The following is a 55,514-nucleotide window of genomic DNA, read 5'->3' on the forward strand; positions in this document are numbered from 1 at the left end:
CAAACTGACAGTTTTCACCAGTTTTTGACCGAATTCAGGCGTCCATGCGTGTGGGTTTGTGGGTTTTGCCGCTCACTTTCGTGGTTTTGCACGCAAAGTGGGGTCCGCAACGGTCGGGTCTTCGGGCCAGGGATGTTTGGGATACTGGGCGCGCATGTCCTTGCGCACGTCGGCGTAGGAGCCAGACCAGAACCCCGGCAGGTCGCGGGTGATCTGGATCGGACGCTTAGCGGGCGACAACAACGTCACCTTCAGCGGCGTGTTGGCGACCGTCGGATGGCGGGTCACTCCGAACATCTCCTGCAGGCGGACAGAGATTTCGGGAATATCCTGGCCGTAATCAATCGGCAGCTTGCGTCCAAGCGGCGTGGTGAAATGCGGAGGCGCAAGCTGGTCAAGCCGCTGCGTCTGCTCCCAGTTGAGCGCGGCGCGCAGGGCGGGCAGCGGATCAAACCGTTTCCAGTCGTCCGCGCTGCGCACCCCCTCCAGCATAGGCAGGAGCCAATCCTCCAGACTGTCCAGAAGGGCGCTGTCGCTGAAATCCGGCAGGTCTTCGCCTGCCTCGACAACCAGACGGACCCGCGCAACAAAGCGCGCCGCTGCGCCGCTCAGGCGCAGCCCCAGATCGCGCACCCCCTCCAGCATTGCGGTGGCCACTGCATCCGCTGGAACGTCTTTCCAGATCTGGTCGTCCAGAACCACCGCACCCAGACATTGCTGCCTGCGCGCGACGACCCGTCGATCACGTTTTGACCAGTGGCAGGTGTTTTCGGTTCGGATCTGGTCGGCAAATGCCTCTCGCAGCTCTGACAGGGTGATCTGTGCGGCCAGCCTCAGCCGGGCCTCACGCGGATTGCCATCGCTGTCCAGCGCCACAAGGAACGGTGCAGCGGCCAGCGGGTCGTCATCCGGCAGAACCGCGCCCTTGCCGCCGGAAAGGACATAGCGTGGCGCTTCTCCCTTGCGCCGCTGGCCGATGCGGTCGGGATAAGCCGCCGCTGCCATCACCGCAGGGCGGGCGCCCGGCACTGATGCGGATCCTGACACACCCGCCTGCCGGGTCAGCCGTTTGGCTTCGCTCTTGATGCGGTCTGTCGCAGGCAGGTTCAGTTGATAGCGGCGCTTGCGGAGAAAGGCTTTGGGATCTCGCAGCGCCTCCAGCCGCAGGGCCAGATCGACAGGTGCACCGCGCAAGGGATCGCGTTCTGCCATCAGGGCCGCAAGCGGTGCAGCCTCGGCACCGTGACGTTGCAGCATATGGGCCAACCGTGGATGCAGTGGCAGTTTTGCCAGCGCGCGCCCATGGTCGGTGATCCGGTTGCGCTGATCCAATGCACCCAGCATCTGCAGGAGCGCCTGCGCCTCCTTCAACGCACCATCGGGAGGAGGGGTCAGAAATGGCAGATCCCCCGGCTCAGCCCCCCACAAGGCCAGCTCCAGTGCGAGCCCGGAAAGGTCGGCGGCCTGAATTTCTGCCGGGGGAAAGGCGGCCAGCGCGCCTTCCTCGCCCTTGGTCCAAAGGCGATAACAGGTGCCCTCTGCCACACGGCCCGCACGGCCCTGCCGCTGGGTGGCTTCGGCGCGGGTCACACGTTCGGTCACCAGCCGCGACATGCCAGAGCCGGGATCAAACCGGCTGCGCCGGGCCAGCCCCATGTCCACCACCACGCGCACATCCTGGATCGTCAGCGAGGTTTCGGCGATCGACGTCGCCAGCACCACCTTGCGCAGTTTGGCATCGGGCTGAATGGCGGCGCGCTGTTCGGCAAAGGGAAGCGCGCCAAACAAGGGGCGCACCACGCAGTCACCGGGCAGGCGAGAGGCAAGCGCGGCAGCGGCTTTGCGGATCTCTCCCTCGCCGGGAAGGAACACCAGAATGCCGCCCCCCTTGGCTTCGGACCCGCCTGTGCTGCCAGAGCCGGGTGGTCGGGTTTCGGCCTCTGCCCGCACCACCAGATCCACCAGCGCATCCAACCTGCGCGGTCCCCGGCCTGTGCGTGTGTCAGCAGGAAGCGGCGCGTCAAGCCAGCGGGTCTCTACCGGATAGCTGCGCCCCTCGGAGGTCACCAGCGGCGCCTGCATCAGCTCTGCCACGGGCGCGGCATCCAGCGTTGCGGACATCGCCAGCAGCATCAGGTCGTCGCGCAGCGCACCTGCGACCTCCAGACAAAGCGCGAGACCGAAATCGGCATTGAGCGAGCGTTCGTGGAATTCGTCAAAGATGACCGCGCCAACATCGGGCAAATCGGGATCAGACTGCAGCATCCGCGTCAGGATGCCCTCTGTTACCACCTCAATGCGGGTGGCGGCGCTGGTCTTTGCCTCGCCCCGGATCCGGTAGCCGACCGTCTGGCCAACCCGTTCGCCCAATGTATCGGCCATGCGCTCTGCTGCTGCGCGTGCCGCGAGCCTGCGAGGCTCCAGCATGATGATGCGCCCCTCGCACAGCCCGGCCTCCAGCATCGCCAGCGGCACCCGAGTGGTCTTGCCCGCACCGGGTGGGGCCTGCAAAACGGCACGGCTCTGGCTGCGCAGGGCAGCGATCAACTCGGGCAGGGCATCATCAATGGGCAGTCTGGTCATGCCGCCTTATCGCCAATGGCAGGCCAAGCGTCCAGCGCAGAGCGACGCGCCCATTGACGACCTGCGACGGATGTTCTCTGGACAACGCCCGCCCGGCTGCGCCATCAATGCCCGACACCGGACGGGAGCGAGAGGGGCCAATATGTCAGCAACAGGCAATTCCACACGGGCAGGGCGTGGCGCAGTCCCGGATATCGACGATCTGGCCGCCCGCATCCTGAACGGAGAACGCCGCGCGCTGGCCCGCGCCATCACGCTGGTCGAAAGTGGCCGCGCCGATCACCGCGAGGCGACCACCCGGCTTCTTGACCTGCTTGCACGCGAAAACCGCCAGTCGCTGCGCATCGGCCTGTCCGGCACGCCGGGGGTGGGGAAATCCACCTTTATCGAAAGCTTCGGCATGATGCTGATCGGCGCGGGTCTCAAGGTGGCGGTGCTGGCCGTGGACCCCAGTTCCACCCGCTCCGGCGGGTCGATCCTTGGCGACAAGACAAGGATGGAACACCTCAGCCGAGAGAAGAACGCCTTTATCCGCCCCTCGCCAAGCCAGACCCATCTGGGCGGTGTGGGCCGTCGCTCGCGCGAAGCGGTGGCGCTGTGCGAGGCCGCTGGCTTTGACGTGGTGCTGATCGAAACCGTGGGTGTGGGCCAGTCCGAAACCGTGGTAGCCGAGATGTCGGACCTGTTCCTGTTGCTATTGGCGCCAGCGGGTGGGGATGAACTGCAGGGCGTGAAACGTGGCATCATGGAAATGGCCGACATCATTCTCGTCAACAAGGCAGATGGCGATCTGAAACCCGCCGCGACCCGCACCTGCGCCGACTACGCAGGTGCATTGCGCCTGTTGCGCAAGCGGCCGCAGGATCCGGAGGGGTTTCCGAAGGCGTTGATGGTCTCGGCCGTTGCCCGCGAAGGTCTGGCAGAAGCCTGGGCAGAGATGCAGGCCCTTGCGGACTGGCGGCGCGAAAACGGTCACTGGCAGCGGCGCCGGGGCGAGCAGGCCCGCTACTGGTTTGCCGAAGACGTGCGCCAGGCCCTGCTCGCGCGCCTTGAAACCCCCTGGGCGCAGGAACGGATGGCAACGCTGTCCGAGGACGTGGCCGAGGGGCGTGCAACCCCGGCTGCCGCCGCCCGTGACATGCTGCTGGGCCTTGGCGTCGGCTGAGCCCACGGCAGGTTGCCGCAACGTCGGCCCCGCCTGGCAGGCACGACCAAACAGGCCCAACCAATCAGACCCCGGCATTCAGGCCCCGGCAAAAAGAGCCGCCACAGCGCATCTCTGCGCTGGATTTCGCCGCTGTGGCACGCTAGAAGGGCGCGAACCTTGGCTGCATGGGCGGGTGGATTGACCTTGGTGTTTGTCCCCGCGCGCGTTTCCACAAGGGCTGCCACATAAATCTGTTTCATATGGCTTGACCCTGCGCGCGATTCCTCCTACACGCATCCAACCAGTTTTCGGGCGCAGCCAATGGCCGCGCCCCTTGTAATTTGGTGCCCGAACAGATGCTGCATCAGCGGGCGCCCCAGATACGAAGGATAAAACCATGTCGCGCCGTTGCGAACTGACCGGAAAAGGCCCGATGACTGGCAACAATGTCAGCCACGCCAACAACAAAACCAAGCGTCGCTTTCTGCCGAACCTGAACGACGTGACCCTGCAGTCCGAGACCCTGGGCCGTGGCGTCAAGCTGCGCATCTCTGCTGCTGCACTGCGCTCTGTTGACCACCGCGGTGGCCTGGACGCCTTCCTGGCGAAAGCCAAGGACGAAGAGCTGTCCTCCGCTGCTCTGAAGGTCAAGAAAGAGATCGCAAAGGCACAGGCGGCAAACGCCTAAGCCTTACGATCCGACCGGATTAGAAACGCCGTGCATGTGCTGACATGCGCGGCGTTTTTCGTTTGGCGGCTGTCTGTGGCTGCTCTGGTGGCCTTGGTTCGACGTGCGGCGCTTTTTCGTCTTGCAGGGGGCCGGGCTGGGGCGCATATCTCGGCTGTGATGATGTTTCTTCGTGCATATCTGACCATCTTGCTGATGGCGGCGCTGTCCCTCACCGGGATCAGTGCGCAGGCGGGTATGCGCGATGCCTCCGGGCAGATGGTGCTCTGTACCGGCACCGGCCCGGCCATGGTCTATGTCGACAGCGACGGCCAGCCGACCAGCCCACCTGCCGACTGTCCTGAATGCCTCACCTTTGTTGCCGATCTCGCGCTGGGGGGGCTGCCCGCTGGCTGGCAGATGGCCCCACGGGCGCTGCAACTGGACATCGCAACGGTCACGCTCAGCCCGCAGCCCCTGCGTCTGGCGGCCTGGGCGCGCGCGCCGCCCATCCTTGGTTAAGTCGCCGCATCCTGCCGGGATGCCTCTGATTTACTGATATTTTCCAAGGATAGACCAATGATCTTCAAATCCTCCATCACGGCGGCTGTTGCTGCCATCGCCATGTCCACCGCCGCTTTTGCCGCAGATATCACGGTGAGCGACGCCTATGCCCGCGTGTCCTCCAAGGGCGCAAAGAGCGGCGCAGCCTTCATGGTGATCGAAAACACCAGCAGCGCTGATGATCGCCTGATTGATGTGCGCAGTGATGCGGCCAAGCTGACCCAGCTGCACACCCACAAGGCAGGCGACAACGGTGTGATGCAGATGCTGCACGTCGAAGAGGGCTTTGCCATTCCGGCGGGCGAAGGCCATGCGCTGAAGCGTGGTGGCGATCACGTGATGCTCATGGGACTGACGGCGCCGTTGGCGCATGGCGATGAGGTCGCGCTGACGCTGGTGTTCGAAAACGCCGGTGAGATCAGCGTGACAGTCCCTGTCGATCTGGAACGCAAACCGGATCATGGGGCCATGAAACACTCGAACTAAGGCCGCGCGCCCTTACGTGCCTTCCGCTTGCGCCGGTTTGACCCCGCATAGGTCAGACAGGCGCACAGGGGCGGGAGGCCGTTTTCTTTCTGTCCCTTAGGCTTTGTTCACAGAACCCAGCCGCCACCGGTTTCACTCCAAATCCTGCTAGTCACGCGGCGGATTTTGCTTCTGCCTTCTCTGATCTGCCCCTAGGATCACTCAGATCGCAGCGCGGTGTTGCGATCGCTCAATAGATAAGAGGCCTCGCTCCAATGGCTCAGCGCATCCTGTTCGTCTGTCTTGGCAATATCTGCCGCTCTCCCGCAGCTGAAGGTGTGTTCCGCACGCTTTGCCCCGAGGTTGAGACCGACAGCGCAGGCACCGCCGGCTACCATGTCGGCTCGCCACCCTATGGTCCGATGCAGGCCGCAGCCGGAGCGCGGGGCATCAATCTGTCAGATCTGCGCGCACGCCAGTTCAAACCTGCCGATTTCGGCCGCTTTGATCTGATTGTCGCGATGGATGGCGACAACCTTCAGGATATCGAGGCACAGCGACCGGCAGGGGCAGAGACGCCTGTCAGGCTGTTTACTGATTTCGCGGCGGGCTCTGGTGCGGATCACGTGCCTGACCCCTATTATACCCGGGATTTCGACGGCTGCCTTGATCTCATCGAGGCGGCAGCGCAGGGGCTTGCCAACAGCCTGCGTTGATCCTGGGCTGAATGGGCAGAGCAGGGCAGGACGGGAAGGAACGGACCTGTCGGCTCAGTCCTCCAGCACCTTCAGATCGCCAGCCAGCCACGGCAGTTGCTGCACGGCGGGGTCGATCACATGTCCCTGCACCAGGCGCCGCATGGTCTGCGCCACATCCCGTGGCACGCGGTCGGCCCAGTCCGAACTGGAAAACAGCGAGATCCGCCGCGAAAACGCGCCAAAGGGCAAGGGGAAGGCCTCCAGATCCTCGTGAAAGCGCACCGCGCGCATATAGCCGAGCGGGGTGGTGATGGCCCAACCAATCCGTCGCGCCACCAACGCCATCAGCGCCTGATGAGAGCCGATCTCGAACCGTTCCTCGAACAGCAGCTTCTGGCGGGCCAGATGTGCCTCAATCTGCTGCGAAATCAGCTGGCTGCTGTCGTAGCGCAGAAAGGGCAGGGACTGCAGGATATCCATCTCTGCCTCAGGCTTCAGCAGCAGGCCCTTGGGCGCCACCAGCATAAAGGGATCCTGCACCAGCGGATATTCCGTCACGCCTTCGCGCAGCGCACCGGTGGTGGCAGTCACCGCAATGTGCAAATCGCGCGCATCCAGTGCTTCCAGAATGTCGTGGCTGGAGGCGGTGATCATCTTGAACCGACAGTTCACCAGGCTCTCCGCCAGCGTGGTCACAAGGCGCGGTGTCAGGTCATTGTCGAAATCGTCAATCAGCCCGATCGACAGCGTTGACAGGTGGTTTAGATCAACAACGCTCAACTCGCTTTGTGCCAGCCGCAGCTCTGCCAGAACCGCTTCGGTGCGGGCCAGAAAATTGCGCCCCACCGGCGTCAGCACCATAGGTCTGCGCCCGTGGTTCACCAGTTCCGCCCCCAGCGCGCTTTCGAGATTGCGCAATTGCTGGCTGACCGCAGGCTGGCTGAGCCCGGTCAACGACGCGGTCTGGGCAACAGATCCGGTTTTGGCCAGAGCTTCAAACACTTCAAGCCCGCGCAGCGTGACGCCTTTCATCAGCATTTATGCGCTCCTGCATCGGAACCACGACAGGTCGGGGCCTGTCGGCGGCAAACATCTTCGCGACAGCACACAGAAGATCGCCTCCCGCGTGATCTGGCTGTTATCAAAGCCAATATCGCCACCGGTGCAAGACCAGATCGGGAAAATGCGCGGATCTGTCTGATCTGACCGCCGCGCGCACCGCATATGGGCAAAGAAACGGCCCCACGACGCGCAGCTGCCAAAACAAAAGGCGCAGGCCCTGTGGTTGCGCCTTTCGGATGCAAGAGACCATTCGGTCTGTTGCGGCGATCGCTGGATCGTTCGCTGTTCAGCCGCAGATGCGGGTCGCGTTTTCGCCAAAGGCCTTGTAGCGCGCCCACAGCCGCTCGTCCGAGCGGCGATCCGACTGGCGCACCACTTGCGCCTGATGCGGGTCTTTGAACCATTTCGACACGGTCTTGCGCTCTGCCCGGTTCAGGCTCGCGTTTGCGACGCTCTGAATGCAGCGGCACAGCGAAGGATTCGCAGCCGAGCGATCCGACTGACGGCAGGCCTTTTCAATGGCACCAGCCCCGACAGGGGCGGGCAGAACACCAGTCACCAGCGTGGCGCATAGCGTGGCAGTCACGAAAAACTTCATCTTCATTGTCCCTAGAACCCTGCAAATGCTCAGATCAAGGCGGGTCTTCTGGCCCGCTGCTGGCAGGACTATGGCGCAAGCGCAGGTCAGTTTCAATCAAGGTAAACGAAGGGTTGAGCCTCAGCGGAAACCTGCCACTTTTCCGGTATATTGGCGCTCTGGCAGGCCCAGCTGGGCAGAACCCCCAGGCCCGCTCCACGCCACTGCGACGCCAGACGGGGCCCGGGGGGAGGGCTTTGACGACACCCTGCTGGGGGCAATCAGGACTGGTTCGGCCCACGCAGCGACCGGATCATCTGGCGCACGGATTTCCAATCCTCCGCCTCTGCGGTTTTGCCGCTTTCCTGACAAATCCTCATCTTCTGAGCCACTTCCGCCTCGGCCCGATCCCCATGCGCCGAATAGAGCGCACGGGCATATTCTGCGGTTTTGATGGCATCCATGTCGGTGGTCCTCCTGAATTGCGCGTCCCTCGTCACAACGGCACTGAAATCATGGAACACCGCCACTATAGCGCATTTTGGCCAGCCTTGCAGCGATGGCGCGCGCGGCGGGCGTTCGGGTCAGGCTGCGGCGCGGGGCAGGCTGCGCAATTCGCCCCTTGGGGGCGGGGCAAATGGCCGCCAGACCGCGGCTGGCGATATGCCGCTCCGGGCCGTGTGCATAAGGTGGTTGAAGGATGTACGTGCCATCTTGACCAAACCCTAAAACCAAATCATATCCCCCTGCATGACAGAGCTCGACAAAATCCGCAATTTCTCCATCGTCGCGCATATCGACCATGGCAAATCCACCCTCGCTGACCGGCTCATCCAAGAGACCGGAACGGTCGAGGACCGCGATATGAAGGAGCAGCTGCTCGACAGCATGGATATCGAGCGCGAGCGCGGCATCACCATCAAGGCCAACACCGTCCGCATCGACTATAAGGCCGAGAACGGTGAAACCTATGTGCTCAACCTGATCGACACCCCCGGTCACGTCGACTTTGCCTATGAGGTCTCCCGCTCCATGCGCGCGGTCGAAGGCTCGCTCTTGGTGGTGGACAGCACACAAGGGGTAGAGGCGCAGACCCTCGCCAACGTCTATCAGGCGATTGACGCGGATCACGAGATCGTCCCGGTTCTGAACAAGATCGACCTGCCCGCATCCGATTGTGACCGTGTGGCAGAACAGATCGAGGATGTGATCGGCATCGACGCAACCGATGCCATTCAGGTTTCGGCCAAGACAGGGCAGGGCATCCGCGAAACGCTTGAGGCGATCGTGCACAAACTGCCCGCCCCCAGTGGCGACCGCGATGCACCGCTCAAGGCGATGCTGGTGGACAGCTGGTATGACGCCTATCTCGGCGTGATCGTTCTGGTCCGCATCATGGATGGGACCCTGAAAAAAGGCATGCGCGTCAAGTTCATGTCGAACGGCACCCTGCACCACGTCGACCGCATCGGCGTGTTCCGCCCCGCGATGCAGGCGGTGGATGTGCTGGGGCCGGGTGAAATCGGCTTTCTCACCGCCTCGATCAAACAGGTCCGCGACACCCGCGTCGGTGACACCATCACCAATGACCGCAACGGCACCGAGGTGGCGCTGCCCGGCTATAAGCCTGCCCAGCCCGTGGTGTTCTGTGGCCTCTTCCCGGTCGACAGCGCCGAATTCGAAGACCTGCGGGACGCCATCGACAAACTGGCGCTCAACGACGCCTCTTTCAGCTACGAGATGGAAACCTCTGCCGCGCTTGGCTTTGGCTTCCGCTGTGGCTTCCTCGGGCTTTTGCACCTTGAGGTGATCCGCGACCGGATCGAACGCGAATACAACATCGAACTCATCACCACCGCGCCCTCCGTGGTCTACCATGTCTACATGAAGGGCAAGGAAGGCATCGAGGGCGAGATGATCGAGCTGCACAACCCCGCCGACATGCCCGACATGTCCAAGGTCGACCACATCGAAGAGCCGCGCATCAAGGCCACCATCCTGGTGCCCGATGAATACCTCGGCGATGTGCTGAAGCTCTGCCAGGACCGTCGCGGCATTCAGGAGGATCTGACCTACGCCGGCTCCCGCGCGATGGTGGTTTATGACCTGCCGCTCAATGAGGTGGTTTTTGACTTCTACGACCGTCTGAAATCGGTGACCAAGGGCTATGCTTCCTTCGACTATCAGATGACCGGCTACCGCGAGGACAATCTGGTCAAGATGTCGGTGCTGGTGAACGACGAGCCGGTGGATGCGCTGTCGATGATGGTGCACCGTGACCGCGCCGAAATGCGCGGCCGCGCCATGTGCGAAAAGCTCAAGGACCTGATCCCGCGCCACATGTTCAAGATCCCGATCCAGGCCGCCATCGGCGGCAAGGTGATCGCCCGCGAAACCCTGTCTGCCCTGCGCAAGGACGTGACCGCCAAATGCTACGGCGGCGACGCCACCCGTAAGCGCAAACTCTTGGACAAGCAGAAGGCCGGTAAGAAGAAGATGCGCCAGTTCGGCAAGGTCGACATCCCGCAAGAGGCGTTCATTTCCGCCCTCAAAATGGATAGCTGAGCACCGTCCAGGAAACGCTCCGGGGGAGCGTTTCAGGCGCGAAGGGGCGGAGCCCGGCTGGCCATTTCCGAGGGCGCGCGGGCAAAGCGGTTGGCAAAGCCAATTGCGTGCCCGCCCGGTACTGTTCTGCGGTGGAAACGCGACCTACTCAGACAGTTGCAAGACGGGGCTTTGGCCCCGTTTTCTGTTTCCGGAGATCGCCACTGTCTGGCCCGGTCGCCAGACCGGGCAGCGCCCGACCCTCCCGTCAAACCGCAGGTTTGCCTTTGGCAAACGGGGGAGGGCGCTTCGCACCACCCCCCCCAAGCGCCAGACACTTCCCCCCTGCGATGTCACACGACCCCGGCGAGCCAACAAAAAACCGCCCAGCCCCTCGGGCTGGACGGTTCTGTTGTCCTGAACCTCACTGAAATCAGAGGCTGTTCTGCACGTCCTGTGCGGCGCCGCTGATGGCTTGGCCGGCTTTCTGGATGTCGCGGCCGGCGCCTTTGGTGGTTTCACAGGCGCTGAGCGCCAGAACGGCCCCCAGGAGGGCGAGGCCGGTGAGGGCGGATCGGGTCATCACATGTCTCCCTTGCTCGATCTTGCCTAGGTGATAGCAAGCCCGCGGGCGCTGATCCAGTCTCTCTGCGCCTTCTGCCGGTCACATCCGCGAAAGGGCCACATTCCCCCAAAGGCAAGGGCGCGCCCCGCCAGTATCGTCCCCCGATTTGCGCCCCTCTCACGTCAGCGCCGCGCGCGCCCCTGCAGACCTCCCCCAATTCGGTGAGTTTCGCGTGGCGTTCAACATCTATAGGTTGCATCAATGTCCAGCAACCAAGCCCTTAGCCGCGGCACCACAGCAGCAGCGGCACCGCCGGGCTGCGACAACAATGGGGAGGATCCGTGTTGAAACCGTGGGATGCCAAATCCGCCATGCAGAACGCAGACAAGACACCGGTTGGAGAGCCAGCCACCTCCAAGGCTGCCGCCAAGATCACGGGGGCGGTCACGGGGACGGTCTCCGCGCAGGTTGCATCAATGGTTGCCATGGCCGAGCAGGACTGCCTGACCCAGCAATGGGCAGAGCTGCGCCGCGACATCGATCAGGCGCTTGCGCGTGTGGATGCGGGCTCTGTCGGCTACTGCAACATCTGTGGCGATCGCATCACCGAGGGGCATCTGGCGGCCCATCCCGGCACCAGCTTCTGTGCCGCCTGCGCAGGTTAGCGACATCGCAGCGCTTTCCATTCCGCGCGCGCTCGCCTAAAGCGGGGCAACCCATCTGACGGAGCCCCCAAATGCCCACCTGCGCCCTATGCGCGGCCGATGCGCCGCTTGTCACCCACACCGTTTCGGGCGCGCCCGCAGATCAGGACGGCGATGTCGCGCTGTGTGCGCCGTGCCTCGCGGCGGCTCAGGGCGCGCCGGACCCTGCACATCTGCGCTGCCTTGCGTCCTCCATGTGGTCAGAGCGGCCCGCGGTGCAGGTGCTCTCTGCACGGCTTCTGGCGCAGCTGTCGGATCATGACTGGGCGCGGGATCTGGCGGACCAGCTGTGGCTGGAGGACGACATGCGCGCGTGGGTCGAGGCCACGGACGACAGCGCCGCAGGCGCCCATCGCGACAGCAACGGCACAGAGCTGGTGGCAGGCGATACCGTGGTGCTGATCAAGGATCTCCCGGTCAAGGGCGCAGGCTTTACCGCCAAACGCGGCACCGCGGTGCGGGGCATTTCGCTGGTGGCCGACAACCCAGAGCACATCGAAGGCCGCGTTGAAGGCCAGCGGATCGTGATCCTCACCAAATTCGTCAAGAAGAAATAGGCGGCCCAGCCGCCACACCGGGGCAAAAAGCCCCTGCGCCCGTTGCCGGCTCCTGCCGGATGTGGCACAACCAACAGCAACAGACTGACCAGATGAGTTTAGCTTATGACTGACTTCGCCGAACGTCGCCGCATGATGGTCGACACGCAGATCCGCCCGTCGGATGTTACGAAATTCCCGATCATCGAAGCCATGCTCGCTGTCCCGCGCGAGGCTTTTGTCGCGGATGCCCAGCGTGAAGCCGCTTATGCCGACAACAACATTGATATCGCGCCGGGTCGCGTCCTGCTTGAGCCGCGCACGCTGGCCAAGATGCTGGATGCAATCGACGTGCAGCCCGACGAGCTGGTGCTCGATGTGGCCTGCGGCATGGGCTATTCCACCGCTGTCGTGGCCCGTGTTGCGCAGATGGTGATCGGCGTCGAAGCCGACGAATCCCTCGCAAGCGAGGCGCAGGACCAGCTGTCTGCGGTCTCTGCCGACAACGCCATCGTGCACACCGGCGCGCTGGCAGAGGGCGCCGCGGAACACGGCCCCTACGATGTGATCATGGTGCAGGGTGGGGTGGAAACCATGCCCGAAGCGCTGCTGAACCAGCTGAAGGACGGGGGCCGCATTATCGCGATCTTCATGTCCGGCGCATTGGGTGAGGTCAAGATTGGCTACAAATCCGCCGATCAGATCTCCTGGCGTCTGGCCTTCAACGCAGGCGCCCCGGTGCTGCCCGGCTTTGAAGCGGCCAAGGAATTCGCGCTCTGAGCGTGATGGGATAAGACCAACCCCGGCCACCAGGCCGGGGTCTTTTTAAGACCGGACACGCCTGCGTATTTTGGGCGGGCATGCTCTTGATGGGGCTGTCACTTGGGATGGACCAACTATAAGAGGCTCGAAATGGGCAAGAAATTGACAGCAAAGCTGTTCAAGGCGTTTGTTTTTGCTGGGGGGGCCGCGATGTTGCTTGGCGCGCCCAAGGGGGCTGCTGCCGACAACCTGTCGGATGCCATGATCGGCGCCTACAAGACCAGCGGCCTGTTGGAACAAAACCGCGCCCTGTTGCGGGCAACGGACGAAAACGTCGCGGCGGCGGTTGCGCGTCTGCGCCCGGTGGTCGACTGGGTCGCGCGGGCAGAGCGCAATTACCTGCGCAACGGCTTTACGGGCGGGGCGTCCTCCAACCATGACACAACCGTGTCCACCGGCATTGATGTGTCGTGGCTGCTGTTTGACAATGGGGTTTCCCGCCTCAGCCAGATGGCTGCACAGGAAACGGTTCTGGCCACCCGTCAGGCGCTGATTGACATCGAACAGCAGGTTCTCTTTGCGGCCGTGCAGGCCTATGTGAACGTGTTGCTGCAACAGGACAATGTTGCCCTGCGGTCCAACAACCTGCGGCTTTTGCAGGAAGAACTGCGCGCCGCCAACGACCGGTTTGAGGTGGGCGAGGTGACACGCACCGATGTCGCCCTCGCCGAAAGCCGGGTTGCCGCCGCCCAGGCGAGCCTCACCGAAAGCCGGGGCGCGTTGCTGGATGCGCAGGCGGTCTATGTGCAGGCCGTCGGCAGCAAGCCGGGCCGCATCGCCGGTCAGCCGCCGTTGCCCCAGCGCGTCGCCTCGCTGCAAGCGGCCGAGTCCATCGCCATGCGCAACCACCCAACCATCCTTGCCCAGCAACACGCGGTCAAAGCGGCTGATTTCGCAGCCCAAAGCGCAGGCCGTGGTCTGGGCCCGACGGTCACGTTCCGCGCCAACATTGCGCATGCGGAAAACGCCACCGGCCCCGGCACGCGTGATTCTTCCAGCGCCAGCCTGACCCTGGCACAGCGGCTCTATGCCGGTGGTTCCGTTGCATCGGCCCGCCGCGCCAGCATCGCCCGCCTGCAGGCAGAACGCGGTGCGCTGATCACCAACCAACGGGCCGTGACACAGGATGTCGCTGCGGCGTATGTGGCATTGGACACCGCCCGCGCCAGCCTGCGCTCGTCCAACGAACGTGTGCGCGCCGCGCGCGTGGCGTTTGACGGCATCCGCGAGGAGGCAACTCTGGGCGCGCGGACCACGCTGGATGTGCTGCAGGCTGAACAGGAACTGCTCGCAGCTCAGACCGCGCGCGTTCAGGCCCGCGCCAATCAGGCCTTGGCGGCCTATGCGCTGCTGCAGGCACAGGGCCTGCTGACGGCAGAACACCTGGGCCTTGCGGTCGAAATCTACGATCCGACCCTTTACTACAATCTGGTAAAGGACGCGCCAGCCCACGTAAGCCAGCGCAGCAAGGATCTGGACCGCGTCATGCGCGCTCTGGGCAAGCAATAAGCACTGCCGCCCGAAAATCAGCCAGTCTGCACGACTGGCGAAACGGCCCGCCTCTGGCGGGTCGTTTTCTGTCTGCGGCCCGAAATGCAGGCCACCCTGACCTTTAATATTGTGTTTATCCACACGGTTGTCTGCGCGCGGGCGGGCGGCTACACTCAGAGGTAAGAGGCGAGAGTGATAGGCAAAAATGTCGGAACCGGTTACGCAGACAGAAATTGAAGACGTGCTGTCGTCGATCCGCCGTTTGGTGAGCGAAGACAACCGCGCGGATCGCAATCCGGACCACGGGGCAGGGCGGCGCAATGGCACTGCCGCCCGCGTTGCCGAGGCAACGGCTGATCCCCGCCCCAAGGCACCTGTCACCCGACTGGTCCTGACCCCGGCTCTGCGGGTTCCGGAAAATCGCCTGCAGGCAGAGGATGCGCCAGCACCCCCGACAACGCCGGTCGCCACCAGCCCCTTGCAGGACACTGGTCAGGCCCCTGTGCAGGAAATCCCGGTTGGCGACGCCCCCGTGGCCGAGACGGTGCCGATTGCGCCCGCAGCTGCACCCGCCTTGCATGACAATGATCCCGACAACGAGGATCTCGCCTTTTTCCAAGGTCTGCAGGCCGCAACGCCGCGCGGTGATGAACCCGGTCAGGACGACGAAGCGGCGGCAGATCACGGCATCGATCACAGCGTGGACACGATTGTCTTTCAGGCGACCCCTGATGCAGATCCCGCAGAAGCCCCGGCTGATGAGGCGGTAGAAGAGGCGGCTGAAACGGCGCAGGCGGCAGATATCGTCACAGATGACAGCCTGAGCGAAGCCACCACCCCCAAGCCATCCCCGTCAGAGGACGCGCCTTGGGCGGATCCGAACTCTACCCTGTTTGAGGCCGCAGGCGTTGCGCCCAGCCGCGACAGCACGCCCAAACCCGCAGGTCAGCTCAATCCCAAAATTGGTGCGGTGGTGCAGAAACTCGCTGAGATGGAGGCCGCCAACGCCGCGCGCCCCGTTCTGTGGGAGCCGGATGGAAGCCGGGACACGCCTTATGCCGGTTCCGATCTTGAACCACTGCAATGGGCCGACACCGACACCGCCGAGCCCGCGACGGATGCCACCGCCGAACCCTTGGCAGAGGCTGACGAGACAGCAGAACCGACCGCGACGCCGGTTGCGCAAATGGACAGCCCCACCGCAGAGGCAGAGCCGCAACAGCCTGATCAACAGCCAGAGCCTCTGGTTCTTTCCGAACCGGCACAGGCATCCCCGGCAGATCCGGCCACAGTAGATGGTGCCAGCCAGGTAGCAGAGCAGGCCGTGACAGACGTCGCGATGGACCAGCTCGCCGCAGAAGACAGCATTCTTGATGAGGAAAGCCTGCGCGAACTGGTTGCCGATATCGTGCGCGCTGAACTGCAGGGCGCCTTGGGCGAGCGGATCACGCGCAATGTGCGCAAACTGGTGCGCCGTGAAATCCAGCGCGCCTTGTCGGCGCAGGATCTCCTGTAACGCGCACGCAGCTTGCGGAGCTGTGGCACCTGTCCACAGGTATTGCCCTTCAGCGGTTAGACAGAAACCGGCTCTGCCAGCTCAAGAAGCTGGTCCAGATCCATGAACTCTTCCAGGTGATCGGCCAGCGCATCCAGCGTGGCCTCGACCCCGTCGTCATAACCGGCAAGGCTCTCGACCCCCAGCTGACCAAGAAAGCTGGCCCGAAAGGCATCTGCCGAAAACAGCCCATGCAGGTACGAGCCCCGCACCCGCCCATCGCGAGAGGCCGCCCCCTCCAGACGCCCCTCAATGCTGAGCCAAGCACGCGCACAATCCGGCCCGTCCGTGCGGCCCATGTGGATTTCATAGCCGCTGACCGGCAGGTTGCCATCACGGGTCACTGCCTCGGTCAGGGTGACACGCTTTTCGCCGGCCATCACCGTATGGACATCCAACAACCCAAGGCCCTCGACCTTGCCGGGGCGACCATCGACCCCTTCAGGGTCATCAATGGTCTTGCCCAGAATCTGATAGCCGCCGCACAGGCCCATCACATGACCGCCACGGCGGTGGTGGGCGAGGATATCAATATCCCACCCCTGCACCCGCAGATACGCCAGATCGCCAATGGTGGATTTGCTGCCGGGGATCAGCACCAGATCGGCGTCACCGGGCAGGGGCCGACCTGCGGGTATGATTTCAACCGTGACATTCGGTTCTGCGGCCAATGGATCAAGATCATCGAAATTGGCCATCCGCTCCAGTTGGGGCACCACGATCTTGCAGGCGCCGCCGGGGCGCGATGCGATGTCCATCATGTCCTCGGCAGGCAGCTTCCAGGCGTCCCAGAACCACGGGATCACCCCCATCGACGGCCATCCGGTGCGCGCGGCGATATCATCGCGACCCGCATCAAACAGGCTGCGATCTCCGCGAAAGCGGTTGACCGCAAAGCCCTTGACGCGCGCCAGGTCCTGCGGCTCCAGCACGGCATGGGTGCCCACGATCTGCGCAATCACGCCGCCACGGTGGATGTCGCCAACCAGAACCACCGGCACATCTGCCGCGCAGGCAAAGCCCATGTTGGCAATGTCATTCTTGCGCAGGTTGGTTTCCGCAGGAGAGCCCGCACCTTCGATCAGGACCAGATCCACATCCGCCGCCAGCCGGTGAAAGCTCTCCAGCGCGGCCTCCAGCAGACCGGTCTTGTCGCGCATGAAAGACCCGGCCGCCTGCGTGCCACGGCGTTTGCCCTGCACGATCACTTGCGCGCCGGTATCTGTTTCGGGTTTCAGCAGGACAGGGTTCATGTCGGTATGGGGCGCGCGCATCGCGGCGCGTGCCTGCAGGGCCTGCGCCCGGCCGATCTCTCCGCCTTCGGGCGTCACAGCCGCATTGTTCGACATGTTCTGCGGCTTGAACGGGGCCACCGACAGGCCCCGGCGCACAAAGGCGCGCGCCAGCCCCGCAACGATCATCGATTTGCCGACGTTGCTGCCGGTTCCCTGGATCATGATGGCCCGTGCTGTCATGGCCGCCTCTTTTGCGCTGTTGATGGGTCTGTGTCTCAGCTCTCAGCCATGGCGGATTTTTCCCGCGCTGAAAAGCCCGACGAGCGGCCTAATCGACCATGAAACCGCCATCCCCAAAAGAAAAAACGCGCCCCCCCGGGCGCGCTTTTTTGACAGGTTTTCTGTCCCAGACTGGCAGGTCTGTAAATCAGGCAGCTTCGGCCTGCGCCGCGTTGCGACGTTCGCTTTCTTCGCGCGACAGCGCGACAGAGGTCCGCACACCGCGGCCAACAAATTCCATCAGGCCACTGACCACACGCTCGTTGGGGTCGATGCCTGCACAGCTCAGTACTTCACGGCCATCACGCGACCGTGCCCAGCGGGCAATCTGCTCCGGGCCGTTGCCATATTTCTTGTCATCGGCGATCGCATCGTCAAGCGCAGCCAGAACAACCGCAGCAAACAGCTTGCGTGCCCGGTTACCTTGCTCATTGTTATATGCGGTGCCGTCAACGAAATCTCGCATCTTGCTTCCTTTTTGTTCTTGCTATTGCAATTTCGGCGTGGCGCTCCTTATGGCGGAAATGTGACGATTCGGATAGCCTGCATATGCATATCTTTTATGCGCATTTTGCATAGCTTTGTGCGATCGCACACGACATATCGTTGTCTTGCCAGCCTACTTCCTGCCAGATATAGGGGCGGTTAACAGTTCATCAACCACCCGAGAGGGATTTTTGATATGCCTAAAATCAACGGTAACGAGATCCGCCCCGGCAACGTGCTGGAGCACAATGGCGGGCTCTGGGCCGCCGTTAAGGTCGACCACGTCAAGCCCGGCAAAGGCGGGGCCTTCGCCCAGGTCGAGATGCGCAACCTGCGCAACGGCTCCAAACTGAACGAACGTTTCCGTTCCGCAGACAAGGTGGAGCGCGTACGTCTGGAGCAGAAAGACCAGCAGTTCCTCTACGAGAGCGACGGCATGCTGGTGTTCATGGACTCCGAAACCTACGAGCAGATCGAACTGCCCGCAGACCTCTTGGGCGATCGTCGCCCGTTCCTGCAGGACGGCATGACCATCGTTGTGGAATTCTACGAATCCGAAGCGCTGAACGCCACCGTGCCGCAGAAAGTCACCTGCAAGATCGTCGAGACCGAGCCGGTCGTCAAAGGTCAGACTGCTGCAAACTCCTTCAAGCCCGCGATCCTGGACAATGGCGTCAAGGTCATGGTGCCGCCCTTCGTGGGTCAGGACGAAATGATCGTCGTGAACACCGAGACAATGGAATATTCCGAACGCGCCTAAGCGTCGAAAAATTCCGCAAGATCAGCCCTCTGCGTATCCGCGCAGGGGGCTTTTTCATGCCTGCTGCCACACGTTGCCTTTCCATGGGATCAGCCGCGTTTGTCAGTTGTAGTCGATCTCCAGCTCGCGCAGTTCCAGCGGAAAGCCACATTCGTCCATCATCTTGCCATAGGCCGAAGTGAACCCCGCCAAAGACGCCCGCAACGCGGTTTCGCCCCCGTCGTAGGGCCGCACGATATGGACATCCAGCGTCGTGCCGGCCTGCATCCAGCGGATCAGGTTCAGCGCATCATTCCAGCGCGCCAGGGCCGTCACCTCGGCCAGACCCTCGTCGTTGATGTCGCCGTCCGCGATGGCATAGAACACGGCCTGCCGGTCAATGATAAAGCCGACGGCCTGACCGTGCACCACATGCGTAGGGTACTGCCGCGGCGCGATCTCGCGGTAGTGCAGCTGAGGGTAGGTTTCCGGCGGGCCGATATCGTCGCGGGTGACTTCCAACCGAATGATCGGTTCGCCGTCGCCACCGGTCCAGGCGCTGCAATCGCGCCAGTCATGTTCCTCAGTGATCCGCTCTTCGACGGCGACGGACCAATCCTGATATTCCCAATACTCACTCGCCCAGGCCGAACCGGCGCCCAGCGTGAGACTTCCGGCAACAGCAATACAGGAGAGTTTTGACAAAACGGCCATAGACAGATCCTCACATTGGTCTCGCAGCAGTCTGCGCAGACTAGGGGCAAGGTCTTGCTATGACGTTACGTCATAACTCGCGGCGGTGATTTCGGCAGCGCCATGTCGGTGATCTGCACAGGTTCACGTGCGTCTGGCGCACGGAAATGGGGGGCAAATCGTCTAATTCAGGGAATCTGGCGGCGGGAGAACCGCAATCGCCCAAAATTTGTGCAGGGCGATGGTCGGCTCAGCTGTCTTTGCTCCAGCGCACGGTTGCCTCGCCCGCCTGCATGTCATCGCCCGCCCGATCATACCGCAGGTAGGCAATCCCGTGGGCGCCTTCGGTCGTGAACAGGGTGCCAACGGGTTTTTCTGCACGCCGGATCTCGCTGCCGCTGGGGGCGGATCCGGAAACAGCAACCGTCACGAGCCCCTTGCGCAGCTCGGTCTTGTGTTTCATCCGCGCGGTCACTTCCTGACCCACATAGCAGCCCTTGCGGAAATCGACGCCATTCAGCCGCTCGAACCCCGCTTCCAGAATGTAGCTGTCCGGGCCCAATTCAATGCCGGTCTGCGGAATGCAATGGGCCACGCGGATCGCATCCCAGTTGCTGCCGTCATCGCCCCCTTCAGCCCCATAAAGCCGCCAGCCCAACGCGTCATGGCGCGGGTCCATCAGGGCGCCCTCCGGCGCGGGGCCGGTGCCCCGTTTGACCTGAAGGTCGGTGTCGCTGATCTGAACATCCGCGCGCAGCCGGTACATGCTCAGCCGTTTGGCAAGAGAGGCGGCCAGGCTTTCGTCGACGTCGATCAGCAGGTCGTCACCCTCTGCAAACACAAAGAAATCAGCCAGATACTTGCCCTGCGGTGTCAGCAGCGCGGCATACACCAGCCCCTGATCCACCTTGGCAACGTCATTGGTGATCAGCCCCTGCAAGAAGTCACGGGCGTCAGAACCGGTCAGGCGCAGGATGCGGCGGGTCGTCATGGGCGGGCTCCAGTTGTTCGTCGTCTGGCTTTGCTTTCGGGTCACTGCGGGGCGCAGTGGTCAGCTGGGCTACAGGTTGGGGCTGGGCGGGCAGGGGTCAAGCCCCGGTGCCCGGATTCAGCCAAAGATGCGGCGCGCCAGTCGGCGGAACCAGGGGGACTGCTCGTTGCTGTTGCGGGTGTCACCGGGCACCTGTGCTGCCACACCTTCGCGGTCGACCAGGGTTTTGCCGTCTTGAAACTGCAACCGGTAGAGATCGGCATAAATCCCGCCACGTTCCAGCAGCTCCTCGTGGGTGCCCTGATCCATCACCTGACCGCGTTCCATCACCACGATCTTGTCGGCATTGCGAATGGTCGACAGACGGTGCGCAATCACCAGCGTCGTCCGCCCGCCAGAAAGTTTCTCCAGCGCCTGCTGCACCACTTTTTCGGACTGCGCATCCAGCGCCGATGTCGCCTCGTCCAGCAACAGGATCGGCGTGTCACGCAGCAGGGCCCGTGCAATCACCACGCGCTGACGCTGGCCACCCGACAGGGCAGAGCCGCGCGGCCCCACCAGCGTATCCAGACCTTTGGCCAGTTTCGGCAGGAAGTCGGACACATGCGATGCCTTCAGCACCTCTTCCAGCTTTTCGTCGCTCACATCTGTGCGCCCCAACAGGATGTTTTCCCGCAGGGTTTCATCAAACAGCAGCGCCTCTTGCGTCACCACCGAGAACAGGCTTCGCAGGTCGTTCAGCTCCAGATCGCGCACGGCCACGCCGCCTACGGTCACGTCGCCCTCCTGCGGATCCACCAGACGGGTGAGCAGGTTGAAAATGGTCGATTTGCCGGCCCCGGAGGCGCCCACCAGCGCAGTGGTCTTGCCCGCCTCCGCCACCAGCGACAGCTGGCGCAGCACATCAGACTCGCCATAGCGCAGCGTCACATCCTTCAACGCGACCTCCGGCAGGCCCTTGGGGGCTGCTTTGGGGGTTGCGGGCGACACCAGCTTGATCGGGGCGTCCATCAGCTCCTTGATCCGCTCCATCGCCGCCGCCGCGGCCTGCCAGGTGCCGCTGATCGAGGCGAGCCGACGCATCGGATCAAAGGCAAGACCAATGGCCGTGAAAAAGCTCATGAACTCGCCGACGCTCTTTTTGCCTTCGATGATCTCGGCGCCGCCATAGAGAACAACGCCCATCACACCAAGACCGGCCATGATGTCGATCATCCCGGTGGTCGAGGCGACACCAAAGGACGCGCGCACCTCTGAGCGGACGAATTGGTCCATGTGACCGCCAAAGCGGTTGGTCTGATAGTCTTCGAGATTGTTCAGCTTGATGGGCACAATCCCGTGAAAGATCTCGTCAAGCCGGGTGGCAAGCGATGCCCCCAGATCGCGCGCCTGAGAGGCCTTGCGCCGCACATAGCGTTGCACCGCCGCCAGCGGCAGCAGCAACATCGGCAGGCCAATCAGCATGATCAGCGTCCAGCGCCAGTCCACGCTCACCGCCACAGCCAGAACCGCCACCAGCTGGGTCACGTCGCGCCCCGCACCGGTGATGATGGCCTGCCAGACCGAATTGATCGCCATCACGTCGCTTTGCACCCGCTGGATCAGAAAGCCGGGGGGGTGCACCTGATGGAACGACGGATCCTGCCGGATCAGCCGCGCGAGCATGTCCTTGCGCATATGCGCGGCAGAGGTCTGGGAGATTTTGCTCAGGATGACCTTTTGACAGACGCTGGCCATCCCGCGCATCGAAAAGATGATGAGAAACGCAAGGCTCACCCAGAACAGCGCATTGGTGTTGCCCTCGACAAACACGAGATCAAACATCGGCTGCATCATGTAGCTGAGCGCGCCAACGGTGCCGCCCTCGATCAGCATGAACACGACAGCCAGCGCCAGCAGTGCCATGTAGTGGCGCAGATACCCGCGCCACAGCCAGCCCAACAACTCGCGAGAGGACATATGCGCAGGCTTGTTGGCCGCCGCCTTGACCGTCGCCTTAGCCTCAGTCTTGACCGGCGCCGGTTTTGGCGGCTCCTGCGGGGCAGGCGGCTCTGCGCTCAGTTCTGGCTGGCTCAGCTGGCCTGCTGTGCCATCCGTTTCTGGCGTGGCAGAGGTCTCTGTTTTGCTGGGGGAATTGGGGTCAGTCTGGGGCAAGGCTCGCAACCGATAAGTTTTTTCTGGTGCTGACGGATGCGTCAGACCTGCGCCATTTAAGCAGCTGGGGGCAAAGGTGCAAGCATCGGGGCCTGCATCAGTCGTGGCCTGCCCCCGCGTCCCATGCCGCAGAACCGCCGGGGCAGAGTGCATTTTGCGTCGGCTGGAACCGGGCAGGGACTGGGCAGGAACCATGCGCCTGCCCAGCCTCCCCCCGTCAGCGCCCCGATCGGCAGGGGCGCCTGTCTTGGTCATCAGCTATGGCGCTGCCCGATCGGATGGCGCAGCACGATGACCAGAAACAACAGCATCGACAAAACCGCGAGGATCGATCCCGACTTGGCCAGACCCTCCCCCCGTTCGGTGATCGCCATCACGATGCCGGGCACCAGAACGATGACAGAGAGGGTGGCAAGGCCGAGATGCAGTTTCGCCAATCCCGCCGCAGCGGCCTGCGGCGACAGGGCGTAGTAGCTGCCAAACAGGCTCATCGCGGCAAACCCCAAAAGGTTCAGATGCCCATGAGCGGGCGACAGCGTGTGGTCCTGGCTTGCCGACATCTGGATCCCCCAGATCATGCCGACCAGGGCAAAGACTGCGCCGATGGCAAAGAACATGGATGCAATGGATTTCATGTCAGGGTCTCCTCAATCAAGGGGCGGGCCGGTAAAGGTCAGGTTGTGGCGGCTGCCCGCTTCGATGATGGCGGGCATATCGTCGGGGATTGCAAATTGCCCCTTTGCCATCTCGTCAAAGAACCCTTCAAACCCACCGGGGGTCAGGATCACCAGATGACGACAGGGCGCGCCCTCCAGCACCTTGAAAGTGTGTTCCTTGCCCTTGGGGATAAAGGCGCTTTCGCCGGCGGACAGGATCTGCTCGTGCCCGTCGATCCAGACGCGGCAGCGGCCGGTAAGGATCACGAAAGTCTCGTCTTCGTTATGGTGGATATGGCGCGGCGGGCCGCTGCCCTCGGGCGAGAGGCTGTCGACAATCGACATGGTGCCGCCGCTCTCTTCCGGGCCGAGGATGGTTTTATAAAGGACGCCCAGCCATTCGATGGCGCCGTCCTCTTTGCTTAGGTCTTTCATCGTTTCACTCCCTCGCACAGGTCTGAAACGAAAGCGCTTCCGTTGACACAAGCATACTGTTGGGCAAGGCTATCAGGCAAATTGTGGTATCTGATACAAGGTATCGGCCAGATGAATTTCGCGACTCTCGATCTCAATCTGCTGCGGGTTCTGGATGCGGTCTTTGCCGAAGGCTCCACCGTCAAGGCAGGCCGCCGCCTCGGCCTGTCACAATCGGCGGTCTCCGGCGCGCTGTCGCGGCTGCGACATGCGCTGAATGATCCGCTGTTCGTGCGTCAGGGCAACCAGCTGGTCGCAACCGAGTTCGCCGAAAGCCTGCGCCATGATCTGCGCGCCGAACTCGACCGGCTGGAAACGCTGCTGTCACCGCCCAGTCACTTTGACCCGGCAACTGCCAGTGGGCTGTTCCGGATCTCTGCGGCGGATTTCTTCTGTGACATGCTGATGCCCAGGCTTGGCGATCTGCTTAGTCGCAAGGCACCGGGCATCCGGGCGCAGCTGTTGGATCTGGTGCCGCGCCACCATGTGGAAAGCCTTGAACGCCAACAGGCCGATCTGGCGCTGCTTCCCGACACCGACCTGCCAGACTGGATGATGCGCGAGCCGCTGTTTCGCTCGGAATATGCGGTGCTGGCGCGCCGGGGCAATCCCGCCACCAAGGATCTGCGCCACGGAGAGAGGATGCCCTTCGATCTCTTCTGCAGCCTGCCGCATGTGCTGTTTGCGCCCCAAGGTGATCTGACCGCCCAAAGCGACGAGGCGCTGGCAAAGGTCGGGCGCAGGCGGCGCGTGGTGATGACGGTGCCGGTGTTTTCCGGCGTCTGCCGGGTGGTCAGCGAAAGCGATCTCATCGGGCTGTTGCCGCTGCAATTGGCGCGCAAGGTCCAGCCGGTTTACGGGCTTGATCTGTTTGTGCCACCGATTGCCATTGATCCGATCCAGCTGATCGGGGTCTGGCACCGCAAGGCTGACACGGCCCCGATGGCGGCATGGATGCGCCAGCAGATCTTTGACATCCTGCGCCCCCTCGACCGCATCGACCTGCGCGGTCTCGCCAAGGAAGCCAATCCCTGACACCCGTGGGAACAGGTCAGGCCAGTCCATTACAAAAACAGATGCGCCGCAAAAACACGCAGGCCGCGTGCGCCATTCGCACATCGTCGTGTGGTTGCATTCTTGCTCTTGCAGAGCCCGCAGACCCGCGCCAAGGTCGCGCAACACAGACCTTCAGGAGTGCAGCATGACAGCGGATGTCTCCCTCGCCGCCGGACGCGGTTATCTGGCCATTCCCGGCCCATCGGTGATCCCCGATGCGGTCTTGCAGGCCATGCACCGTCCGTCCCCCAATATCTACGCAGGCGAGCTGATCGACCTGACGGCGACGCTGGTGCCCGATCTGCGCCGGGTGGCGCGCACCGCGCATAACGTGGCGATCTACATTTCCAACGGCCACGGCGCCTGGGAAGCCGCCCTGATGAACACCCTGCAACCCGGAGACAAGGTGCTGGTGCCCGCCTCGGGCCGCTTTGCGCTGGGGTGGGGCGAGATGGCCGAGGCACTGGGCATTGACGTTGAAATTCTGGACTACGGCACCGGCAAGCCCTGGGACATGGATCAGGTCGCCAGCCGTCTTGCCGCGGATCGCGCGCATCAGATCAAGGCGGTGTTGGCGGTGCATGTCGATACCTCCAGCTCGATCCGCAACGATGTGGCGGCGATGCGGGCCTGTCTTGACGCAACCGGACATCCGGCCCTGCTGATGGCCGATTGTATCGCATCGCTCGGCTGTGACCGGTTCGAGATGGATGATTGGGGCGTCGATGTGATGGTGTCGGCCTGCCAAAAGGGGCTGATGGTGCCTGCGGGCATGTCGTTCGTGTTCTTCAGCCCAAAGGCCGCCGAGGCCCGCGCGCGCCTGCCGCGGATCAGCCGCTACTGGGACTGGAGCCCCCGCGCCAACCCGGAAGAATTCTACCAGTATTTTGGTGGCACCGCGCCGACCCATCATCTTTATGGTCTGCGCGCGGCGCTGGATCTGATCCACGGCGAAGGAATAGAGCAGGTCTGGGCGCGCCATCACCGGCTGGCACAGGCGATCTGGGCCGCCTGCGAGGTCTGGGGGGCCGATGGCCCGCTGCGCATGAACGTGCAGGACGTGGCTTTGCGCTCCAACGCGGTCACGTCACTGCATATTGGTGGCGACAACGCCACCCGCTTGCGGGGGTGGCTGGAACAGAACCTTGGCCTGACCCTCGGGATCGGCCTTGGCATGGCGCCACCCAACAGCCCGGAATGGCACGGCTATCTGCGCTTTGGGCACATGGGCCATGTGAACGGTCAGATGATCATGGGCCTGCTGGGCGGTGTCGATACCGGGCTCAAGGCGCTGGGAATTGCGCATGGCTCTGGCGCGGTAGAGGCCGCAGCCCAGGTGCTGGCAGGTGTTCGCGGGGAACAGGCCCCGGATCAGCCCGCCACGAGCTGCTGCGGCTGAGCGCGGCCCATAACCGCGACCCGGAGACGAGAAAACGCGCGCAGCTCAGTCCCGCGCGCGTTTGTTTTTGTCGAATTGGGATGGGCAGACCTCAGGCCGGGCGCGCGGCCCGTGCATCGGCCAAGGCCAGAGGCAGCGCCTCTGCCAGGGCATCCAGCTGATCATCCGGCCCGCAGCTGATCCGGATACAGCGGTTCTGGGGCGCCGCAAAAGGCATCCGCACAAAAATCCCACGCGCCACCAGACCGTCCAGCACGGCCTTGGCAAAATCGCCGTCATGGCCACAGTCGATGGCGACGAAATTGGTCGCAGAGGGCAGGGGCACCAGCCCATTGTCGCGCGCGATCTGCCCGATGCGGTCGCGTGCGGCGCCAATCCGGCCCACCACTTCTGCCAGCCAGTCCTGATCCTCCAGCGCCGCCAGCGCACCGATCTGGGCACTGCGGTTCATGCCGAAATGGTTGCGCACCTTGTTGAACGCGCCGATCAGCTCGGCCGCGCCCAGCACATAGCCCACCCGCGCGCCAGCCATCCCGTAGGCCTTGGAAAAGGTGCGGGTGCGGATCACACGGGGGTCATTGATGTCCACGGGTGTCGCCGTGCCCTCTGGCGCGCATTCGATATAGGCCTCGTCCAACAGCAGCAGACAGCCCTCCGGCAACTGATCCAGCGCCGCAAGCAGATCTGCACCGCTGTGCCAGCTGCCCATCGGGTTGTCGGGATTGGCGAGATAGACCAGCTTCGCATCCACCTCAGCGGCCTTGGCAAACAGCGCATAGGGGTCTTCGTGGTCGTCCTTGTAGGGCACCGTATGCAGCACCCCGCCGAAACCCGCGACATGGTAGTTGAAGGTCGGATAGGCCCCAAGAGAGGTGACAACCGCATCGCCCTCGGCAATGAGCAACCGCACCAGATATCCCAGCAGCCCATCGATGCCTTCCCCCACCAGCACATTGTCCGTGCTGATACCGTGATGCGCGGCAAGGGCGGCGCGCAGCTCATGGCTTTCGGGATCGCCGTATTTCCAGATCTCGGCCACAGAGGCCTGCATGGCGGCAATCGCCTTGGGCGAGGGGCCAAAGATGTTCTCGTTCGCGCCCAACCGCGCCACAAACGGCGCGCCGCGCTGGCGCTCCTGGGCTTCGGGCCCGACAAAGGGAACAGAGGCGGGCAGGGATTGGGCGAGCGGGGTATAGCGTGGCTGTGTCATGGGCGCAGATAACGCCAAGCCCGCGATGCAGGCAAGAGGCCGAGACAATCCGCGCGCGCCATCCAGCCCGCATATGCCCCGGCGTCAGGCTGGCATGGTCCGGGGATCCGGGGCAGTCTTTGACCAACAGACAGACGGAACAGGCTGGTCGCATATCCGGTCACGCAGGAGGAACAGACAGATGGCACGCGTCTCGGTCACAATTGAAAACCACATTGCCCACGTCACGCTGACGCGTGGCGACAAGATGAACGCTCTTGACCCGCAGATGATCGAAGAGATCATCGCCGCCGGGGAAAGCCTGATGGACAGCAAGGCGCGCGTTGTTGTCCTCTCGGGCGAGGGCAAGGCGTTTTGCGCCGGGCTGGATCTGATGAGCTTTGCCCAGATGGGGCTGCAAAACCCCGAAGAGTGGCTGATGGCGCGGGACTACGGCGATGCCAATCAGGTGCAGCAGGTGGCAATGGTCTGGCGCCGCCTGCCGATGCCGGTGATTGCGGCGATCAAGGGCGTGGCCTTTGGCGGCGGTCTGCAACTGGCGCTGGGGGCCGATATCCGCATTGCCGCGCCGGATGCAGCGTTTTCGGTGATGGAGATGAAATGGGGCATCGTTCCCGACATGGGGGGCATGGTGCTCTTGCCACGGCTGCTGCGCTCTGACGTGCTGCGCAGGCTGACCTATACGGCTGAAAAGGTCTCGGCACCGCAGGCGCTGGACTGGGGGCTGGTGACTGAGCTGGCCGAGGATCCCATCGCCCGCGCCCAGGAGCTCGCGACGCTGATCGCAGGCCAAAGCCCCGCTGCCATCCGCGCAGCCAAGGCGCTGATCGAAACCGCCGAAGCAAGCACAGACCGGGCCGAGGTCCTGCTGGAGGAATCCCGCGTTCAGGTTGGCCTGATCGGCAAGCCCGAGCAGATGGAAGTGGTCGCCGCCCAGATGCAGAAACGCGCCCCCAAATTCGACTGAGGTCGGCGCCAGCCAACCCCTGCAACAAAAAAGGCCGCGCCGGGATCAGACCGGCGCGGCTCTTTTTGTTGTGTCTCACCCACATTTGCGGGCAGGCGGGCCTCAGATAGAGGCGCGGTAGATCTTGTCGATGTTCGACCCCAGCGCGGCGTTGTAGTCCTCGTCGCTCATGGCCACGTTCAGACCTTCGGTCAGGGCGCGGCTGAAGGAGGCGATCATGGTCTTGTTCTGGGCCAGCTTCTCGCAGGCATCGTCGGTGCTGTAGCCACCGGACAGCGCCACAACACGCACCACCGCATCATGGGCGGCCAGATCATCATAAAGACCGGCCTCGGTCGGGATGGTCAGCTTCAGCGCCACTTTGGTGCCTTCGGGCAGGGCGTTCAGCTCTTCCAGGATGGCCGCTTTCAGCAGGGTTTCCGCTTCGGCCTTGGTGGCGGAGTTGATGTCCACTTCCGGCTCGATGATCGGCAGCAGGCCCGCGGCCGCAATCTGGCGACCGATGATGAACTGCTGGCCCACGACGTTCTTGATGCCCGCCTCATTTGCGGCCTTCACGACAGAGCGCATCTTGGTGCCGAAGATACCGGCCTTTACCGCGCGCGACAGCAGGTCATCCAGGTCGGGCATCGGCTTCATGGTCTGTACGTCGTCGGCCTCATCGGCGAGACCCTTGTCGACCTTCAGGAAGGGAACGACGCCGCATTTGTCCCAAAGATACGCAGGCACCGGAATGCCGTCGATTGCGGCGTCCATGGTTTTTTCAAACAGGATCGCGCCAAGGATCTTGTCGCTGTTGAAATCCGGTGCGGTGATGATGCGCGCGCGCATCTTCTGGATTTCGCCGAACATCTCGTCGTCGTTGCTGTAGGCGTCTTCCATCACACCATAAAGCGCCAGCGCCTTGGGGGTGGAGCCGCCAGATTGATCGAGCGCCGCAATGAAGCCCTTGCCGTTTGCGATACGGTCGAACTGAGCGGTCTGAGTCGAGGTTTCTTGCGCCATGAGGTCGGGTCTCCACTGGATGGGAATAACAATCTACTCCCGTCTATACCTTTAGTTTTTCAGGAAACAACTCTCAGTATCAAATGGTTGCGCTAACGATCGCGCTAAAGCTGTCGCAAAGGGGGGGGGCTGCGCCCTTTGCGTTGGGGCGAGCTTACTTTGTCTGCCAGATCTTGCGGCGGCGCGCCTTGACCAGATCGTTGCCCGCGTCCGTTCCGTCGTGAAAGGTGCCGAACCAGCTGTCCCAGGGCGTTTCAAACGTGCCGTAGTTACAGTCGAAAAACCGGTGGTGCAGCTGGTGAAAGAAATCCCCGACCTCAACGCCGCCCAATTTGCCGACCTTTACCGTTTCAAACCCGGCATGCGACGTTGGTGCGCCGACGCCGTGGTGGAACAGCAGGAAGATCACATGGATCGGATGGGCGGGCACAACCAGAAACAACAGCGTGTCCGTCATCAGGATGAAACTCTCGACCGGGTGCATGGCCAGCCCGGACCAGGGGCCTGTGTTGATATTGCGGTGGTGCCAGGAATGAACGTGTTTGTAGAGCGGCCCCACATGCAGCAGCCGATGATGGCTGTAGAAATAAAACCCTGCCCAGATCGGGATAATGACGATCAGCGCCACAAACCAGATCGGGTTGCTGTCAAAGGTGATCATGGTGGCATGGCCGTTGGCGTAGGCATACCAGATCACGCATTCCCAAAACGTCCAGAACTGCATGGCGACAAAGGACCACAGCATATTGTCCCAGACCTGCGCATTGAAGGTGAAGGCGCGTGCATTGGTCATCATCGGTCGCATGTCATAGCGGCTTTGATCGCCCTGGCTGCGCCAGCGCCACAGCAACAGATGCAGCCCGCCTGCAACGCTGAACAGAATGACAAAGTTGCGCAGCCAGACCTCGGCGATCCAGTCAAAGGCAATGACTTTGGCGCGGCTCAGATCGGGGGTGAAGAAGGTCCAGGTGATGACCGCCCCCAGCAGAAACAGGAACCGCAAGCCAACCGGGTTCCAGCTGCGCAGCAGATAGAGAAGCGAGGCCAGCGGCCGCAATGGCCAGTCCCAATAGGGTGCAAGCTGCAGTGGCAGGTTTGGCGTAAAATTCCAAACCTTGCGAGGCGCGCGCGGGGGCAGACCGGGGTCGTCGGTCACGGCTGTGCCCCATTGGTGGCCCGCTGCTTTGCGACCTCGGCCACCTGCAGCGGCAGATCGGGCGCGCCCGTCACCTGCGGATCATAAGGCGTGCGGGCAAAGACCTCTCTCACCATCGGGGCAAAGAACGACAGGGGCAGGGTGTCATAATCGGGATCGAAACTGGCCTGATCCCAACGCTCGCAGAACTCTGCGCAGTCGTCGAAATACCGATGGCCGCGATGGCGTTCGCGTTTGTGCTGGTCAAACCCCTCCAGGTGCTGCCCGTAATACAGCATCTGGAAATCGCCGTGGGTTTCAACGCACCAGCGGCATTGTTCGCGCACAAAGGGTTTGAGAATGGTGGCGGCGTATTCGTCGTGATTGTAGGGCGCAAAGATATCGCCGATGTCATGCAAAAGCGCCGAAACCACCCAGTCGATGTCTGCCCCATCCCGCCAGGCGCGGGTGGCCGATTGAACCGAATGGCCCAGCCGGGTGATCTGATAGCCTGACAGGCCCTCGTCCAGATGCTCCAGCGCGTGCAGCAGCCGGTCGGCGGTGCCCCTGGTATATTCAACCTCATGGGCCGTCAGGAATTCATACTCTTCCTTGGTGCCGTCCTTCATCTGCCTGAATGTAACCCGGTCCATGACGGTCCTTTCGTGGTGCCGATTTCTGCTGTTGGGAAAACTCTGCACCCAAGCCGGCTTTACCGCGATGGCAAATAGTGGAATGCTTTCATATCTTTTTGTTATGAAAGGCCGAGAAATGGCCCGCCGAAAGCTGCCGCCGATGAATGCCCTTGTCGCGTTTGAGGCCGCTGCCAGACACGGCAGTTTTACCCGCGCAGCCGACGATCTGTCGGTGGCCCAGCCCGCTGTGACCCGCCACATAGCACGGCTGGAAGACTGGATCGGCGCGCCGCTGTTTCTGCGCCGTGGCAATCAGATCCGCCTGACGGCTGAGGGCGAAACCCTTGCAGAACTCGCGACTTCCGTGCTCGACCGGCTAGAGGTCGGCCTGCAGGATGTCGCGCCTGTCAACGATCAGGAATTGCGGATCGGGGCGTCCTTTGGGGTGACACATCTGTGGCTGATGCCGCGGATCGGTGCGATGCGGGCGGCAGCGAATGTCACGATCAATTTCATCACCTCGGATGATTATCGCAGCTTTGACGATCGTGCGATTGACTGCTCCATTCGCTTTGGGAATGGAGATTTCGGGGACAACACCGCAGACCTGCTGTTTCTGGAGACCTGCCAGATCGTCGCCAGCCCGGAGTTTCTGGCCAATCATCCCACATTCGATCCCGATCGTCCCATTGCGACGCTTGATCCGGCGTTGCTGTTTGATCATGGCGATCCGCATCTCAATGGCTGGATCACCTGGGCCCGCTTTTACGAGCGCGAAGGCCAGAGCCAGCCGTCGGGCCAGCGGCTGCGCACGGTGCTGAGCTACCCGTCTATGCTCGACATGATCTGCGCAGGCGAGGGGATTGGCCTGGGGTACTGGGGGCTCGAGGACCAGATGGTGCAGGACGGGCGGCTGGTCCGGGTGGGGCCTGCCATGTCGCGCCCGCACTATGGCTATTACCTTGTCTACCGGCCTGACATGAAAACCAAACCCGCATTCCAGCGCCTGCGCACCTATCTGATGGGCGCGGCCTGACCCCCGTCGTCTGAACGAAAAAGGCAGACCCGAAGGCCTGCCTTTCAAGATCAACAGAGAGATCCGCAGATCACACCAGACGCGATGCGTCCTTGGCTGCGCGGACGAAATCCTTGAACAGCGGGTGCGGATCGAAGGGTTTGGATTTCAGTTCCGGGTGGAACTGAACACCGATGAACCAGGGGTGATCCTTCCATTCCACGATTTCAGGCAGGCGACCGTCGGGCGACATGCCAGAGAACTGCAGGCCGCAGGCTTCCAGTTGATCGCGGTATTTGGTGTCCACCTCATACCGGTGACGATGGCGTTCCTCGATCTGGGTGTCGCCATAGACTTCGGCCACTTTGGAGCCCTCGGTCAGAGTCGCGTTATAGGCGCCCAGACGCATGGTGCCGCCCTTGTCGTCATCAACCTTGCGCGCGACGGTGTGGTTGCCCTGCACCCATTCCTTGAGGTGATAGACCACCGGCTCAAAGCGTTTCTGGCCCGCCTCGTGGTCAAACTCCTCAGAGCCTGCCTCGGAGATGCCTGCAACGTTGCGCGCAGCTTCGATGACCGCCATCTGCATGCCAAGGCAGATGCCAAGGTAGGGCAGCTTGTGCTCGCGGGCATATTGCGCCGCCTTGATCTTACCTTCGGTGCCACGCTCGCCAAAGCCGCCGGGCACCAGAATGGCGTTATAGCCCTGCAGGTAGGGCGCGGCGTCTTCCTTGTCGAAGAGCTCGGCATCTACCCATTCGATCTTGACCTTGACGCGGTTGGCCATGCCACCGTGGGTCAGCGCCTCGGCGATGGATTTATAGGCGTCTTCCAGCTGGGTGTATTTGCCGACGATGGCAACTTTCACTTCGCCTTCCGGGTTGTAGATGCGGTCAGCCACATCTTCCCAGCGGTCCAGCTTGGGCTTGGGTGCGGGGTTGATCCCAAAGGCATCTAGAACCGCCTGGTCCAGACCTTCGCGGTGATAGGCCAGCGGTGCCTCGTAGATGGATTTCAGATCCTGCGCGGCAATCACGCTGTCGGCGCGCACGTTGCAGAACAGCGCCAGCTTTTCGCGTTCCTTGACCGGAATCGGACCCTCGGAGCGGCAGACCAGAATGTCGGGTGCCAGACCGATGGAGCGCAGTTCCTTGACGGAATGCTGGGTCGGTTTGGTTTTCAGCTCACCCGATGCCTTGATGTAGGGCAGCAGGGTCAGGTGCATGAAAATGCACTCGCCGCGCGGTTTGTCATTGGCAAACTGGCGGATCGCTTCAAAGAAGGGCAAGCCTTCGATGTCGCCGACAGTGCCGCCGATTTCGCAGAGCATGAAATCCACCTCATCTTCGCCAATGGAGATGAAGTCTTTGATTTCGTTGGTCACATGCGGAATGACCTGGATCGTCTTGCCGAGATAGTCGCCACGACGTTCCTTTTCCAGCACGTTGGAATAGATCCGACCGGAAGAGACAGAGTCGGTCTTGCGGGCCGCAACGCCGGTAAAGCGTTCATAGTGGCCAAGGTCCAGATCGGTTTCGGCGCCGTCATCGGTCACGAAGACTTCGCCATGTTCAAACGGGCTCATCGTGCCCGGATCGACGTTCAGATAGGGGTCCAGTTTGCGCAGGCGCACAGAGTATCCGCGTGCCTGCAAAAGTGCCCCGAGAGCGGCAGACGCCAGCCCTTTGCCCAGTGATGAAACAACACCGCCAGTAATGAAGATGAAACGCGCCATGAGTGTCGGCTGCCCCCGTGAGAAGTCAGAATTCAGCTGCCCGGCGGTCGCAGAAAACCGCAGCATCACGGGACTTAACGTATAAGGGATTCGCGCAAAATGCGCAAGCAAGCCGCAAGATGCTGTTACGGCTGGCTTTGTTATTTCTAAGTCTGGTGGATTCTTGCGAATCCGGCCGGTTGCCCGGCCTGGAAGTTAGCGTTGCTGATCGGCAGGATCAGTCGGCGCTGGGTACCAGCGGAGCATTGTCGCCCTGTGCAGGCGGCAGCAGATCGCTGCCCAGCGGGCTGGACGGTGCATCTGCCGCACCAGCATCCTGACCGGCAGGCAGGGTGATGCGATCCAGAACGGACGAGCCGGAGGATTTCTGTGCTGCCAGAATGGTCAGGGTGATCGACGTTGCGATGAACGCAATCGCCAGGATCCATGTCAGCTTGGTCATCGCTGTTGCAGCTGCACGGCCAGACATGGCTCCGCCGCCACCGCCGCCGCCCATGCCCAGTCCTCCACCTTCGGAGCGCTGCAGCAGAACTACGGCAATAAGACCCAGGGCCAGGAGAAGGTGGATGATGAGTACGACGTTTTCCATAGGATCCTACGGCGGTTGGCTGAGTATCGGGCGGTAAATAGGGAAGATTGGCCTGAGGGGCAAGGGCTCAGTTTGCCTCGATCCGGCCAAAGACCGCCGGGGCGTGACCTCTGTGCCATGAATGGCCTGCACTGGGCCGCGACAAGAGCCAATTTGCATTGGCATTTTTATGCGGGCGTGACTGTTGGGCGGGGTGTTCAGGCGGTGCGCAATGCGCGCAGTTCACGATTGCGAGGCGCGGCGCAGTTCGCGCTGGACAGGACGGCAATCCACAGGTCAGCATGCGGCCATGCCCCATGATCACTGCGACCACCCGCATAGCCTCCTGCCGCCTGACCCCGCGCTTCGCGTGAAGGCGCTGGAAACGATTCTCACCCGGAAGGGTCTGATTGATCCAGCTGCATTGGATGAAATCATCGACACCTATCAAAACCGCATCGGCCCGGCCAATGGCGCGCGGGTTGTGGCCCGCGCCTGGTCTGATCCGGCGTTCAAGGCTGACCTGCTCGCGGATGCCGATCCGCTGCTGGCGGATCTTGGGTTCTACGGGCGTCAGGGCGAACATGTGGTCGTGGTCGAAAACACCCCGGCGCAGCACAACATGGTCGTCTGCACCCTTTGCAGCTGCTACCCGTGGCCTTTGCTGGGAATCCCGCCGGGCTGGTACAAATCCGATGCCTACCGTGCCCGCGCAGTGCGCGAGCCCCGCAAGGTGCTGGCGGAATTTGGCGTGAGCCTGCCGCAAGACACATCTGTGCGGGTCTGGGATTCCACGGCGGAGGTGCGTTATCTCGTGCTGCCCATGCGCCCGGAGGGCTCTGACGGGATGAGCGAGGATGAGCTGACCGCCCTGGTGAGCCGTGACAGCATGATTGGCACAGGGCTTGCCCGCAAGCCGGAGGCACCCGCATGACACGGATGCATGACATGGGCGGGCGATTCGGTGATGGCCCGGTGCGGCCCGACGCAGAGGATGCGCCGGTGTTTGCCGAGGACTGGCACGGCCGCGCGCTGGCGGTGACGCTGGCGGCAGGGGCCTTGGGGCAGTGGAACATCGACACCTCGCGCCACGCCCGAGAGCGGCTTGCGCCAAAGGATTATGCGCGCTTTTCCTACTACGAGAAATGGCTGGCGGGTCTGGCAACGCTGCTGGTGGAAAAACAGGTGCTGCGCGCCGAGGATCTGGCCCAGACCGCTGATGGCGGCGAGGGCACGGGCGCGGCGGCTGTGGCTCCGCATCCGCTGGCTGCCCGTGCGCTGAAGGCGGCGGATGTGGCCGCGGCGCTGGCAAAGGGTGGTCCGGCGGATCGGCCCAGTGAAGTGGCGATTGCCTATGCCCCCGGCGACGCTGTGCGCTGTCGCAGGCCCGGTGGCAACCGGCTGGTGGACGGCGGTCATACGCGGCTGCCCAGCTATGCGGTTGGGGCGCTGGGGCGGATTGTGCGGGTGCATGGCACCCATGTGCTGCCCGACAGTGCGGCCCACGGCCTGGGAGAGGCGCCAGAGCCGCTATATGCGGTGGCCTTTGCCGCGTCAGAGCTGTGGAGCGCGCCGGAACATCCCGGGGACGAGGTTGTGCTGGATCTGTGGCAGAGCTACCTGGAGCCGGTATGAGCGGACCAAAAACATTGGCGCCCGAGCGCCCGGAACCCGCCTTTGAACAGCCCTGGCACGCGCAGGTCTTTGCGCTGACGGTGCATCTGAACGAAAGCGGGGCGTTTTCCTGGGCCGATTGGGTGGCGCGGTTTTCGGCCACCTTGCGCAGGCATGGGCTGGGCAGGGATCTGAACGGCGGAGAGGATTACTTTGCCGCCTGGCTGGAGACGCTGGAGCATTACCTGGCAGAAGCCGGGACAGTCGCCGCGCAGGATGCAGAAGACATGCGCCTGAAATGGGAGGCGGCCTATCTCGCCACGCCCCATGGCCAGCCGGTCCAGCTGGAAGAGGCTTCCGCGCAGGAGAGCTGAGCCCGAATGCAGAGGGCCTGAATGCAGAAGGCCGGCCCGCGCGCGGGTGGACCGGTGCGGGGGTTGATCGGTGCAGGGGCGGATTGGCCGGCCTGCTGTTTTTCATCTTTTGGTCTGGCCCGCCGGTGTGGGGCGGGCGGTTGTTGGGGTCTCTCACGGTCCGGAGACAGGATCTGTGACAGGGTCTGTGACAGACGAAGAGGGCGGCGCCGCCGCGAAAAGGTTGGACAGGCCGGTCAGGGCCTGGCGGACAGGATCCCGATCTGCCCCCGCAAAGCGCGGCGTGCCAAACTGCGATCTCTCGCAGCACCACGCAGGGCGGGGTCAATCTTGGGTCGTCTGAGTTGGTGGCGCGGCCAGATATGCCGAGGCCGCGCAGGGTGTGATCGATCACCTGACAGTCTGACACATCCGCCTGAGACGTTCGTAACCACTGCGTTCGGTGGGTAGGCAACGGGCAGGGGAGTGGGTGAGTCGGGGTGACGGGGCGCGGGCTTTGCGAACTCAGCTGCTTGACGCAACTAGCCCAGGTTTTCTGCTGTGCCGCAGCCCGCCGTGTTTGCCGTTTGCAAAGACTGCGAGGTGCTGGACCCGGTGCATTTGCACAGTGCGGGACTTTGTTGTCGTTCGCTGCAGCCGCAGACTTTTCGTGATCAGCAGCCTTTCCCAACCGGAAGCTGACTTGCATTTTTCTGGCTGTAAGAACGTATCTTTGAAGGGCCTGTGTGGTGGAAGTTCTAGATACTGCCGAGTTGTAATCGCCCCGAGGACTTTCTGGTCAATGTTCTGGCCCAGCTTGCTTGCATCGTTTCCAGAACGTGAACGGCAGAAAGTACTTAGTACAGCCATTGATTGAAATCCGGGTGGTGACTACATCACCGGCATGACACACGTTACCTCTCCCAATGAGCACCTACTCCCTCAGCTAGAAGCTTATTCTAACTTAAAAAACCCCGGTTTTGCTCTGCTGGTACACGCTCCTTGGGGCGCCGGAAAAACGCACTCTATAGAGGCTTGGCGGCGCAAAAGAGAAGATTGCCTGTATGTGAGTCTCTATGGATCAAAAGATTCGAAATCCATTGAGGAAGCGCTCTTCGATGCGGTGGTCCAAAGCAAGGACTTTAAACCCCCTAAAGGGTTAACTGGTATCACTGAAGGGATAGTCGAGAAGTTCACTGGAGTAAGTGTTGATATTACTGGTTATTATCGACGGATAGTACTTAACGACGTTCCACGCATAGTTATTTTCGATGACCTCGAGAGAGCGGACATGCCGCCGAACGAGCTGTTGAGCGTCCTAAATCAGTATGTTGAACATCAAAAGCGTAACGTTATTCTTTTAGCGAACCAAGATGAGCTGAGAAGAAAGAACGCTGAGGAATACGACCACTCACGAGAGAAAGTAATAGGTCGCATTGTTTCAATCGATCCTGATGTCTCGTCGGCACTGGACTGTTTCTTTGAGCGCTTGGAGGAAACGTCAGAAACATCAGCCGCGATATCTCTCATGAAAAGAGAAGAGGGGTCTATCCGGTCAGTTTTCGAAGCATCCGGAACTAATAACTTGCGCCTATTGCGATGCGCAATGTTTGACTTTGAAAAAGCCTACAAATCCATTCCCCCTGATCTGGTATCCAATGAAGGCGGGATGAAAGACTTAATCTCGACCTTCTTTGCACTTTCAATCGCTTACCAAAAGTCGGCCAGCTTTGAACTTGACAAGCTGTCAGCTCTTTCCATGCACCTTCCAGAAGGTGACAGTTCTGTAGAGGGTGAAAAAACGGATCCATCTGAAATTGATATCTTCCGGACGCGTTTTCAGGACCACCCAAATGTCTATGTTGATGGCTCTTTGATTACTGATGAACTCGCGAAGGAGTGGATTGGTAGAGGCTACGCTTCGGAAGAGTTGGTGGCTTCAACTCTAAGAAACGCTCCTCAGTTTTCTTCTGAAGATGCGGAGGACTGGAGGGTCCTCTTTTGGTGGCGACGACTGCCACCGGACACGGTTGAAGCTTCTCTTGAACAGGTAGTGCAGCAGCTAGACAAGCTGACCTTTACTGACCCCGCAGTAATTCTCCACGTTACAGGGGTGTTGCTTGGGTTGGCCGATCATGAAGTAGGTTTTAGAACACGAGCAGATGTTACTCTCAGAATGAAAGAATATATTTCCGCCTCTGAAACTGCTGCGGTTCTTCCTTGCAACATGCCAGAACGTCGATACGGTGCAATTTTGTCAGACGGTGCTGCGTTTGGATTAGGATTTGCGCAACGTCACACAGAAGAATTTCTGGAGGTGAGTAAGTGTCTCGGCAACTCACTCGAGAAGCTTTATTGGCAGTCAAACCCCTGCCGAATGCACGAATTGATTAAGCTATCTCAAGAGAACATCATGGGTTTTGTATCCGCGATTGACGGAAATTTCAACGCGCACGACGTCCCTGACTATTCTCGTGAACCAGTACTTGTCGATGTGGACCCTCAGAGCTTTGCTAAAACGATTTTCAATCTTCCACCTGAACACGCCGACATGGCCATTTCGCCGTTTGAAGATCGACTAGAACGTTTGAGTAGGATGCAAAAAAATAAAGGATACGATTGGCCGAGCGAAAAGGAGTGGATGCGAAAGTTCAAAACAGCAGCAGAGGAAGAAGCAAAGAATGCTTCGCCAGTAGCCGGCGCTCAAATTCGCACTCTTCTCGCTCAGCACATGAGTTTTTTGGAGAAGGAGGATTAGCGGTTCTCCTGCCAAAGGTCTGTTTTGTCTTGAAGACTTACCGAGCGCACCTGCAGAATCCAGGCGGCATTTCGGTGACCGCTTTGGGCTCAAAGCAGACCTCCGTAGACCTCCGCAGCCCGCCGCGGGCATTTGTGGCCTGCGATGCGCTGGGCGGTGGGGTTAGGCGTCGTTTGCGAGGGCCTTGATCAGGTCGGATTTGGACATGGAGGAGCGGCCCTCGATGTCCTGGTCCTGGGCCATGGCGTAGAGGTCGTCTTTGGTTTTCTGCTCCAGCGCGGCGGTGGAGCCTTTGGCGCGGCCGTTTTCGTCGGTGGCGGCGTCGATGGCCTCGAGGAGGTCCTGTTTCGTCATGGAGGCGCGGCCGGTGATGTCGAGATCGCGGGCGCGCTCCATCAGCATGTCCTTGGTTGGGCCGTCTTCCTTGATCCTGGCGACCTTGTCGCGCACGTCGTCCGGCTGATCGACGAATTGGCTGTCGCCCTGTTTCTTGTCCCTGGTTGAGCGGGCGTATTCGTCTTGGGTCAGCAGCATGCGGACCTTTTGGGGGAGGTAGCGTTCGCCGGATTGCGCGGAGGGGGCGCCGGATTTGGTGCCCCAGTCTTCCTCTGTCCATTGGTGGAGGTCGGTGTCCTCCTGGTCGGGGCTGTCATCGGTGTAGCCGCCGCCGCGTCTCTTGTATTCCTGCACCGCGAGCTGTGCCTTGCGGGCAGACCATTGGCCCGGCTCGCCGCCCTTGTCGCTGGCGGTGATTTCGTCTTTCACGTCTTCCCACAGGTCGGGGTCGGTTTTTTCGGCTGACGACATTTCAGCTGCCCTCTGCCTGTGCGTCATGCTTTAGCGGGTCGTGGCCCCAGTTCATCAGGGAATAGCGCCAGGGGGAGTGTTCGGTGTCTTTCTGAGGGCCACCTTGCGCGCGATGGCGTTTGATGTAGCCCACGACGGTGGCCATGTGGTCCCACTGGCTGTCGCTCAGCTCTGCCTTGTTGGTGCGTTTGATCGAGACGATGCGGCGGCCGGATTTGTGGCCGGTGCTTTCGCCGTTGTCTGTGTCGCCGACGGATTTGGAGCGCTCGGTTTCAAGCCAGTCTTCCAGCTCGGCCGGGGCCATGTTGACGAGCGCGCGCCATTCCTCCCAGATCTGGTCCTTGGATTTTGCCGACGACATCACCGTTCTCCTGCTTGGGTCTGCAGGCCCAACGCCCGCCCGGCGGAGGAGTTCCGCGTTTTGCGCCTGTATTGCGCAAAGAGGGCCCTCGGGTCAGGGCCCTAGATCGGCAGATCGAGCGTGGCCTTTTCGGTAGAGACGACAATCGATGTGCGGAATTTGCGCACGTTTTTGTCGGCAAAGAAAAAGCGATGGGTGAAGGTTTCGTAGTCGGCCATGTCCTTGGCCACGACAATCATCACGAAATCCGCGTCTCCGGCGATGCAGTAGAAATTGGTGACCTGTCGATCTTCGCGGGCCTTGCGCTTGAAGGCGTTGATCTGGTCCAGGCGGTCGCGTTCCAGTTCGACGGAGACGATGGCGGTGACGCCGAAGCCCAGTTTCGCCTGATCGAGGACCGCGACCTCCTTGCGGATGAAGCCGCCGTCGCGCAGCGCCTTGAGGCGGCGCTGCACCGAGGCAGTGGAGGCGCCTATGTGCTCGGCCATGTGCTGGATCGTGGTGCGGGCGTTGTCTTGCAGCAGGGCAAGAAGTTTGTGGTCGAGGTGATCCATGATCGTATGGTCTCCTGATATGTATCGTTCGTGATGCTATCGGATCATGATTGACTGAAATGAGCTGTTCTGTCGATCACTCGTGCTGCGTAATCTGCGGGGCATGAGACATGGTGTATTTGCAATTCTTCCCCTGGCCTCTGGTGCGGCGGTCTATGGTTTTGCCTTTGGGCTGCTGGCTGCGCAGGTCGGATTTCCCTGGTGGGGCATTTCCCTGATGAGCGGGCTTGTCCATGCCGGGTCTTCGCAGATCGTGGCGGTAGAGCAGTTTGCGGGCAGCTCTGCGGTGGTTGGGGCGGCCTTTGCGGGGGCGGCGCTGAACCTGCGGTATATCGGGATCGTGGCCTCGCTGTCTGACATCCTGAGCGGGCTGTCGCTGCGGATGAAGCTGGTGGCCATCCATATCACCGGGGACGAGAACTGGGCGCTGACCATGGCAGAGCGGGCCAAGACCCCACGTGTTGGGGCAGAGTTCCTGCTGGGCTCGGGGATTGTCATGATTTCGGTCTGGACGGTGTCGACGACATTGGGGGCCGTTGCAGGTGCAAGCCTGCCGGATCTGGAACGGTTTGGTCTTGGGTTTGCCTTTACCGCGGCCTTTATCGCTATGGCGCGGGGGATGTGGCGCGGGGCGCAGAACCTGCTGCCCTGGGCCGTGAGCCTTGCGGGCACCCTTGCCGCTGTCCAGCTTGGGGCGCCAAAGGCCTATGCCATTGTTGCAGGCGCCTGTCTTGGCCTGGTGGTGTCCGGGCTTGTCCGGCGAAAAGAGAGGGTGGTTGCATGACGTTGTCCCATTGGATGCTGATCCTGCTCTTGGCGATTGCGGCATTTTCGATCCGGGTTCTGGGCCTGTTTGCGGGTGATGCCATCCGGGCATCCCGCTTTGCGTGGGTGCTGGATGATGTGCCTGGGCTGTTGGTGGTGGCGCTGGTTGCGTCCTCGCTGGCGGGGCAATCGGCGGTGACATGGGCGGCGGCTGCGGTGGCGCTGGGCGTGGCCTATGTGACCAATCATGTGATCCTGACCATGTGCGTTGGGGGGCTGACCTATGCTGGCTTGGCCTCTGCGGGGCCGATCTGGGCTGCGCTGCACTGAAGCCGCGGTGCGAGAGGCCAGGCGCTGTGGTGGTTTTTGGGGGGAATCAACAGAGGCTGGGCCGCAAATCCGGATCTGGTGGTTCAATTCGCCCGCTTTGGGCGGCGCTTGTGCGTCGATATCTTGTGGAAAAGCGGGGCTGAGGCCGGGTGCGGCGAAAAACCGGTTCCACTGCCGCCACTGCCTCGTTATACGGAGCGTCGGTTTCAACCAGCATGCAAAGGACCTGAGATGGCCAATGTTGTGGTAGTCGGCGCCCAGTGGGGTGACGAAGGTAAAGGCAAGATCGTGGATTGGCTCAGCGAGCGCGCTGATGTGATCGCACGTTTCCAGGGCGGCCATAACGCCGGTCATACGCTGGTGATTGACAGCAAGGTCTACAAACTGCACGCGCTGCCGTCTGGCGTTGTGCGGGGTGGCAAGCTTTCGGTCATCGGCAATGGTGTGGTGCTGGACCCCTGGCATCTTATCAAGGAGATCGAGACCGTGCGCGCCCAGGGCGTGGACATCTCTCCTGAGACGCTGATGATTGCGGAAAACACCCCGCTGATCCTGCCGCTGCATGGCGAGCTGGACCGGGCGCGTGAGGAAGCGGCCTCCAAGGGCACCAAGATCGGCACCACCGGTCGCGGCATTGGCCCGGCCTATGAGGACAAGGTGGGCCGTCGTGCGATCCGCGTGGCCGACCTGGCGGATGAGGCGACCCTGGTGGCGCGTGTTGACCGCGCCCTGCAGCACCATGATCCGCTGCGCAAGGGTCTGGGCATCGAAGCGGTTGATCGCGACGGTCTGATTGCCCAGCTGAAAGAGATCGCCAAAGAGATCCTGCCCTTTGCCGCGCCGGTCTGGAAGGTGCTGAACGAAAAGCGCAAAGCGGGCAAGCGGATCCTGTTTGAAGGGGCGCAGGGCGCGCTTTTGGACATTGATTTCGGGACTTACCCGTTTGTGACCTCCTCCAACGTGATTGCTGGTCAGGCGGCAACGGGCGTGGGCATTGGTCCGGGCTCCATCGATTATGTGCTGGGCATCGTGAAGGCCTATACGACCCGCGTGGGCGAAGGCCCGTTCCCGACCGAGCTGTTGAAGGAAGACGGCACGCCGGATGCGGATGGCGAGCGTCTGGGCACCCGTGGTCATGAATTCGGCACCACCACCGGCCGTCAGCGTCGCTGTGGCTGGTTTGATGCCTGCCTTGTGCGTCAGACCTGTGCGACCTCTGGCATCACCGGCATTTCGCTGACCAAGCTGGATGTTCTGGATGGGTTTGAAACCCTGAAAATCTGCGTGGGTTACGAGCTGGACGGCGAGCGTCTGGATTACCTGCCGACCGCAGCCGATCAGCAGGCCCGCTGCACCCCCATCTATGAAGAGATGCCGGGTTGGAGCGAGTCGACGGAAGGCGCGCGCAGCTGGAACGATCTGCCTGCCAATGCGATCAAATACGTGAAGCGCGTGGAAGAGCTGATCGAATGCCCGGTTGCGCTTTTGTCCACCAGCCCGGAGCGGGACGACACCATCCTGGTGACGGACCCGTTTGCTGACTGATGTCGGATAAACCCGCATTGAGCTACAAGGCCCGGCGGCGCTGGGCGCTGGTGATCCTGCTGATCGGCATGCCGCTTTATATCGTGCTGGCGGTCAATGTGATCAGCTGGCTTGACCGGCCGTCGCTGCTGGTTGAGCTGGTGGTCTATGTGCTGCTGGGGGTTCTGTGGATCCTGCCGTTCAAATTCGTCTTTCGCGGTGTCGGCAAGGCGGATCCGGATGATCCCGACCAGGATCAGGGCTGAGGCGCGGAACCGCGCGCGGGGAGAGGGGCGCTGCCCCTCTTGACCTTGCGGTCAATTCACCCCGGAGTATTTCGGGAAAGATGACGGGCGATTGGCCCGGACGTGAAAAAGGCGGCCTTTGGGGCCGCCTTTTTGCTGTGGTGTTATGGGGCAGGGGCAGAGGTCAGCCTGCGGCGCGGTTGCCGGGCTGGAAGCCGATCTGGCCTGACGCGGTGAAGCGGCCGTTGTCGGCGCGTTCGATCTTGCCCTCGCGCAGGAGCTGGCCAAAGCTGCGCAGCCCGTCTTCGCGGTTGAACTCGGTTCCGTCGACGCCGCGGACCTTGTTCATCAGCTGCGGGCGGGAGAAGTGATCGCGCCCTTCGACGAAGCTCATGTAGGCGGCGGCTGCCTCAAGCAGTTCGCCCAGTTCGACGGCGCCTGCCTCTTGTGCGTAGGCGGCAAATCCACCTTCGCTGCCGCTGTTTCGGGGCTCTTCGGCGAGAACGGCAGCAGATACCCGGCGCGGGCGCACGGGGGCGGCTGCGGGAGTTTCGGTTTCGTCAATGCGCTGTTCCTGCACCAGTTTCAGTGGTGCCGGGCGGCTGATCTGAGCCGCAGGGCGGCGGTCGCTGCCGCTGTCGGCGCGGCTGCCGGGGCGACGGGGACGCACAACGCTGGCCAGATCGTCGCGATAGACCTGCGCGTCATCTTCCTTGTCCAGACTGCCACCGGCAGAGCGTTCGGCAGAGGCTGCCGCCATCACAGCGCGCAGCTGGCTGTAGGTTTCGCGCTGATCGCTGGTTTCGGGGTCTTCCAGCTTGGCATCGGTTGCAGCCATCAGTCGGGCGATGTCGCTGTCGGCGGTGCTGGTCGGGCCGCGCTTGGCGGGTTCATCCAGTGCGGCGGGCTGGCGGCCGGGGATGATGCTCTTGGCGATATTGCCAAGATCGAGCGGCGCGGGGCGTTTGGCGACGGGGGTGTCGTCGTGGGTCTGCTCCGCGTCCTCGTGCATGTCATCGTCGTCATCCAGAGCCGCGAGATCGACGCTGTCGTCGTCAAGATCGTCGAGATCCTCTGCCGCTTCCTCGTCGTGCTGCGCCACATCTGCCAGATCGATGTCGTCGCCCAGCAGCTCGGCCTCGACGGCGGCGAGTTCGGCCATCAGGTCGGCTTCGTCGTCATCGGAGAGGCTGCTGTCTGCGTCAGGCTGCAGCATGGCGCGTTTGCGCGGGGCGGGGGTGTCTTGTTCCGAAACCTCGGGGGGCTGGCTGTCGTCGTCCAGCTCTTCAAGGGCGCCTGCTGCCATCGCGGCCTCCAGATCGGCGCGTTTGATGCGGGCGATCCGGGCGGTGCGGCGGGGGCGCTCTGGGGTGGTTTCGGCGGCAGGTTCTGCGGTGTCCTCGGCGACGGCGTCCTCTGCGTCGTCCTGCGTCTCGTCCTGCGCAAAGAGGCTGTCGTCTTCGTCGCTGTCATCATCCAGAACGGAGATGGGATCGTCGGCAGAGAGGTCATCGTCTTCGGCGTCATCGAAATCGTCACGGGCCGTGTCGTCGCTGTCCGTGTCTTCGCTGGCGATCAAGCTTGGGCTGTCGGCGAAGAAGGCATCGGCCTCGGCGGGGGCGTTGATTGCAGCGGCGGTGGAGGTGCTGGCCAGATCAATCCGGTCAAGTGCGGCGGCAATGGCGTCATCGGTGGCATCATCAATGCTGTCGTCGCCGTCGAGCTCTTGGGTGGTTTCCGGCTCTGCGTCGATTGCGTGATCGGCGGAGAGAGCGTTCTGGATGTCCTGCAGCGCCTCTTCGCGCACCTGATCGGCGTGCTGGTCTTCGGTGAAGTCATCGCTTGGTGTCTGGGCCACAACCGCACGGATGCGGCGCAGTTTGGCGGCGATGCTTTCGGGAGAGGCGGCGGGTTTCGGGGCCGGTTCGGCGACGTCTTCGGCGACGGGCGTGTTGGCGTCCGCTGTCAGATCCTGTGCCTGATCCTCTGCGATCTCCTCCGGGATGTCCTGTGCCGCGGGCTCGGCCTCTTGTGCCGGGGCTGCGTGCTGGACGGGGGTTTCGGCCTGAACTGGGGCTTCGGCTTGGACTGGGGCGACGTCTTCGATCGGGGCGGGGGCGGCGGCCGCAGGCGCCGGCGCGGCCGCCGGTTCCGGCTGAGCAGGAGCCGGTTGCGGGGCCGCGGGCGCGGGCAGGCCAGTGGCCGCTCGCAGGTGAATGCCTTCGGTGCTGGTGCGCGCTTCGACCTGGCGGGCAATTTCCTTTTGCGCAATCCGTGCCAGCATATCCGCGTCGGGTTGCGGCGGCTCTGCGCCGAAATAGCGGTCGTCTGCGGCCAGATCGCGGAAATACTCTGCGATGGCCTGCATCGTGCCAAAGGAATCTTCGAACCCTTCCAACGTGCAGGAAAAGGTCCCGTAGGAAACCGTCAAAACCTTGTTATTCTGTACCATCGGATAGGTGTCCTCGCCAAAGTCAGTGCCATTCATATTCATGGCGCAGGGGGTCAAATTCCGCCCGAATCCGTGCAATTGATCGTATCATTTTGTGTTCAGATTGTGGTCTGTTTCCTTTTCTGCGAGTAATTCCGCCATGACAGAGGTTATTGTTGATCGTCGCCAGCCGGTGACATTGGTCGGGGCTGGGGTGCTTGGCGCGCAGGATCTGGCGCTTTCGCTGGGGTTGGCGCCGACGTTGGTGGCGGCTGATGGGGGCGCGTTGCATGCGCTGGAGGCGGGCCATCTGCCGGAGGCGGTGATTGGCGATCTCGACTCGCTGCCGCAGGAGCTGCGCGCAGATATCCCGGCGGGGCGGCTGCATCATGTCAGCGAGCAGACCACGACCGATTTTGACAAGGCGCTGCGCATGATCCGCGCGCCACTGGTCATTGCTGTCGGCTTCATGGGCGGGCGCATCGACCATCAGCTGGCAGGGTTCAACACGCTGCTTCAGTCCCATCCCAGCCCTTGCGTGCTGCTGGGTGCACAGGAGGTGGTGTTTCACCTGCGCGCGCCTTTCTCGCTGCCGATGGAGGCGGGAGAGGTCGTCTCTTTGTTTCCGATGCAGCCGGTCCGGGGGCGGTCCGAGGGACTGGAATGGCCGATCGACGGGCTGGAGCTGGACCCGATGGCACGTATCGGCACGTCAAACCGCACAACTGGTCCGCTCAGGCTGGAGGCGGACGGTCCGGGGTTGTTGGTGATCTTGCCACGGGCGCGGCTGGCGGATGTGGTAGCCGCGCTGGTCTAGCTGCTGGCGCGGCTGTGCGGGCCGGGTGGGGCTGACGGTCAGACCGCGGGTTGTTCCGGCGCGATGGGCGGATCCTTGAGCAGCAGCGCCTCGCGATCCGCGGCGGCTTGTCTCAGCTGGATCTGGCGTTCGCGCAGGATCACAAACAATCCGGCAGCGATGGTGATCAGGATCCCGAGAGCAGCGAGGCCGTTTGGCAGCTCGTCAAAGATCCACAGGCCGATCAGGGCCGCGACGGGGATCTCCAGATACTGCATGGAGGCAAGGGTGGCGGCGGGGGCGTAACGCAGGCTCCATGTCATCAGGAGATGAGCCGCCGTGCCGAGAAGGCCAATGGCCGCCAGAAGGGCCCATTGATCTGCGGTGGGGGAAACGATGGCAAGGATCGGCAGATCCGTCGCCGCGCCCACGGCAAAGACTGGTGCGAGCAGACCACAGGCCATCGTGCCCGAGACCGCCTGCAGGCTGATCGGGTCGGTGTCCTTGGCGATCTGGCGGGTGACCAGCATGAAGAAGGCAAAGATCACCGCCACCATCAGTGGCCAGAGCGCGTGCCAGCCGACGGCGACAAAGCTGGGCTGGATCACCAGAAGCGTGCCACCAAAACCGACGATGCAGGCCAGCAGGCGCACCATGCCGACCTCTTCGCCCAGAACGAATTTGCCGAGAAACAGCATGATGAAGGGCATCACGAAGGCAATCGCAACGGCATCTGCGAGGGGCAGGTATTTGAGACCGGTGAACATCGCGCCGATGCCCGCAATATGCAGGAGCGTCCGCACGAAGGTCAGCCGCAACACCCGGCCCTGCATGCGCCAGACGCGGCCAGTGGCGAGGATGAGAGGCGCCAGCAACAGAACCTGCGCGGCAAAACGGACCAACAGCAGCTGACCCAGAGGGATATGCGCCCCAAGAAGTTTGGCCACCGCATCCCCCATCGGGGCGGTGATACAGAAACCAAGCATCAGGAGGATGCCGAGGGAGGGGCGATCATGTGTCATTGCGCCACGCTAGGGCGCTGGCGGGTGTGGTGCAAGCTGGAGTTGCGGGGAGGGGAGGAACGTTGCGTTCATCGGGCGTGTCGAACGCCGGGCGGGAAGGCGCATTTGCGCCTTCCTCAGGTCACGTCAGGTTCTGACAGGTCGTCGACCTCAGCAGTTGGGCACGTTCACGGCCAGACCGCCAAGCGAAGTTTCCTTGTACTTGTCGTGCATGTCGGCACCGGTCTGGCGCATGGTCTCGATGCAGGCGTCCAGCGGCACGAAGTGCTGGCCGTCGCCGCGCAGGGCGAGCGATGCAGCAGAGACCGCCTTGATCGCCGCAAGGCCGTTGCGTTCGATGCAGGGCACCTGCACCAGACCCTTCACGGGGTCGCAGGTCATGCCGAGGTGGTGCTCCAGTGCGATCTCAGCCGCGTTTTCCACCTGTTCAGGCGTGCCGCCCATCACCGCGCAGAGACCGGCGGCAGACATCGCGGAGGCCGAGCCGACCTCTGCCTGGCAACCTGCCTCGGCGCCGGAGATCGACGCGTTGTATTTTACAAGACCCGCGATGGCGGCGGCGGTCAGCAGGAAGTCCTCGACGTGGCTTTCCGAGGCGCCCGGCACGTGGTCGAGGTAGTAGCGGATCACCGCAGGCAGGGTGCCTGCCGCGCCATTGGTCGGCGCGGTGACGACCTGACCGCCGGCCGCGTTTTCCTCGTTCACGGCCATCGCGTAGACGCTCATCCAGTCGTTGATCGTGTGCGGGGCGTTGATGTTCATGCCGCGCTCTGCGAGCAGGGCATCATGGATGCCTTTGGCGCGGCGGCGCACGTTCAGGCCACCGGGCAGGATGCCGTCGCGCGACAGACCGCGGTTGATGCAGTCGTTCATCACCTGCCAGATGCGCGCGGTTCCTTTGGCAAGGCTTTCGGGACAGCCGCGTGCGATTTCGTTGGCGCGCTTCATGTCGGCAATCGACTTGCCGCTGGATTTCGCCATCTCCAGCATTTCGGCTGCGGATTTGAAGGGGAAGGGCACCGGGTCGCCTTCGTCGGTGGCCTTGCCTGCGGCGAGTTCTTCCTCGGTCACGACAAAACCGCCGCCGATGGAATAGAACACCTGACGCAGGGTGACGTCGCCCTGAGCGTCGGTTGCCATCAGGATCATGCCATTTGCGTGGCCCGGCAGCGCGTGATCGTAGTCAAAGATCATGTCGGCCTTGGGGTCAAAGTGCAGCTCGCCCAGACCTTCGGGGTGCATTTTGTGTGTTTTGTCCAGCTCTGCCAGAAAGGCCTCTGCCTTTTCGTCGTCGTAGTCCTCGGGCACAAAGCCGCCGAGACCCAGGATGGTGGCGCGGTCGGTGGCGTGGCCGACGCCAGTGAAGGCGAGCGAGCCGTGCAGCGAGGCTCGCAATCCGTGGAATTCAAACGGTGAGGCGCGCATCATGTCGAGGAACCGCGCGGCGGCCACCATCGGCCCCATGGTGTGGGAGGACGACGGGCCGATGCCCACTTTGAACATGTCAAAAACGGAGAGGAACATTAGGTGGCTGATCCTTCTGAGGGATTTGCGTAAGAGGGCTGTGTGAACGGGGTGGGGCCGAGCCCCTCTGCCTGAGCGGCGGTTGCGGTGCTGGGGCGCTGTTCCAGCTGTGCCAGCGCCGCCGCGAGGGCGGGTGTTGCGGTGATGTCAAACCAGCTGCGATCCCAGGTGCTGGGATAAAGTGCCATCCAGCGCATCATGCAGGCAAGATACAGCAGCGGCGCAGTGGGCGTGAGGCCATCCTCGGCGTCCCGCCAAAGAAGGTCGGGATTGGCGGTGCATTCACGATCGATGTTGTCCAGATGCACCTTCAGGCGGGCGCAAATGCCGTCTTGCAGCGCGGTCTGGTGGGCAGGGTCACTGCCGATGTATTTGTCCGGATAAAACAGGATCCGCAGATCGGCGTGAACCGTGTTGGAAAGGTGAAACAGCCACTTGAGCGCATGGGCGCGGCGCGGGCTGTCTGGGGTCGGTATGAGGCCTGCCTCTGGGTGGCGGTCGGCCAGCCACAGCAGGATCGCGGCCGTTTCAAAGATCGCCCCGTCTGGGGTTTCCAGAACCGGGATCAGACCTGCCGGATTGAGCGCCCTGTAGGCGGCTGACTTATGCGCAGCTGCGCGCCGATCGACCAAAGCGGTCTGATAGGGCTGGCCCATCTCTTCCAACGCGAGCCGGATCACCAGCGAGGCGTTGTCGGGGGCATAGTGCAGGCGGTAGCTGTCCATCATGGAACCATTCTAAGGTGTCTGATGGCAGGGGTAACGCCCGTTTCCGACGTTTCCAATAGGAAACACGCATTCTGGCTGCCCCCGGCGCCAATTTGCCGGAGGAGCCGGGGGTTTGCAGCCTCAGACCGCAGGGGGCGCCTTGGTGGCGGCGGGTTGCGTCGGTCCGAAGGTTTCAAAGTGGATCCGCCCTGATGCGATGCCGGATGCCTCAAGCTGTTGGCGCAGGCTGCCGATCATTGCGGCCGGTCCACAAAGCATGAAATCCGCCTCAGTTGCCCCATCGAGCGTGAGCAGCTCTGCTGCGGTGATCCTGCCGTGGTGGTCATAATCGTGTCCCAGCCTGTCGGAGGGGTCGGGATCGCTGAAATAGCGCAGCTGGCGGGCATTGGGGGCGGATGCGATCAGCGCGGCAACTTCGTTTCGCAGGGCATGGTGGCATCGATTGCGCGTCCCGTGGATATAGCAGACCGGGCGGTCGGGCTGTTGCGCGAGGGTTTCGTGCAGCATGGCGACCATAGGGGTGAGGCCGACGCCTGCACTGACAAGTAACAGCGGGCGTTCTGCCTCTGGGCGGGTGAAATCGCCGGAGGGATTGCCAACGCGCAGGGTGTCACCGGCTTTGAGGGTGTCGTGCAGCAGGCGGGATACCTGGCCTTGGGGTTCGCGTTTGATCGACAGGCGGTAGTGCCCGCTGGCATCCGACGCGCCAGAGAGCGAATAGCTGCGGCTGGCCGGGATGTACTGGCCCTCGATGTCCACCTCGACCGGCAGATGTTGCCCGGCCTTGAAGGGCGGCAGCGGCTTGCCATCCATTGCGCCCAGATAAAAGGAGGTGATTTCGGGCGTTTCCTCCTCGCGGCGCAGGACCTGCAGCGCGCGGGTGCTGGTGATCCCGCCGGACCAGCGCAGGGACAGGGCATTGGGCCGTTCCACCACGGCGTCGATGTCCACCTCGATCATGCGCCAGGCGGCGGGGTCGTGGCTGTTTTCCGGGCGCCAGTTGACGTGGGCGCGCCCGCTCACATGCAGCAGGCTGCCGGTTTCAAAGTCGACAAAAACGAGACCCACCCGTTCGTCGGTCAGGATATTGCCGATGGTGTTGAAAAAGTTGTTGCCAGAGTAGTCCGGAATGGAGAGCCGGGTGGGGCTGGCGACATGCACAAAACCCGGCGCGCCGCCCCGGTGTGACGCATCATAGCCGCGCGACGGCACGTCCGCGCCCTTTTGATGGCCGGAACCGATGAACAGCGTGTCGGCGCGGCTGATCTGTCTGATCTGTGCGCTGCGCAAGGTGGCGCTGTGCCGGGCCGGTTTTGGCGCGGCGGCGACCCGTCGCCAGCTGCGTTCGTGGATATACTGCGGACAGTTGCCAAAGGTTTGGCGGATGTCGATGCCGTAGCCTGCCGCGGTCTTGCGGATATGACCGCTGAAGCGGTTGCGGCGGCGACTGTGCAATTCGATCCCGACCACGCCAATGTCCGTGCCTGCCTCAAAGGCGGCTGCGAGCGGATCGGCGGGGGCGATATGGGTGTCGAGAGACAGGGATTTGGCATTGGGCGAGGTGATGAAGCCCTCGGCCCCATCGACCAGCGTGACCCAGGTCTGGCCCGCGGCATCGGCGCCAGCCATGACGAGGAACGGCAGGGAGGTATAGAAATCGCGGTGCTGGGCGGGCATGTGGTCGCGGATGAAGCCACCGGCCCAGGCCGCCACATCCCCCGCGCCGGCGCGAGCCTGCGCCTCCAGTTCCCCGGCGTGAAAGGGATTGGGGGGCTGGGTCACATTCAGGGCCTTGTCCATTGTCACGTCTCCTGTGGTGTGGGGAGTGTTGCGGGGTGGGGGCCCTGTGTCGGACCCAAAGGCGCGGGCCAGACACAGGGGTAGTTTTTGTTGTTGTGGGGATGCCGGGGGAGGATTAGGCCAGTTCCGGCACCTCGGATGCGACCATGGGGACAAAATTGTCCTCTGCTTCGATCCGGTTCAGCCAGGCGCGCAGATTGGGATAGGGCGCCAGATCCACGCCGCCTTCCGGTGCGTGCGCGATATAGCTGTAGCCTGCAATATCCGCGATCGTGATGGTTTCGGCAGCGAGCCAGTTGCGGCCGTTCAGATGAGTTTCCATCAGTTTGAACAGGTCATGCGATTTGGCGATGGCTGCTGCGTGATCCAGCTGCGCGCCAAACAGTGTGACCAGACGGGCAGAGCAGGGACCGGAAAAGATGTTGTCGGCGGCAATGGTCAGCCAGCGCTGCACTTCTGCTGCGGTCTTTGGGTCTTCGGGCAACCAGTGCGACCCTTTTGCGTAGGTCTGGACCAGATAGACCAGAATGGCGTTGGAATCGGACAGGGTATAGCCGCTGTCGTCGATGGCGGGGACTTTGCCGAAGGGGCTGATCTTGAGGTATTCCGGGGCCTTGTGCGCACCATTGGCCATGTCGAGGTCAATGGTTTCATAAGGCAGGCCGAGAAAGGCCAGAAGCAGCTCGACACGGTGGCAGTGGCCGGATTTTGGATTGCGATAGAGTTTGATGGGGGTCATGGGATGTCCTGTTCTTTGAGGTCTTTGGGTCAGCGTTGACATTCGGCTGGGCCGCAATGTGATGGCCCTCTGGTGATGGGGGAAAGGTAGTTTGCCCCGATCTGTGAATGAATATACTGTTTGCGAAAGGCATTATTTCGCGAAGTGATGGTAATATGGATCGATTGCAGAGCCTCGAGGTGTTTGTCGCGGTCGCCGAGGCGGAGAGTTTTGCCGCCGGGGCGCGGCGGCTGGGGTTGAGTGCTCCGTCGGCGACGCGGGGGGTGAATGCGCTGGAGGCGCGGCTGGGCGCACGCCTGTTTACCCGCACCACCCGCAGCGTGCGTCTGACTGATGTGGGACGCCGCTATCTTGAAGATGCCCGCCACATCCTGGCGCAGATGCAGGCGGCAGATGATGCCGCCACCGGCGCGGCCTCCAATCCGGTTGGTCAGCTGCGCATTACCTGCCCGAATGAGTTCGGCCGCATCTATGTAACACCGATCCTGACCGAGTTTCTGGACACCTATGCAGGTGTCAGCGCCGAGGTGGTCATGGTGGACCGGATTGTGAACATGGTGGAGGAGGGGTTTGATCTGGCGGTGCGCATCGGAGAGCTGCCTTCCTCGGGGCTGACGGCTGTGCGGGTGGGGCAGGTGCATCGGGTGGTCTGTGGCTCGCCTGCGTATCTTGCGGCGGCGGGGACGCCCCTGACCCCGGCTGATCTGTTGCAGCACAAGGTGGTGTCTGCCTCGCCCATCAGCCCGGTCTCTGAATGGCGCTTTGGCGGGGAGCTGCGCGATGTGGTGCGGCTGCGCCCGCGTCTTGCGGTGACAAGTGTTGCCGCGGCGATCGAGGTGGCGCGCCGGGATTGGGGGTTGTGCCGGGTGTTGTCCTATCAGGTGGGGCCGGATCTGGAGGCTGGCCGATTGGTGCGGGTCTTGCGGGATCACGAACCGGCGGCGCTGCCCATTCATCTGGTCCATGCAGAGGGGCGGCGGGCGCCTGCCAAGGTGCGGGCCTTTGTCGATTTTGCCAAGGCGCGGCTGCAGTCGGTGGCGGTGTTGCGCTAGGGTCAGGATGCCAGATCAATGCATCCTGACCCCAGGAGCTGTGCGACGGAAGCGGCGGGGCGGAGGGGAAAGTTGGGCGTCGCGGCGCAAATCTGGCGCAAAAGCCCTGAACTTGCAGGTGCTTGCGCTGTTCCATCTCGCACGATGCACCGAAGTGGCCTATAGGTAAGCCAAGGGAGCCCATGCCCATCTATCCACGGAGACCTGCCATGACCGGAGAGCTGTCGCCCATCGACAAGGCCAAATTTGTCGCTGCCAAACGTGCGGCGGAAATGGTTGAGGATGGTATGCGGGTTGGCCTGGGGACCGGATCAACGGCCGCCTGGCTGGTGCGGTGCCTGGGGGAGATGGTGCGCAGCGAAGGTCTGCGTATCAAGGGGGTGCCGACCTCGACCCGGACGGCAGAGCTGGCGCGCGAGGTCGGGATTGATATCATCTCTCTGGATGAAGCCAAATGGCTGGACCTGACCATTGATGGTGCTGACGAATTTGACGGGGATCTGAACCTCATCAAGGGCGGTGGCGGTGCGTTGTTGCAGGAAAAGATTGTCGCCACGGCCTCGGACCGGATGGTGGTGATTGCCGACAAGGCCAAGGAAGTCGAAACCCTTGGGGCGTTTCCGCTGCCGGTCGAGGTGATCCCCTTTGGCTGGCAGACCACACAGGCGCTGGTGGAAGAGACGCTGGTTGCGATGAATGTGATGGGGCGCAAGACCACGCTGCGCATGAATGGCGATGCCGCCTTTGTGACGGATGAGGGCAACCACATCCTTGATCTGCACCTCAATCGCATCGGCAACGCCCGCCAATTGGCGTTGGTGATGAACCAGATCCCCGGCGTGGTCGAAAATGGCCTGTTCATCGATATCTGCGATACCGTTGTGGTGGGCTATGGGGATGGCAAGGTCGAAGTGCGCGACATCAACGAGGGCACGATTGAAACTGACCGGCTGGAGTTCATGGAAAGCGACAATCTGTTTGCAGATCTTGGCGACTGAGCCGCCGCGCCTCGACGCTGCGCACTCAAGGCATTCTGACCTTAACCCTCTTGCCATTCAGGCAGCGGAAACAGCCGGTCATAGGCCCAGTTAAAGACCAGCGCGTAAACCATGTAGAAGGCCGCAAACGAGATATCGAGCACAAAGGCCTGCCAGAGGGTGATCTGCAGATACCAGGCAAAGAACGGCATCAGGACCACCAGAAGGCCCGCCTCGAACAGGATGGCGTGCAGGACGCGAACGGGCGGCGATTTCTGGGTCGACCCGCTGATCCGGCGCATGACGCGATCAAACAGCTCGTTATAGGCATAGTTCCAAACCGTTGCGAGGGTCGCCGCCACAATGGTGGCCACGCCGATTGCTTCAACCGGCATGTGAAACAGCCTGGCACCAAGGGGAATGATCAACAGCAGGGCCAGAATCTCAAAGCTGAGGGCGTGGCGGATACGGTCGAGGGGGGATCTCATGACGACCTTTCGATTTTTCTGCGGGTCGTCCCGATAAAAGATCACATGACCGGGTCGTCCCGATCACGGGCAGACCGGCGCGGTCTGCGGGCCACAAGATGACGCTGGGGCGGGCGGCTTTCAAGAGGGATGTAGGTGCAAAAGCGTAAGGATTGGGCTGAGAAATTTTCACGCGACCTTCACGGTTTCGCGATTAAACCACTCCAAACCATTTGAAACCTCGTCAGAACACCC

Annotated in this window: 55 protein-coding genes; 27 read left to right on the forward strand and 28 right to left on the reverse strand. The window is 62.4% G+C overall.

Going from position 1 to position 55,514, the window contains the following annotated elements; all coding sequences use genetic code 11:
- Positions 1-72: 72 nt before the first annotated feature.
- Positions 73-2,583: an ATP-dependent helicase HrpB gene (hrpB, locus tag KUV39_RS08105; protein ID WP_222459474.1), complete on the reverse strand. Its 2,511-nt coding sequence runs from the start codon at positions 2,581-2,583 to the stop codon at positions 73-75.
- Positions 2,584-2,725: 142 nt separating this feature from the next.
- On the opposite strand from hrpB, the gene meaB reads away from it, so the two are divergent.
- From meaB to KUV39_RS08130, 5 genes are all read left to right on the forward strand, one after another.
- Entirely contained in the window at positions 2,726-3,748 is a 1,023-nt protein-coding gene (meaB, locus tag KUV39_RS08110; RefSeq protein WP_046211138.1) for a methylmalonyl Co-A mutase-associated GTPase MeaB, read from the forward strand.
- 379 nt (positions 3,749-4,127) lie between these two features.
- On the forward strand, positions 4,128-4,418 hold the full coding sequence (rpmB, locus tag KUV39_RS08115) for a 50S ribosomal protein L28 (protein ID WP_008561103.1): 291 nt from the start codon (positions 4,128-4,130) through the stop codon (positions 4,416-4,418).
- Between the two features lie 162 nt (positions 4,419-4,580).
- Entirely contained in the window at positions 4,581-4,919 is a 339-nt protein-coding gene (locus tag KUV39_RS08120; RefSeq protein ID WP_244998292.1) for a DUF2946 family protein, read from the forward strand.
- Positions 4,920-4,976: 57 nt separating this feature from the next.
- Entirely contained in the window at positions 4,977-5,447 is a 471-nt protein-coding gene (locus KUV39_RS08125) for a copper chaperone PCu(A)C (RefSeq protein WP_222459476.1), read from the forward strand.
- Positions 5,448-5,701: 254 nt separating this feature from the next.
- The gene (locus KUV39_RS08130) at positions 5,702-6,142 is read left to right on the forward strand and encodes a low molecular weight protein-tyrosine-phosphatase (RefSeq protein WP_008558824.1); all 441 of its coding nucleotides are present in this window, start codon (positions 5,702-5,704) and stop codon (positions 6,140-6,142) included.
- 54 nt (positions 6,143-6,196) lie between these two features.
- Here the strand turns inward: KUV39_RS08130 and KUV39_RS08135 are convergent, their stop codons facing one another.
- The 3 genes from KUV39_RS08135 to KUV39_RS08145 form a co-directional block, all read right to left on the reverse strand.
- Entirely contained in the window at positions 6,197-7,162 is a 966-nt protein-coding gene (locus tag KUV39_RS08135) for a LysR family transcriptional regulator (RefSeq protein ID WP_050673731.1), read from the reverse strand.
- A gap of 310 nt (positions 7,163-7,472) precedes the next feature.
- Positions 7,473-7,784, reverse strand: coding sequence for a hypothetical protein (locus KUV39_RS08140; protein ID WP_037302725.1), 312 nt, complete (start codon positions 7,782-7,784; stop codon positions 7,473-7,475).
- 260 nt (positions 7,785-8,044) lie between these two features.
- On the reverse strand, positions 8,045-8,227 hold the full coding sequence (locus KUV39_RS08145) for a hypothetical protein (protein ID WP_008560680.1): 183 nt from the start codon (positions 8,225-8,227) through the stop codon (positions 8,045-8,047).
- A 286-nt stretch (positions 8,228-8,513) separates the two neighbouring features.
- On the opposite strand from KUV39_RS08145, the gene lepA reads away from it, so the two are divergent.
- Positions 8,514-10,328 carry a translation elongation factor 4 gene (gene lepA, locus KUV39_RS08150; RefSeq protein ID WP_046211134.1) on the forward strand — a complete coding sequence of 605 codons (1,815 nt, stop codon included), beginning with the start codon at positions 8,514-8,516 and terminating at the stop codon, positions 10,326-10,328.
- 412 nt (positions 10,329-10,740) lie between these two features.
- Here the strand turns inward: lepA and KUV39_RS08155 are convergent, their stop codons facing one another.
- A complete protein-coding gene (locus KUV39_RS08155; protein WP_074964295.1) occupies positions 10,741-10,890 on the reverse strand; it encodes an entericidin A/B family lipoprotein in 150 nt (49 codons plus the stop codon).
- Between the two features lie 323 nt (positions 10,891-11,213).
- On the opposite strand from KUV39_RS08155, the gene KUV39_RS08160 reads away from it, so the two are divergent.
- The 5 genes from KUV39_RS08160 to KUV39_RS08180 all read left to right on the forward strand — a co-directional run bounded on the left by KUV39_RS08160 (position 11,214) and on the right by KUV39_RS08180 (position 15,941).
- A complete protein-coding gene (locus KUV39_RS08160) occupies positions 11,214-11,537 on the forward strand; it encodes a TraR/DksA family transcriptional regulator (protein ID WP_222459477.1) in 324 nt (107 codons plus the stop codon).
- 71 nt (positions 11,538-11,608) lie between these two features.
- Positions 11,609-12,133: an alkylphosphonate utilization protein gene (locus tag KUV39_RS08165; RefSeq protein WP_222459478.1), complete on the forward strand. Its 525-nt coding sequence runs from the start codon at positions 11,609-11,611 to the stop codon at positions 12,131-12,133.
- Positions 12,134-12,238: 105 nt separating this feature from the next.
- On the forward strand, positions 12,239-12,892 hold the full coding sequence (locus KUV39_RS08170) for a protein-L-isoaspartate O-methyltransferase family protein (protein ID WP_168578798.1): 654 nt from the start codon (positions 12,239-12,241) through the stop codon (positions 12,890-12,892).
- 132 nt (positions 12,893-13,024) lie between these two features.
- Positions 13,025-14,443: a TolC family outer membrane protein gene (locus KUV39_RS08175; RefSeq protein ID WP_008562527.1), complete on the forward strand. Its 1,419-nt coding sequence runs from the start codon at positions 13,025-13,027 to the stop codon at positions 14,441-14,443.
- A gap of 187 nt (positions 14,444-14,630) precedes the next feature.
- Positions 14,631-15,941: a hypothetical protein gene (locus tag KUV39_RS08180; protein WP_222459479.1), complete on the forward strand. Its 1,311-nt coding sequence runs from the start codon at positions 14,631-14,633 to the stop codon at positions 15,939-15,941.
- 56 nt (positions 15,942-15,997) lie between these two features.
- On the opposite strand, the gene KUV39_RS08185 is transcribed toward KUV39_RS08180, so the two are convergent.
- On the reverse strand, positions 15,998-17,455 hold the full coding sequence (locus tag KUV39_RS08185; protein ID WP_222459480.1) for a cobyric acid synthase: 1,458 nt from the start codon (positions 17,453-17,455) through the stop codon (positions 15,998-16,000).
- A gap of 187 nt (positions 17,456-17,642) precedes the next feature.
- Positions 17,643-17,960, reverse strand: coding sequence for a DUF6280 family protein (locus KUV39_RS08190; protein ID WP_008562897.1), 318 nt, complete (start codon positions 17,958-17,960; stop codon positions 17,643-17,645).
- 216 nt (positions 17,961-18,176) lie between these two features.
- Between KUV39_RS08190 and efp the strand changes: the two genes are divergently transcribed.
- Positions 18,177-18,740 carry an elongation factor P gene (gene efp, locus KUV39_RS08195; RefSeq protein WP_008562875.1) on the forward strand — a complete coding sequence of 188 codons (564 nt, stop codon included), beginning with the start codon at positions 18,177-18,179 and terminating at the stop codon, positions 18,738-18,740.
- Between the two features lie 102 nt (positions 18,741-18,842).
- Here the strand turns inward: efp and KUV39_RS08200 are convergent, their stop codons facing one another.
- The 5 genes from KUV39_RS08200 to KUV39_RS08220 all read right to left on the reverse strand — a co-directional run bounded on the left by KUV39_RS08200 (position 18,843) and on the right by KUV39_RS08220 (position 23,648).
- A complete protein-coding gene (locus KUV39_RS08200) occupies positions 18,843-19,433 on the reverse strand; it encodes a hypothetical protein (protein WP_222459481.1) in 591 nt (196 codons plus the stop codon).
- A gap of 229 nt (positions 19,434-19,662) precedes the next feature.
- Positions 19,663-20,403, reverse strand: coding sequence for a CAF17-like 4Fe-4S cluster assembly/insertion protein YgfZ (ygfZ, locus tag KUV39_RS08205; protein WP_050687756.1), 741 nt, complete (start codon positions 20,401-20,403; stop codon positions 19,663-19,665).
- Positions 20,404-20,520: 117 nt separating this feature from the next.
- Entirely contained in the window at positions 20,521-22,362 is a 1,842-nt protein-coding gene (locus KUV39_RS08210) for an ABC transporter ATP-binding protein (RefSeq protein ID WP_222459699.1), read from the reverse strand.
- A gap of 449 nt (positions 22,363-22,811) precedes the next feature.
- Positions 22,812-23,192 (reverse strand): hypothetical protein, encoded by a 381-nt coding sequence (locus KUV39_RS08215; protein WP_008560147.1) that lies wholly within the window; start codon positions 23,190-23,192, stop codon positions 22,812-22,814.
- 12 nt (positions 23,193-23,204) lie between these two features.
- Entirely contained in the window at positions 23,205-23,648 is a 444-nt protein-coding gene (locus KUV39_RS08220; protein ID WP_008559620.1) for a cupin domain-containing protein, read from the reverse strand.
- A gap of 111 nt (positions 23,649-23,759) precedes the next feature.
- Here KUV39_RS08220 and KUV39_RS08225 point away from each other — a divergent pair, with 111 nt between their 5' ends.
- Entirely contained in the window at positions 23,760-24,722 is a 963-nt protein-coding gene (locus tag KUV39_RS08225; RefSeq protein ID WP_222459482.1) for a LysR family transcriptional regulator, read from the forward strand.
- A 166-nt stretch (positions 24,723-24,888) separates the two neighbouring features.
- Positions 24,889-26,142 (forward strand): pyridoxal-phosphate-dependent aminotransferase family protein, encoded by a 1,254-nt coding sequence (locus KUV39_RS08230; protein WP_222459483.1) that lies wholly within the window; start codon positions 24,889-24,891, stop codon positions 26,140-26,142.
- Positions 26,143-26,233: 91 nt separating this feature from the next.
- Here KUV39_RS08230 and KUV39_RS08235 read toward each other — a convergent pair whose 3' ends face one another.
- Positions 26,234-27,352 carry a pyridoxal phosphate-dependent aminotransferase gene (locus KUV39_RS08235; RefSeq protein ID WP_050673740.1) on the reverse strand — a complete coding sequence of 373 codons (1,119 nt, stop codon included), beginning with the start codon at positions 27,350-27,352 and terminating at the stop codon, positions 26,234-26,236.
- Between the two features lie 181 nt (positions 27,353-27,533).
- On the opposite strand from KUV39_RS08235, the gene KUV39_RS08240 reads away from it, so the two are divergent.
- Complete coding sequence (locus tag KUV39_RS08240; RefSeq protein ID WP_008561561.1) at positions 27,534-28,319, forward strand: crotonase/enoyl-CoA hydratase family protein; 786 nt, start codon at positions 27,534-27,536, stop codon at positions 28,317-28,319.
- 102 nt (positions 28,320-28,421) lie between these two features.
- Here KUV39_RS08240 and KUV39_RS08245 read toward each other — a convergent pair whose 3' ends face one another.
- From KUV39_RS08245 to KUV39_RS08255, 3 genes are all read right to left on the reverse strand, one after another.
- Positions 28,422-29,324, reverse strand: coding sequence for a fructose bisphosphate aldolase (locus KUV39_RS08245; RefSeq protein ID WP_008561951.1), 903 nt, complete (start codon positions 29,322-29,324; stop codon positions 28,422-28,424).
- Positions 29,325-29,478: 154 nt separating this feature from the next.
- On the reverse strand, positions 29,479-30,480 hold the full coding sequence (locus KUV39_RS08250) for a sterol desaturase family protein (protein ID WP_222459484.1): 1,002 nt from the start codon (positions 30,478-30,480) through the stop codon (positions 29,479-29,481).
- A complete protein-coding gene (locus KUV39_RS08255) occupies positions 30,477-31,112 on the reverse strand; it encodes an HD domain-containing protein (protein ID WP_222459485.1) in 636 nt (211 codons plus the stop codon). The genes KUV39_RS08250 and KUV39_RS08255 overlap by 4 nt, the downstream gene beginning before the upstream one ends.
- Before the next feature lie 118 nt (positions 31,113-31,230).
- Here KUV39_RS08255 and KUV39_RS08260 point away from each other — a divergent pair, with 118 nt between their 5' ends.
- Positions 31,231-32,130, forward strand: a complete 900-nt coding sequence (locus KUV39_RS08260) for a LysR family transcriptional regulator (RefSeq protein WP_222459486.1) — start codon at positions 31,231-31,233, stop codon at positions 32,128-32,130.
- A 70-nt stretch (positions 32,131-32,200) separates the two neighbouring features.
- Here KUV39_RS08260 and KUV39_RS08265 read toward each other — a convergent pair whose 3' ends face one another.
- Both KUV39_RS08265 and secG read right to left on the reverse strand, forming a co-directional pair.
- Positions 32,201-33,844, reverse strand: a complete 1,644-nt coding sequence (locus KUV39_RS08265) for a CTP synthase (protein ID WP_037302730.1) — start codon at positions 33,842-33,844, stop codon at positions 32,201-32,203.
- A 217-nt stretch (positions 33,845-34,061) separates the two neighbouring features.
- On the reverse strand, positions 34,062-34,433 hold the full coding sequence (secG, locus tag KUV39_RS08270; RefSeq protein WP_037302144.1) for a preprotein translocase subunit SecG: 372 nt from the start codon (positions 34,431-34,433) through the stop codon (positions 34,062-34,064).
- A gap of 289 nt (positions 34,434-34,722) precedes the next feature.
- Between secG and nthA the strand changes: the two genes are divergently transcribed.
- The 4 genes from nthA to KUV39_RS08290 all read left to right on the forward strand — a co-directional run bounded on the left by nthA (position 34,723) and on the right by KUV39_RS08290 (position 39,137).
- Positions 34,723-35,346: a nitrile hydratase subunit alpha gene (gene nthA, locus KUV39_RS08275; RefSeq protein WP_037302147.1), complete on the forward strand. Its 624-nt coding sequence runs from the start codon at positions 34,723-34,725 to the stop codon at positions 35,344-35,346.
- Positions 35,343-36,047 carry a nitrile hydratase subunit beta gene (gene nthB, locus KUV39_RS08280; RefSeq protein WP_222459487.1) on the forward strand — a complete coding sequence of 235 codons (705 nt, stop codon included), beginning with the start codon at positions 35,343-35,345 and terminating at the stop codon, positions 36,045-36,047. Before nthA ends, nthB begins: the two co-directional genes overlap by 4 nt.
- Positions 36,044-36,400, forward strand: coding sequence for a nitrile hydratase accessory protein (locus KUV39_RS08285; RefSeq protein ID WP_222459488.1), 357 nt, complete (start codon positions 36,044-36,046; stop codon positions 36,398-36,400). Before nthB ends, KUV39_RS08285 begins: the two co-directional genes overlap by 4 nt.
- An 883-nt stretch (positions 36,401-37,283) precedes the next feature.
- Positions 37,284-39,137: a hypothetical protein gene (locus KUV39_RS08290; RefSeq protein WP_222459489.1), complete on the forward strand. Its 1,854-nt coding sequence runs from the start codon at positions 37,284-37,286 to the stop codon at positions 39,135-39,137.
- A gap of 162 nt (positions 39,138-39,299) precedes the next feature.
- Here the strand turns inward: KUV39_RS08290 and KUV39_RS08295 are convergent, their stop codons facing one another.
- The 3 genes from KUV39_RS08295 to KUV39_RS08305 all read right to left on the reverse strand — a co-directional run bounded on the left by KUV39_RS08295 (position 39,300) and on the right by KUV39_RS08305 (position 40,859).
- On the reverse strand, positions 39,300-39,944 hold the full coding sequence (locus KUV39_RS08295) for a Rho termination factor N-terminal domain-containing protein (RefSeq protein ID WP_222459490.1): 645 nt from the start codon (positions 39,942-39,944) through the stop codon (positions 39,300-39,302).
- A gap of 1 nt (position 39,945) precedes the next feature.
- Complete coding sequence (locus KUV39_RS08300; protein ID WP_046211117.1) at positions 39,946-40,305, reverse strand: DUF3140 domain-containing protein; 360 nt, start codon at positions 40,303-40,305, stop codon at positions 39,946-39,948.
- A 101-nt stretch (positions 40,306-40,406) separates the two neighbouring features.
- Entirely contained in the window at positions 40,407-40,859 is a 453-nt protein-coding gene (locus tag KUV39_RS08305; RefSeq protein WP_008563287.1) for an Lrp/AsnC family transcriptional regulator, read from the reverse strand.
- A 103-nt stretch (positions 40,860-40,962) separates the two neighbouring features.
- Between KUV39_RS08305 and KUV39_RS08310 the strand changes: the two genes are divergently transcribed.
- The 4 genes from KUV39_RS08310 (at position 40,963) to KUV39_RS08325 (ending at position 43,744) form a co-directional block, all read left to right on the forward strand.
- The gene (locus KUV39_RS08310) at positions 40,963-41,643 is read left to right on the forward strand and encodes an AzlC family ABC transporter permease (protein WP_222459491.1); all 681 of its coding nucleotides are present in this window, start codon (positions 40,963-40,965) and stop codon (positions 41,641-41,643) included.
- Positions 41,640-41,954: an AzlD domain-containing protein gene (locus tag KUV39_RS08315; RefSeq protein WP_222459492.1), complete on the forward strand. Its 315-nt coding sequence runs from the start codon at positions 41,640-41,642 to the stop codon at positions 41,952-41,954. The genes KUV39_RS08310 and KUV39_RS08315 overlap by 4 nt, the downstream gene beginning before the upstream one ends.
- A gap of 231 nt (positions 41,955-42,185) precedes the next feature.
- Positions 42,186-43,499: an adenylosuccinate synthase gene (locus tag KUV39_RS08320; RefSeq protein ID WP_008563230.1), complete on the forward strand. Its 1,314-nt coding sequence runs from the start codon at positions 42,186-42,188 to the stop codon at positions 43,497-43,499.
- The gene (locus KUV39_RS08325) at positions 43,499-43,744 is read left to right on the forward strand and encodes a DUF2842 domain-containing protein (protein WP_037302156.1); all 246 of its coding nucleotides are present in this window, start codon (positions 43,499-43,501) and stop codon (positions 43,742-43,744) included. The genes KUV39_RS08320 and KUV39_RS08325 overlap by 1 nt, the downstream gene beginning before the upstream one ends.
- A 163-nt stretch (positions 43,745-43,907) precedes the next feature.
- Here the strand turns inward: KUV39_RS08325 and KUV39_RS08330 are convergent, their stop codons facing one another.
- Positions 43,908-46,175, reverse strand: coding sequence for a chemotaxis protein CheA (locus KUV39_RS08330; RefSeq protein ID WP_244998294.1), 2,268 nt, complete (start codon positions 46,173-46,175; stop codon positions 43,908-43,910).
- A 139-nt stretch (positions 46,176-46,314) separates the two neighbouring features.
- Here KUV39_RS08330 and KUV39_RS08335 point away from each other — a divergent pair, with 139 nt between their 5' ends.
- Positions 46,315-46,971, forward strand: a complete 657-nt coding sequence (locus KUV39_RS08335; protein WP_222459493.1) for a thiamine diphosphokinase — start codon at positions 46,315-46,317, stop codon at positions 46,969-46,971.
- Positions 46,972-47,009: 38 nt separating this feature from the next.
- Here KUV39_RS08335 and KUV39_RS08340 read toward each other — a convergent pair whose 3' ends face one another.
- The 5 genes from KUV39_RS08340 to KUV39_RS08360 all read right to left on the reverse strand — a co-directional run bounded on the left by KUV39_RS08340 (position 47,010) and on the right by KUV39_RS08360 (position 52,763).
- The gene (locus tag KUV39_RS08340; RefSeq protein ID WP_209033834.1) at positions 47,010-47,972 is read right to left on the reverse strand and encodes a DMT family transporter; all 963 of its coding nucleotides are present in this window, start codon (positions 47,970-47,972) and stop codon (positions 47,010-47,012) included.
- A gap of 150 nt (positions 47,973-48,122) precedes the next feature.
- On the reverse strand, positions 48,123-49,496 hold the full coding sequence (locus tag KUV39_RS08345) for an L-serine ammonia-lyase (RefSeq protein WP_008562126.1): 1,374 nt from the start codon (positions 49,494-49,496) through the stop codon (positions 48,123-48,125).
- Complete coding sequence (locus tag KUV39_RS08350) at positions 49,496-50,224, reverse strand: glutathione S-transferase family protein (protein ID WP_222459494.1); 729 nt, start codon at positions 50,222-50,224, stop codon at positions 49,496-49,498. The genes KUV39_RS08345 and KUV39_RS08350 overlap by 1 nt, the downstream gene beginning before the upstream one ends.
- 120 nt (positions 50,225-50,344) lie before the next feature.
- Entirely contained in the window at positions 50,345-52,024 is a 1,680-nt protein-coding gene (locus tag KUV39_RS08355) for an FAD-binding oxidoreductase (RefSeq protein WP_222459495.1), read from the reverse strand.
- Between the two features lie 115 nt (positions 52,025-52,139).
- Positions 52,140-52,763 carry a glutathione S-transferase family protein gene (locus KUV39_RS08360; RefSeq protein ID WP_050673758.1) on the reverse strand — a complete coding sequence of 208 codons (624 nt, stop codon included), beginning with the start codon at positions 52,761-52,763 and terminating at the stop codon, positions 52,140-52,142.
- A gap of 155 nt (positions 52,764-52,918) precedes the next feature.
- On the opposite strand from KUV39_RS08360, the gene KUV39_RS08365 reads away from it, so the two are divergent.
- Positions 52,919-53,815, forward strand: a complete 897-nt coding sequence (locus KUV39_RS08365) for a LysR family transcriptional regulator (RefSeq protein ID WP_222459496.1) — start codon at positions 52,919-52,921, stop codon at positions 53,813-53,815.
- A gap of 209 nt (positions 53,816-54,024) precedes the next feature.
- Positions 54,025-54,813 (forward strand): ribose-5-phosphate isomerase RpiA, encoded by a 789-nt coding sequence (gene rpiA / locus KUV39_RS08370; RefSeq protein WP_008560702.1) that lies wholly within the window; start codon positions 54,025-54,027, stop codon positions 54,811-54,813.
- Between the two features lie 41 nt (positions 54,814-54,854).
- Here rpiA and KUV39_RS08375 read toward each other — a convergent pair whose 3' ends face one another.
- Positions 54,855-55,280 carry a PACE efflux transporter gene (locus KUV39_RS08375; protein ID WP_222459497.1) on the reverse strand — a complete coding sequence of 142 codons (426 nt, stop codon included), beginning with the start codon at positions 55,278-55,280 and terminating at the stop codon, positions 54,855-54,857.
- Between the last annotated feature and the right edge of the window lie 234 nt (positions 55,281-55,514).

The sequence above is a fragment of the Phaeobacter italicus genome (assembly GCF_019801785.1).
Lineage (GTDB): Bacteria > Pseudomonadota > Alphaproteobacteria > Rhodobacterales > Rhodobacteraceae > Phaeobacter > Phaeobacter italicus.

Coding starts and splice junctions, on each gene's coding strand:
- KUV39_RS08315 (WP_222459492.1), top strand. CDS start 41,640: ATGACGTTGTCCCATTGGATGCTGATCCTGCTCTTGGCGATTGCGGCA.
- KUV39_RS08145 (WP_008560680.1), bottom strand. CDS start 8,227: ATGGATGCCATCAAAACCGCAGAATATGCCCGTGCGCTCTATTCGGCG.
- KUV39_RS08285 (WP_222459488.1), top strand. CDS start 36,044: ATGAGCGGACCAAAAACATTGGCGCCCGAGCGCCCGGAACCCGCCTTT.
- KUV39_RS08170 (WP_168578798.1), top strand. CDS start 12,239: ATGACTGACTTCGCCGAACGTCGCCGCATGATGGTCGACACGCAGATC.
- KUV39_RS08320 (WP_008563230.1), top strand. CDS start 42,186: ATGGCCAATGTTGTGGTAGTCGGCGCCCAGTGGGGTGACGAAGGTAAA.
- KUV39_RS08215 (WP_008560147.1), bottom strand. CDS start 23,192: ATGAAATCCATTGCATCCATGTTCTTTGCCATCGGCGCAGTCTTTGCC.
- KUV39_RS08200 (WP_222459481.1), bottom strand. CDS start 19,433: ATGGCCGTTTTGTCAAAACTCTCCTGTATTGCTGTTGCCGGAAGTCTC.
- KUV39_RS08375 (WP_222459497.1), bottom strand. CDS start 55,280: ATGAGATCCCCCCTCGACCGTATCCGCCACGCCCTCAGCTTTGAGATT.
- KUV39_RS08310 (WP_222459491.1), top strand. CDS start 40,963: ATGAGACATGGTGTATTTGCAATTCTTCCCCTGGCCTCTGGTGCGGCG.
- KUV39_RS08165 (WP_222459478.1), top strand. CDS start 11,609: ATGCCCACCTGCGCCCTATGCGCGGCCGATGCGCCGCTTGTCACCCAC.
- nthB (WP_222459487.1), top strand. CDS start 35,343: ATGACACGGATGCATGACATGGGCGGGCGATTCGGTGATGGCCCGGTG.
- hrpB (WP_222459474.1), bottom strand. CDS start 2,583: ATGACCAGACTGCCCATTGATGATGCCCTGCCCGAGTTGATCGCTGCC.
- KUV39_RS08240 (WP_008561561.1), top strand. CDS start 27,534: ATGGCACGCGTCTCGGTCACAATTGAAAACCACATTGCCCACGTCACG.
- secG (WP_037302144.1), bottom strand. CDS start 34,433: ATGGAAAACGTCGTACTCATCATCCACCTTCTCCTGGCCCTGGGTCTT.
- KUV39_RS08330 (WP_244998294.1), bottom strand. CDS start 46,175: ATGGTACAGAATAACAAGGTTTTGACGGTTTCCTACGGGACCTTTTCC.
- KUV39_RS08295 (WP_222459490.1), bottom strand. CDS start 39,944: ATGTCGTCAGCCGAAAAAACCGACCCCGACCTGTGGGAAGACGTGAAA.
- KUV39_RS08230 (WP_222459483.1), top strand. CDS start 24,889: ATGACAGCGGATGTCTCCCTCGCCGCCGGACGCGGTTATCTGGCCATT.
- KUV39_RS08185 (WP_222459480.1), bottom strand. CDS start 17,455: ATGACAGCACGGGCCATCATGATCCAGGGAACCGGCAGCAACGTCGGC.
- meaB (WP_046211138.1), top strand. CDS start 2,726: ATGTCAGCAACAGGCAATTCCACACGGGCAGGGCGTGGCGCAGTCCCG.
- nthA (WP_037302147.1), top strand. CDS start 34,723: ATGCCCCATGATCACTGCGACCACCCGCATAGCCTCCTGCCGCCTGAC.
- KUV39_RS08300 (WP_046211117.1), bottom strand. CDS start 40,305: ATGTCGTCGGCAAAATCCAAGGACCAGATCTGGGAGGAATGGCGCGCG.
- KUV39_RS08265 (WP_037302730.1), bottom strand. CDS start 33,844: ATGGCGCGTTTCATCTTCATTACTGGCGGTGTTGTTTCATCACTGGGC.
- KUV39_RS08325 (WP_037302156.1), top strand. CDS start 43,499: ATGTCGGATAAACCCGCATTGAGCTACAAGGCCCGGCGGCGCTGGGCG.
- rpmB (WP_008561103.1), top strand. CDS start 4,128: ATGTCGCGCCGTTGCGAACTGACCGGAAAAGGCCCGATGACTGGCAAC.
- KUV39_RS08130 (WP_008558824.1), top strand. CDS start 5,702: ATGGCTCAGCGCATCCTGTTCGTCTGTCTTGGCAATATCTGCCGCTCT.
- KUV39_RS08350 (WP_222459494.1), bottom strand. CDS start 50,224: ATGATGGACAGCTACCGCCTGCACTATGCCCCCGACAACGCCTCGCTG.
- KUV39_RS08220 (WP_008559620.1), bottom strand. CDS start 23,648: ATGAAAGACCTAAGCAAAGAGGACGGCGCCATCGAATGGCTGGGCGTC.
- KUV39_RS08245 (WP_008561951.1), bottom strand. CDS start 29,324: ATGGCGCAAGAAACCTCGACTCAGACCGCTCAGTTCGACCGTATCGCA.
- KUV39_RS08335 (WP_222459493.1), top strand. CDS start 46,315: ATGACAGAGGTTATTGTTGATCGTCGCCAGCCGGTGACATTGGTCGGG.
- KUV39_RS08225 (WP_222459482.1), top strand. CDS start 23,760: ATGAATTTCGCGACTCTCGATCTCAATCTGCTGCGGGTTCTGGATGCG.
- KUV39_RS08290 (WP_222459489.1), top strand. CDS start 37,284: ATGACACACGTTACCTCTCCCAATGAGCACCTACTCCCTCAGCTAGAA.
- KUV39_RS08235 (WP_050673740.1), bottom strand. CDS start 27,352: ATGACACAGCCACGCTATACCCCGCTCGCCCAATCCCTGCCCGCCTCT.
- KUV39_RS08135 (WP_050673731.1), bottom strand. CDS start 7,162: ATGCTGATGAAAGGCGTCACGCTGCGCGGGCTTGAAGTGTTTGAAGCT.
- KUV39_RS08305 (WP_008563287.1), bottom strand. CDS start 40,859: ATGGATCACCTCGACCACAAACTTCTTGCCCTGCTGCAAGACAACGCC.
- KUV39_RS08360 (WP_050673758.1), bottom strand. CDS start 52,763: ATGACCCCCATCAAACTCTATCGCAATCCAAAATCCGGCCACTGCCAC.
- ygfZ (WP_050687756.1), bottom strand. CDS start 20,403: ATGACGACCCGCCGCATCCTGCGCCTGACCGGTTCTGACGCCCGTGAC.
- KUV39_RS08365 (WP_222459496.1), top strand. CDS start 52,919: ATGGATCGATTGCAGAGCCTCGAGGTGTTTGTCGCGGTCGCCGAGGCG.
- lepA (WP_046211134.1), top strand. CDS start 8,514: ATGACAGAGCTCGACAAAATCCGCAATTTCTCCATCGTCGCGCATATC.
- KUV39_RS08125 (WP_222459476.1), top strand. CDS start 4,977: ATGATCTTCAAATCCTCCATCACGGCGGCTGTTGCTGCCATCGCCATG.
- KUV39_RS08255 (WP_222459485.1), bottom strand. CDS start 31,112: ATGGACCGGGTTACATTCAGGCAGATGAAGGACGGCACCAAGGAAGAG.
- KUV39_RS08345 (WP_008562126.1), bottom strand. CDS start 49,496: ATGTTCCTCTCCGTTTTTGACATGTTCAAAGTGGGCATCGGCCCGTCG.
- KUV39_RS08340 (WP_209033834.1), bottom strand. CDS start 47,972: ATGACACATGATCGCCCCTCCCTCGGCATCCTCCTGATGCTTGGTTTC.
- efp (WP_008562875.1), top strand. CDS start 18,177: ATGCCTAAAATCAACGGTAACGAGATCCGCCCCGGCAACGTGCTGGAG.
- KUV39_RS08120 (WP_244998292.1), top strand. CDS start 4,581: ATGTTTCTTCGTGCATATCTGACCATCTTGCTGATGGCGGCGCTGTCC.
- KUV39_RS08140 (WP_037302725.1), bottom strand. CDS start 7,784: ATGAAGTTTTTCGTGACTGCCACGCTATGCGCCACGCTGGTGACTGGT.
- rpiA (WP_008560702.1), top strand. CDS start 54,025: ATGACCGGAGAGCTGTCGCCCATCGACAAGGCCAAATTTGTCGCTGCC.
- KUV39_RS08210 (WP_222459699.1), bottom strand. CDS start 22,362: ATGTCCTCTCGCGAGTTGTTGGGCTGGCTGTGGCGCGGGTATCTGCGC.
- KUV39_RS08175 (WP_008562527.1), top strand. CDS start 13,025: ATGGGCAAGAAATTGACAGCAAAGCTGTTCAAGGCGTTTGTTTTTGCT.
- KUV39_RS08155 (WP_074964295.1), bottom strand. CDS start 10,890: ATGACCCGATCCGCCCTCACCGGCCTCGCCCTCCTGGGGGCCGTTCTG.
- KUV39_RS08260 (WP_222459486.1), top strand. CDS start 31,231: ATGGCCCGCCGAAAGCTGCCGCCGATGAATGCCCTTGTCGCGTTTGAG.
- KUV39_RS08190 (WP_008562897.1), bottom strand. CDS start 17,960: ATGCGAGATTTCGTTGACGGCACCGCATATAACAATGAGCAAGGTAAC.
- KUV39_RS08355 (WP_222459495.1), bottom strand. CDS start 52,024: ATGGACAAGGCCCTGAATGTGACCCAGCCCCCCAATCCCTTTCACGCC.
- KUV39_RS08180 (WP_222459479.1), top strand. CDS start 14,631: ATGTCGGAACCGGTTACGCAGACAGAAATTGAAGACGTGCTGTCGTCG.